We start from the raw sequence: 55,764 nt of genomic DNA, 5'->3' as shown, positions 1-55,764 counted from the left end.
TTTGGAATGGCCGGCCATGATCTCGCCTCTTGCTCACGCGTATGAAAATTCGCGTCTCTATAAGCCATGGCCGCCCCCCTTGCCAAGGGCAGGCATTGATCCCGCGCGACCTTGGGCCTAAGCCTCTGCCATGGCACGTTTCCTCCTCCTCCAGCTGCGCCCCGAGACCGAGGCCAGCGACGACGAATACCACGCCTTCCTGTCCAAGGGCGGGCTGGACGACGCACAGGTCCACCGTATCCGGCTGGACCAGCAGGACCTGCCCGACGGCCTCGACCCGCGCGACTACGCCGGGGTGATCGTCGGCGGCGGCCCGGGCTGCGTGTCGGACGATCCCGCCACCAAGGACCCCGTCGAGGCCCGGATCGAGGCCGCCTGCCTGTCCCTGATGCCCGCCATCACGGACAACGACATCCCCTTCCTCGGCTGCTGCTATGGCATCGGCATCCTTGCCCACCACCTCGGTGCCGAGGTGTCAAAGGCCCGCTTTGGCGAACCGGTCGGTGCGGTAACCTGTCGTTTAACCGATGCCGGCAGACTGGACCCGTTGACCCGCGACCTGCCGGACAGCTTCGACGCCTTCGTCGGCCACAAGGAAGCGGTGCAACACCTGCCCCATGGCGCGACCCACCTCGCCGCCGCCGACAGTTGCCCCTACCAGCTGATCCGCCACGGCGAGAACGTCTACGCCACGCAATTCCACCCGGAAGCCGACGCCGCCGGGTTCGAGACCCGCATCCGCATCTATCGCCACAAGGGCTATTTCCCTCCGTCCGAGGCCGACGCCCTGATTGCCATGTGCCGCGCCGCCGATGTCACCCATCCGGAACGGCTGCTTGCGGGCTTCGTTTCGCGTTACCGCTAAGTCCGCGCACAGAATTGACCTTTGAAATTTGAGTATTTGGACCAAGAAGAAGCAACCACCGCGCCCCTGCTTCTTCTTGGTCCAAATACCTCCGGGGGTCCGGGGGCTGGCCCCCGGTCCGCGCTCAAAGCGGAAAGGACCACGGGATCAGCAAGGATCCCAGCACCGCCACCAGCACGTTCATCGGCACGCCGACCCGCAGGAAGTCAGTGAAACTGTACCCCCCCGGACCATAGACCAGCGTGTTGGTCTGATACCCGATGGGTGTTGCGAACGAACACGAGGCCGCCAGCATCACCGCCACCACCAGCGGGCGCGGGTCGATGCCCAGCGTATGTGCCAGAGTGATCGCGATGGGCGTCACCACCACGGCGACGGCATTGTTCGACACGATCTCGGTCAGGGTCGAAGACAGCAGGAAGACCGCCATGACCACCGCCCAGCCGGGCAATTCGCCCAGTACCGGCGCGACGGCGTTCACCACAAGCGACACCGCGCCCGAGGTCTCCAGCGCCGCGCCAATTGCCAGCATGGCAAAGATCAGCGCCAGCAACTGCCCTTCGATAAAGGAAAACGCCTCGTCCGCGTCGATGCAGCGTGTCAGCAGCACCACCGCCACGGCGATCACCGCCAGTGTCAGGATATTCGCCACCCCCAGCGCCGAGAGCAGGACAATCGCCACCAGCGCCCCGATCGCAATCGGCGCCTGCGCCCGGCGATACGCCCGCGCCGAGGGCTGCGTCACGTCCACCAGTTCCATGTCGTCGGCAAGGCGCTTGATGTCCTCCGGGTTGCCTTCGAGCAGCAGCGTATCGCCCACCCGCACCACCAATTCATCCAGCTGCCGCCCGATGTTCTGGTTTCGCCGATGCACCGCAAGCGGGTACACGCCGTACCGCCGCCGAAGGCGCAACGCGCCCAGGCTGCGCCCCACCATCTTGCACCCGGGCGAGATCAGCACCTCGACCGTGGTGGTTTCCTTGGCGGACACCTGGTCCACCCGCTTCAGCGATTTGTCCCGTTGCAGCGACAGCAGTTCCGTCATCTGGGTGCGCAGGACCACCCGGTCACCGACCTGCAGCACCACGTCCTGCAGGTTGCGCCGCAGCGATTCATCACCGCGCACCACGTCGATCAGCCGCACGCCTTCGCGCTTGAACAGCTGCACCCCAAGCACTTCGCGCCCGATCAGGTTGCTTTCCGGCGGCAGGACGGCCTCGGTAAAGAATTTCATCCGCGAGCGGTCCGACAGCATCCCCGCCATCGACGTCCGTTCCGGCAGCAGGTAGCGCCCCACCAGCCCCATGAACCCCATGCCCGCCGCCGCCAGCACCATGGCCAGCGGCGTCACCTCGAAGATCCCAAAGGCATCCAGCCCCGCGTTGCGCGCCACGCCATCCACCAGCAGGTTGGTCGAGGTCCCGATCAGCGTCGTCGTCCCGCCAAGAATCGCGGCATAGCTCAGCGGAATCAGCAGCTTGGATGGAGTCGTCCCCAATTGCCCGGCGATCTGCACCATGATCGGCAGCATGACCACCACCACCGGCGTGTTGTTCAGAAAGGCCGAGGCCACCAGCACGGCGGCAAAGATCCCCAGCATGGCCAGCTTTGGCCGCACCCGGACCTGCGCCTGCGCAAAGCCGGTAAAGGCGTCCAGCGCCCCCGTCCGCACCAGCGCGCCCATGACGATGAACATCGCGGCGATGGTCCAGGGGGCCGGGTTCGCCAGCACGGCCACGCCCGTGTCGTAATCCAGGATACCCGTCAGCAGCAGGAACCCCACGCCGCCCAGCGCCACCACCTCTGTCGGGTAGGTCTCGCGCACGAAAAGCACCAGCATCGCGGCCAAGGTGCCCAGCGTCATCCAGGCCTCTGCCGTCTGGCTCAGCTCGATCCATCCCATACGGCGGTTCCTGCCCTGTTATAGCCGTTTATCAAACGTTTGCATTCTGGCCTGCGTCCCCTTCGGGCGCAAGCGCGGCCTTTGACGCAGAGGCATCGGACGCAGGCCGCGGCTGCACCAGTGCCACGCCGGACAGCATCACCGCCAGCGCAGCCCAGACCCAGCCGGAATAGCCCTCGCCCAGGAACAGCATCGCCCAGCTGATCCCGAACAGGGTCACCAGGTAAGCAACCTGCGCGGCAAAGACGCTGCCCGCAAATCCGATCAGCCATACGTAGCCGCCGTAGGCCAGCGTATGCAGCGCGGTGCTCGCCAATAACGCAAGGTCCGGCGCGCCAAGCGGCCAGTGCGGCACGATGAACTGCCCCGTCAGCAGCGCCAGCGGCAGGCTCGCCAGCGCCGCCACAAACGAGGCGCCAGTCAGCACCTGCACCGGGTCCATTCCCTCGGTGCCGTTCAGCGCCACGTAATTGCCTTCGATGGCGTAACAGACCGGCCCCAGAAGCACGATCAGCACCCAGATCGGATCGACGCCCGGCGGCAGGCCGTTCTCCGGCACCACCAGCAGCGCCACACCTGCCAGCCCCATCAGCAGGCCCAACAGGCGCAGGGGCCGCAGCCGCTCCATGCCCAGTGCCATGGCCAGCGGAAAGGCCACCAGAGGTACGGCAGCGATCAGGATCGACATCACGCCGGACGGCAGATGCACCATGCCCTGATAGGCCGTGATCCCCGGAAACACGGAACCCACTAGACCGACGACCAGATACAACCCCAACGCCCGCCCATGCAGCGGCAACCCGCGCCCGCGCAGCACCGTCAACCCGGCCATCGCGGCCCCGGACAGGGCCACCTGCCAGAAGATCAGGCCGAAATGCCGGTATCCATCAGAAACCGCGACCTTGGACAGCGGCTGCGTTCCGCCCCATGCCGCCCCGATCAGGATCAGCGCAAGGAACGGCCACACCCGGGTCACGTCAGGCGTCCGGCCCGCATTGCAGCAACCGCCCGCCCTGTCGCACCATGGCCATGGACTTGGCCTTGCCGGTCAGGTCGTCGGTCTCGATGAAGACGCCGGAGAGGGTCGCATCGCCATTCGCGGGCTCGAACCGGCCCTTGGCCATGCCGTTGACAAAGCGGCGCAGCGGTTCCGCAGGCTCCATCCCGATGACAGAGTTGTAATCGCCGCACATCCCCGCATCCGACAAAAAGGCCGTGCCCTTGGGCAGGATCTGAGCGTCTCCCGTCGGGACATGCGTATGCGTCCCCACGACCAGCGAGGCCCGCCCATCGCAGAAATGCCCCATGCCCATCTTCTCGGAGGTCGCCTCGCAATGCATGTCCACCACGATGGCCTGCGCCTGCCCGCCCAGCGGATGACGCTTCAACACCTCGTCCACGGCGGTAAAGGCACTGTCGTAATTGCGGCTCATGAAGACCTGCCCCAAGGCCTGCACCACCAGCACCTTGCGCCCGCGCGCGTCCTTGTACAGCGCGGCCCCCCGCCCCGGCGCTTGCCGGGCCAAGTTCAGCGGTCGGATGATGCGGGTGTCGCTTTCGATATGCGCCAACATCTCCTTCTGGTCAAAGGCGTGGTCGCCGAGGGTCACCACATCCGCCCCCGCCTCGAAAATCGCATTGGCATGCGCCGCCGACAGCCCGTGGCCATTGGTGGCATTCTCGCCGTTCACGATCACGAAATCCAGCCGCCAGTCCTTGCGCAAGGCCGGAAGACGGTCGGTGATCCCCTGCCGCCCCGAGCGGCCCATTACATCGCCAAGAAAGAGTATACGCATGGGCGCAAGCCCTAATTCGCAAGCAGGCGAAAGCAAAGCCCCAATCGACATGACAAGCCTGTGCAGTATGGCGCCTGCGGCCCCCTGGCAGGGGGCTCTGCCCCCAACGCTCCTGCGGAGCGTTCCCCCGAGGGTATTTGGAAAACCAAAGAAGCAGGGGCGCGCGCCCTTTCCCTTCATCTTGATCCAAATACCGCGGGGGAGTCCGCCGGAGGCGGACGGGGGCAGAGCCCCCCCTTTTACATCTGAGATTGCGCCGTCATCGGCACTCCATCGCGGCACCGATCATGGCCGGGGCATAGCCCGCCAGCAGCCGCGCCTGCAGCCGCCCGTCGAACCGCACCGCCATGATCTTTGACCAGTCGCCCGAGGCGAGGATCATCTCCGGACCCTGCCCGCAGTCGCGCACCCCGCCCTCGATGAACGGCCAACCGATGCGGTGATTGGTGAAGCCTTCGGCATTTGCGACCTCGGTCAGGCGGCCCTTGTCGTAGCGCCAGACGCGCAGCACCTGCGCCAGATGCGGGCGGTCGATGTAGGCGATCTCGACCCTGCCGTCGCCGTCCAGATCGCCCGCGCCGATCAGCGACAGCCAGCGGTTGCGCTGTCCTATGAACGGTGTGGATGCCAACCGCTCCCCGTGTCGGTCGTAGATGGACAGGCGCGCGCCCTGCGTGACGCTGCTCTCGGTCACCACCACCTCGGGATAGCCGCCGGGATCCACGTCCGCCACCAGTGGCGTCACGCCTTCGAACACCAGCCCCTCGGGCAGGAAAACGCCTGTCGGACAGGTCCCCGGACCGGAGCCGTCGTTTGCCGTGATGCGGATCGTCAGGCCCTTGCCGTCCTTCAGGTCTCCCAACACGCCATGGCCGTATTCATCGGTCGGATCGAAATAGGCCGCGTGCAGGCGCAGGCGGGTGCCGGTCGGAGACCAGGCTTCCAGCCGGCCAAACAGGCCCTTGGTGTTCAGGAAGGGTGCAGAGGCCGTCCGCTTGGCCATCCCGTTCACCGGGAAGTCCGTGGGACAGGCCAGCGCGCCACCGTCCCCCGCCGCCACAAGTGCAAAGCTCAAAACCGCGCCGCGCACGAGCGCGCGCAACGCAAAGCCACGCCGACGCGGCGCCCCCGTGGAGACAGCCGCAGTCGTAGGCGCCCCGGCGGGCTTGTCCCCCGAGGCGCAGCGCATCAGATCTGCTTTTCCGGCATCCGCACGACGAGGCCGTCCAGCGCGTCCGAGACCTTCAGCTGGCAGGTCAGGCGCGAGGTCTGCGGGTTCGGCTCAAAGGCGAAATCCAGCATATCCTCTTCCATGTCTTCCTTGGCGGGCAGCTTGTCCACCCAGGAGGGATCGACATAGACGTGGCAGGTGGAGCAGGCGCAGGCGCCGCCGCAATCGGCCTCGATGCCGGGGATGTTGTTGTCGCGTGCGCCTTCCATGACGGTCAACCCGTTGGGGACATCCACCACATGCTCGGTGCCGTTGTGCTCGATATAGGTGATCTTCGCCATTTCACCGCTCCTCTCGATTTCGTTTCGCGCAAATACCTAAGCGCTGCGATTGCCCAGCGCCAGAGCCATTTGCAGGCTTCCTCTCCCGTCAAAGGCATTGCGGACGGCACGGACCACCCCCGGGATGCGATTCTGTGCGGGCGGGCGCGTTATCGCCGCAGGCCTTTGGGTTTTCTGTGGCGCGGTGAAAGCCCACTCGCCGGAGCGCACTCCGCACCGGCCCTCCGCCCTTGCGTTGCGCCTCCCTAGCGTCCCATATGCCCGGCATGTCACGCCGTACACTTTTCCTCACCGCTCTGGGCCTGCTCCTCCTCGTTGTCACACTGGCGGGCTACACGAAGGTCATGGCCCGCATCGCCCCCGGCACGCCCCCGGCTATGGCCGAGGCCAGCGCCCGGGCCGATGCCATCACCGTCGACAAGGGCGCGCGCCGCCTGACGCTGTGGCGCGCGGGCTTGCCGATCCGCGCCTATGACATCTCTCTCGGAGCCGCGCCCGAAGGCCACAAGACCCGCGAGGGCGACGAGCGCACCCCGGTGGGCGACTACGTGATCGACTGGCGCAATGCCCGGTCCTTTGCGCATCTGTCGCTGCATGTCTCCTACCCTGCGCACGCCGACATCGCCGCCGCCGAGGCGCGGGGCGAGGACCCCGGCGGCATGATCATGATCCACGGGCTCCCCAATGGCTGGGGCGCGCTGGGACGGCTGCACCTGCTGTGGGACTGGACCGACGGCTGCATGGCCGTGACCAACGCCGAGATGGCCGAGATCTGGTCGCTGGTCCCCGACGGCACGCCGATCACGATCACGGACTGAGCCCTTTCCGCCCCGCCCCACATGTTCTACACTTGTTCTCATGTCGTGGCCCCGCCCCCCCTCGGCCCTCGTGGCCAGCCGCCTACACGAGCCGCCCATGGGCGCGCGCGTGACCGTGGCCGGTCTGGTGATCCTGCGGCAGCGGCCCGGGACGGCAAAGGGCGTGATCTTCGTCACGCTCGAAGACGAGACCGGCGTGGTCAACATCATCGTCTGGCGCGCGCTTTATGAACGCTTCAGGCGCGCGGTGATCGCCGGACGGATGCTGCGCGTCACCGGGCGATTGCAGCGCGACCATGGCGTCACCCACATCCTCGCCGAGCATATTGAGGACATTTCGCAACTGCTTGATCGGCTTCTGGACCCGGATCTTGCCCATGATCTTCCCAGACCGCCCGAAACCCGCTAGGCTTTGGCCAAACCAAAGGCACAAAGAGGCCCGAGCAGTGAAATCCTTCCCCGATACGCGCAGGTTTGTGCGTCTCGCAGGAACCGGCGCAGCCCGCCGGGTGGTTATGTGTGCGCTGCTGCTGTCCGCCTGCACACATGCGCCGGTGACGGACAGCGTCAGCCGGGACGAAGATTTCTCGGACATCCAGCCCGTCGCCCTGTCGCCTGTGCGCCTGACCACCCCGGTGGTCGCCCTGTCGGACGGGCGCTGCCAGGCGCGCGAGGAAACCCCCGCCGTCTACGAACACGTCATGGGCGAGGTGCAGGTCATCCAGGCGGAAATCGCCCCAGACGGCACCGTCATCACGCCCCCCGTCTATCGCCGCGCCCCCGTGCCAAAGGTCGTGCGGGAACGCTCGGAATACATTTTTGATGCCGTCTGCGGCCACCAGATGACGCCGGAGTTCATCTCGTCACTCCAGCGGGCGCTGGCGGCACGCGGTTATTTCGGCGGCAACGTCAGCGGCTGGATCGACCCGCCCACCTCCGCAGCGATCCGCAAATATCAAGCGGACCGTGGTCTGGACAGCTCGCAGCTGTCTCTGGAAACGGCGCGCTCGCTGGGCCTGATAACGGTCGATCATGCGACCCTCGCCCCCGCCGACGCGGGCTGACCCATCTTTCAGGCCGACCGGCTCACAGCCCGGTTCATCAGAGTGCGCAGGTAGTGCCGCGAGTCCGCCCAGGCGTTCTGCCGTCCGAACCCATGTGCCTTCTCGTTCAGAAAAGCATGCGTCAGCCCGAATTGCCGCAGGTATTCCTCCGACGGCTCCGCCCGGTATGGCGCCACGAGGTGCTTTGCCAAGCCCTTGGCAAAGAACAGATGACGCGCCCCACGAGCGCGGACGATACGGAGAAACTCGATAGCGAGGTCTTCGGGTACATCCATGGGCGCCTTGGCAACTTCCGCCAAGGCATAAGCAATGGCCGTGCCTGAAAACGTCCCATGCGCCCCTTCGTTCAGGAAGATCGGGTAAGAGGTCACATCGAAGTGCAGGTATCGAAGATCCGGCACGTCATCGCGAAAGGCGATGAAATCGCGCGTCCAGGTCTCCGGCTTGCGGTCAAGGGAACGGGCACTCGTCAGAGCCAACAGCTTCATCCCGCCCAGGACGTTGACGAAAAACGCCGTGCGCCCGGACGGCGACAGTGCGTCGATGCGGTCCAGTACGGGGAACCGACCCCGGTTCTCCGACAGGAACATGTCGGGATTGTAGTGCCGGAAGGAGGCGATGAAGTCCGCCGCCTCCGGCCCCGCCACCTCTGTCACGGCGGCAAGCGTCAGCGCCTCGCGCAGGGCGATGTCGGTTTGCAGGTCGCCCGGATAAGGTCCGACGCTGCCGTGTGCGACAAGACGGGCCAGCGCGGCGCCCCATTCGGGTGGGTGTCGCCGCAGGAACGGCGCCCATGACGGTTGCTTTCGGAACAAGTTCAGCATCTGTACCACGCGTCTCCCACACCTGCCCGGCTGCGCGCCGCCGGGTGCATTGGCATCACAGCCGCCCTTTGCCGTGCATGCAACCACGCCAAAGAAAAAGGGCGCCCCGAAAGGCGCCCCTTGTCAATGCGTTGCGGACGGGATCAGCCCTCGTCCAGTCCCAGCGCGACAAAGCGAGGGTCACCGGCGCGGCGCACCAGAAGCAGGATCGACTTGCGGCCCTCTTCCTTGGCCTCGTCGATACGATCCTGCAGTTCGGCCACGGTGCGCACGGTGCTCTGACCCGCTTCGGTTATGACGTCACCGGCGCGCAGGCCCTTCTCGAACGCCTGCGATGCCTCGTCCACCGCCGTCACGGCCAGACCGTCGGTGCCCGCCGGAACGGACAGCTCGTCGCGCATCTCGTCGGTCAGCGGTGCAAGCGTCAGACCCATGGTCTCGACTTCCTGCGGCTCTGCACCCGGACCTTCGGCAGAGGCCGGGATCGCGGTCTCGGCTTCCTCGCGGCGGCCAAGGGTGATCTTCAGCGTCTGCGTCTCGCCATCGCGGTTCACCACCACGCGGACGGTCTTGCCTACCGGGGTGTTGGCCACGGTGCGGACCAGCTGGCGGGTGTCCTGAACGTCGACGCCGTCGAAGGACAGGATCACGTCACCGGCCTTCATGCCGCCGTCCATCGCCGGACCTTCGGGCACGTCGGAAACAAGCGCGCCCTTGGCTTCGGCCAGCGCCAGAGCCTCGGCCACGTCATCGGTCACGTCCTGAATGCGGACGCCCAGCCAGCCGCGGCGGGTCTCGCCAAACTCCTTGAGCTGGTCGACAACGCGGGTCACCACGTTCGACGCCATCGAGAAACCGATGCCGATCGAGCCGCCGTTCGGGGACAGGATCGCGGTGTTCACGCCGATCACGTCGCCATCCATGTTAAACAGCGGACCGCCGGAGTTGCCCCGGTTGATCGCCGCGTCGGTCTGGATGTAGTCGTCATAGGTGCCCGACAGCGCGCGGTTGCGGGCCGACACGATCCCGGCAGACACCGAGAAGCCCTGCCCCAGCGGGTTGCCCATCGCCATGACCCAGTCGCCCACGCGGGCCTCGTCCGAATTGCCGAAGGACACGAACTTCAGCGGGTTATCCGCCTCGACCTTCAGCACCGCGATGTCGGTGTTCGGATCGGTGCCCACCAGCGTCGCCGGCAGATCGAACCCCTCGAAGAACTCGATCATGATCTCGTCAGCGCCTTCGATCACGTGGTTGTTCGTGACGATGTAGCCGTCTTCCGAGATCACGAAACCCGACCCCAGCGCCGAGGACCGGCGCGGTGCGCTGTCACCGTTGCCATTGCGGTTGCGGTCCTGGAACTCGCGGAAGAAATCCTCGAAGGGCGACCCCTCGGGCACGATCCCCTGCGGTCCCGTGCGGCCCGCCACGGTGGTCGAGGTCGTGATGTTCACCACTGCCGGGCTGACACGTTCGGCCAGATCGGCAAAACTTTCGGGCGCGCCACGGGCGTGCGCCATCAACGATTGCGACAGGATAAGAACCATCGAGAGCGTCGCGAGCCAGAACAGCCTCAGCGGCGTCGCGTCCTCCCGGGTCCGTGCGATGACTTGAGCTTTCAAGGAAGCCTCCTTCTATCTGGTCACGACAGCCGCCTCCACCCTCAGGCCACGACCGCCCTGCCGTCCTCTCCAGTGTGTCGTACATAGGCTTGATGGCGCAACACCAAAGACGTGTACAGGCGGTCTCACGCCCAAGTGAAAGGCGGTGACGGAACATAAACGTGAAGATCGGGCCTGTGAGGATGTTGCCAAAGGAGGCCTGCCGCGCTCAGCGCCGGGCCATCCACAGGATCACCACGCCGGTGACCAGCGTCAGAAGGCCGAGGTTGCGGCGCATCTCCAGCGGCATCTCTTTCAACGCCTCCAGCAGGCGTTCGACAAGCGAAGGGGCCAGTGCGTACACCAGCCCCTCGATCACGAGGACCATGCCGATCCCCGCCAATATGTCGCGCAGATCCATGCGCGGATCAGTTGCCCGCTGCGGGCGCGGTCTCTTCGACCGGGTCCGCCACCGGCTCCGCCACGGGTGCCGTGTCAGAGGCCGGGGCCTCGGGCACGGTCGCCGCGTCAGACGGGGCCGGGGCCGCGTCGGTGGGTGCTGCCTCGGGCGCCTCGGCTGCCGGAGCAGAAGCCGCAGGCACCCCCTGCCCTTGCGCGTTGAAGTACTCGAAGAACTCCGAATCCGGCGTCATGACCATGGACGAGTTGCCGCCCTTCAGTGCCGTCTCGTAGGCCTGCATCGACCGGTAGAAGGCAAAGAACTCCGGGTCCGCGCCATAGCTCTCGGCAAAGATCCGGTTGCGCTCGGCGTCGGCCTCACCGCGGATCACGTTCGCCTCGCGCTCGGCCTCGGACAGGGTTTCGACCACGGTACGATCCGCGAGCGCGCGCACGCGTTGCGCCGCTTCGTTACCACGGGCGATCTCGTCCGCCGCTTCGCGTTCGCGTTCCGCGCGCATCCGGGCAAAGGTCGCCTCGAGGTTCTGCGCCGGAAGGTTTGTCTGCTTCAGACGCACGTCCACCACGTCCAGCCCCAGCGAACGCGCCTCGGAACGGGCCTGATCCCGGATACGGATCATCAGCGCGCCACGGTCTTCGGACAGGATGGTGTCCGATGTCACCTGATCGGCACCCAGCACCTCGCGGACCTGCGCGTTCAGGATGCCCTGAAGCCTCTCCTCGGCGACGCGGATACCGCCCACGCCCACGGCCTGACGGAACTGCACCACATCCGCGATGCGGTAGCGGGCGAATGCGTCAACCACCAGACGGCGGTCGTCCGACGGGGTGACTTCGATGGTCTCGGTGTCCAGCGACAGGATGCGGTCGTCATAGCGCACGACCTCGTCCAGCAGCGGCATCTTGAAGCCGAGGCCCGGCTCTTCCTTCACGGTCTGGATCTGGCCAAAGCGCAGCACCAGCGCCTTTTCGCGCTCGTCCACCACAAAGACCGAGGACAGCACCACCACCAGCAGAACCACTGCGGCCGGCAACAGATATGTCGTCTTGTTCATCTCTCGGCCCTCCCTCAGTTCGATCCGCCGGTCGAGGACCGGCCAAGTTCGTTCAACGGCAGATACGGTACCACGCCGCCTCCGCCCTCGCCGGTCAGGGCGTCGTCGAGGATCATCTTGTCCACGTCACCCAGCACCTTTTCCATGGTTTCCAGGTACAGGCGGCGGCGCGTGACCTCGGGGGCCTGCGCGTATTCCTGCTGGACGGAGGTGAAGCGCGCGGCCTCACCCAGCGCCTGGTTCACCACCTGTGCGCGGTAGCCCTCGGACTGCTCGCGCGTCTGCGCGGCCTGACCACGGGCCTCGGCCACGACGCGGTTGGCATAGGCGTCGGCCTGCCGTTCCAGACGGTCACGCTCCTGCTCGGCGGCCTGCACCTCGCGGAAGGCGTCGATCACCTCGCGCGGCGGTTCCGCGCCACGCAGGTTGACCCGCACGATGCGGATGCCGCTGTCGTATTCGTCCAGCGTCATCTGGATGTTCTCGCGCGCGGTGTCGGCGATCAGGCCACGGTCGCGGTTGAGGATCGGTGCCAGATTGGTGGCCGAGATGATCTCGCGCATGACCGATTCAGACACGGCCTGCACGGTTTCCTGCGGCTCTGCGATGTTGAACAGCATCTTGGACGGGTCCGAAACGTTCCACACAACCTGAAAGTCGATGTCCACGATGTTCGCATCGGTGGTCAGCATCAGCCCGTCATTGCCCGCACGGCCACCGCCCACGGTCTCCGTCCGTTCCGAGGTCACGTTGACCTTTTCATAGGTCACCAGCGGCCAGGGCGCAAAGTTCAGGCCCGGCTCCCCGGTCGAGGAATACTCGCCCAGGAACAGTTCGACCGACTGCTCTTCGGGTTTCACGGTGTAGAAGGAGGACACCGCCCAGATGCCCACCAGCACCAGCGCGCCCAGACCGAGCGTGCCCTTGGTCAGGCCGGGGCCACCATTGCCGCCCCCCATGCCGCCGCCGCCCTGGCGATTGCCACCGCCACCGCGACCGCCCATGAGGACGCGCAGCTGCTCCTGGCCCTTCTTCATCAGCTCGTCGATCTCGGGGATCTGGTTGTCTTCCGGACGACGCCCGCCGCCACCACCACCCGAAGGCGGGCGCTGGCCATTGCCGCCCTGGTTGCCACCGCCCCCCCAGGGGCCGCCGCTGTTTCCTGCCATGAAGCTCTACCCTTCCTGAAACTCTCTGTAGTCTTGCATTACATGCATACCTGTGTACGCCTGTCGGGAATTCAACCGCTCCCGACTGCGGCATTCAATGCCTATTCGCCCTTATCGGCTGCGCGTCGGGTTGCGCATGGTCACGATCTCCTCGGACATGGTCGGATGCACCGCCACGGTCCGGTCGAAATCCTCCTTGGTCGCGCCCATCTTTACGGCGATGCCCGCAAGTTGGATCATCTCGCCCGCGCCCGGGGCCACGATATGACATCCCAGCACCTTGCGCGAGGCCTTGGAGACGATCAGTTTCATCAGCACCCGGTCAGGTTGCTCGGCAAAGGCCGACTGCATGGGCCGGAACGAGGTGCAGTAGACCTCGATCTCTTCCTGCTCGGCGGCCTGCTCCTCGGTCAGACCCACCGTGCCCATCTCCGGCTGGGTAAAGACCGCGCTGGGGATCAGGTCGTGATCCACCGGCGTCGGATTGCCGTGGAACACGGTGTTCACAAAGGCCATGCCCTCGCGGATTGCCACCGGCGTCAGGTTCACCCGGTCCGTGACATCGCCGATGGCGTAGATCGAGGGCACCTTGGTCTGCGAGTACTCGTCCACCTGCACCGCACCGTTGCGGCCCAGCTCGACCCCCAGCTCTTCCAGCCCCAGACCTTCGGTGTTGGGCGTGCGTCCCGTGGCAAAGAACACGGCGTCAAAGTCGCGAATCGTGCCGTTGGTGGCCTTCACCCGGACCGGGCCTTTGCCGATCTCTTCGTAGCCCGGTTGGCCGTGCTGGACCTCCTCCACCGGAGCCTGCCCCATGGCATCCGCCTCGGCGGTGCCGACGCAATGCATCTCGACGATGGTGGTGCCGGTGTGAAGGTCGATGCCACGCTCCTTCATGGCGTCGGCGATCAGCCCGCGCGCCTCGTCGTCAAAGCCCCGCAGGATCTGCGCACCGCGATAGAACTGCGTCACCTCGCAGCCCAGCCCGTGCAGGATGCCCGCGAACTCGCAGGCAATATAGCCACCGCCGACGATCAGGATGCGCTTTGGCAGCTTTTCGAGGTGAAAGATGTCGTCCGAGACCATCCCCAGATGCGCGTTCGGCATATCGGGCCAATGCGGACGGCCGCCGGTGGCGATCAGGATGTGCTTGGCGGTCTTTTCCTCGCCGGTGGAGAGTGTCACCGTATGCGCATCCTTCACCGTGGCGCGGGCGTCGAAGGTCTCGACCCCAGAGCCCGCCAGCAGATTGCGGTAGACACCTTCAAGCCGGTCGAGTTCGGCATGCAGCCTGGCGCGAAAGGTGTCCCAGTCAAAGCTGCCGTCCTGGATGTCCCAGCCATAGGCGCGTGCCGAGGCGGGCATGTCGCGGTATTCGCTGGCAAAGACCATCAGTTTCTTCGGCACGCAGCCGCGGATGACGCAGGTGCCGCCATAGCGGTCTTCCTCGGCCAGGGCGACCTTGGCCCCCGCTTCGCCCGCCGCAACCCGTGCCGCGCGCACGCCTCCCGAACCGCCCCCGATGACGAAGAGATCGTAGTCGAATTCCATGTGTCCGTGTCCTCGCAGCGTATTCCGTCGCAGTATTGCCACGGGGTATTTCACGATGTCCCCGGGAAGGCCAGAGCCAGCGCCGCACAGAACGGGTGCGCTGCCCCGAACGTGATGTGGGCACGAGGCCGACCTCAGCAGGCCGTCCCCAGCCCCAGCCGCCCCAGCGTACAGCGGCAGTCGTCCACCAGCGCCTTGGCCTCGGGGCGGTCGCGATAGTACGCCAACGCGATCACCGCCCCGTACAGCGCCCAGCCCCGCGCGCGCCGCCAAGCGTCGTCATCCACCTTCAGCGCATCGCGAAACGCCTGGGTCTGCCACTCCGGCACCCAGCGCCAGGCCACGGCGATATCTGCCGCCGGATCGCCAACCGCCGCCAGCCCCCAGTCGATCACCGCCACCAGCCGCCCGTCGCGTGCCAGCAGGTTCGACAGCTTCAGGTCGCCATGGATCCAGCGCGGCTTGCGCGCGGGGGCGGCCTCCATCGCGTCCAGCCAGACCTCGCGCGCCGCCGAAACGTCGATCTCGTCCGAGACCTCGTGCAGCGCGCCAAGGGTCAGGCTGCTCATCTCTGCCAGCGCCACGCCACGCCGCTTGTTGTCTGGACCCGCCACCGGCGCGCCCTTGACCGGCAGTTTCCACAGCGCCTTGAGGAACCGCACAAGACGGGTCACCTCGGCAGGCCAGTCGTGGATGGCGGCGTCCTGCGCCTCGACGCCCTCGACCCAGTCGACCACTGTGAACGGCCAGTTGAACTGTTTCGAGCGCCGCCCCGCCAGCCGCACGCGCGGCACCGCCAAGGGCAGGTTCTGCAACTCGGGCAGCCAGCGCGCTTCCTTTTCCAGCAGTGCCGCGGCCTCGGGCCGGCGCGGCAGGCGCACCGCCAGTTCCGGCCCAAGGCGGAACATCGCGTTGTCGGTGCCACCATTCAGCGCGCGGATCGGCAGGTCGGACCATTGCCCGGCCTGCGCCGCGATCAGCGCCGCCACCAGTCGTTCATCGGAAAGGATCACCACGTCGTGCATGGCCCCAATCAGCCACAAGCCCGCCGGACTGCCAAGCGCCAAAACGCGAGACGGCGCCGCCCCCATGGCGCCGCCTGCCCCGTCTACGCTGGCCGCATCTTGGGCTGCGGCCCCGGACGCCCCACCCGGGCGCGCCGCGCGGTCCCCACCGCACGTGATGAATGATGTGCTTGGAAATCACAGCGGCAAAAGGCCGGTTTCACGGCGTTTTGCCGGCGGATTGTCCGCGCCGTGTCAACGAAACCACCTTGATGCCGGGACTGCCGCTTTAGTCGGTCCCCGGTTCGTGCATCTGCCGGACCACGGTCTCGCGCCAGGGTCCCGGCCATATCTGCACCCGGTATTTGTCGTCCCCCTCCAGCCCGTCAGCGGACAAGCTGTCCAGACCGGCCATGGACACCCGCAGACGATAGGTTCCGGGGGCCAGAACCACCCGTTCGGCCCCCTCCTCCAGGTCGGTGCAGCCAAGGATCAGTAAAACACCCGAAACCGTGCGCAAAGCGCCGTCCACCATATGATCCCAGCCGAACAGCTCCAGCGGCGGAGCCTCCGGCAGGACCTCTACCCGAACAGGAACGTCCATGTTTCTTGCCGTAAAGACCACAAGGTGATCACCGCCACAGATCACCTTGCGCAGCATGTCATCGGTGGTCCAGTCCTCGGGCCGCGTGCCCTGCATCTGCGCGTCGTAGATGTAGAACTGGTGGTAGTCCGCAAAGATGCTCAGGTCGCGGACCGTCATCAGATATCCCGGAACAGGTTGTCATCCTCGACGAAATCCAGCTGGCTCTCGCTGACGGTGCCCTCGTTGATGTCACGCACTTCGACGCGACCGTCCGAGCGGCCCACCACGACCTTGTCACAGATGTCGATGAACAGGCCGTTTTCCACTACGCCGGGGATCTGGTTCAGCACCATGGACAGCTGGCGCGGGTTGCCGATGCGGCTCAGGTGCAGGTCGAGGATGTAGTTCGCCTCGTCGGTGATATACGCACGGTCGCCGTTCATGCGCAGCGTCGCGTTGCGGCCCATCACGTCCATCGAGATCAGCACCTCTTCGACCAGCGCCTGCGTGGTCTGCCAGCCAAAGGGGATTACCTCGACCGGCAGCGGAAAGGCCCCGAGGTGGCCCACCTCCTTTGCCGCGTCCGCGATCACGATCATCTGGTCACTGGCCGTGGCGACGATCTTTTCCTGCAACAACGCCCCGCCGCCGCCCTTGATGAGGTTCAGTTCCTCGTCGAACTCGTCCGCGCCGTCGATGGTCAGGTCCAGCCACTTCGCCTCGTCCAGAGAGATCACGTCGATCCCCACTTCGCGCGCCAGTTCCGCCGTGCGGGTCGAGGTCGGGACGCCCTTGATGCGCAGGCCCTCCTCGCGGACCATCTCGCCCAGGCAGCGCACCAGCCAGGCCGCCGTCGATCCGGTCCCAAGGCCCACGCGCATCCCGGATTCCACGAATTCGGCGGCCCGTTTCGCGGCGACGAACTTGGCCTTGTCGATGGGCGACAACTCTCCGGACATGCGTATTCCCCTGTACTTCGGTGGCCGACCTTATAGCAGCCGCATGGTTTATGGCGAGTGTCAAACGCGCGGAGATTTTCCGGCCAACCGACGCAAAACGCCCGAAACCGTTTCCCGAATGCCCCCGCCCCGCATCCGCCGCCGCTTTTTCGCCACGAGTCTGCGGTACCGTTGTCCCGACCGAGCCCCAAGGGAGAACCCCATGCCCGACCGCCTCATCACCGCCCGGATGACCGGTGCCCTGCCACCCGCCCGGCCCGATCTGTTCTCGCGTCTGAAACGGATCAGCACGCCGGTGGTGCCAACCTTTGCCGAGGACCGGCAGGACCACCGCACCGGTGGCCCCGATGTGTCGCTGATCGAAGGCCTCGCACGCCCGTTCACCGCGCCCAAACAGCGCTGAACGCAGACTTCACATTGGCAAGGGCACCCCGGCGGCGTGCAAAGCGCCGCTTGGCTGCCCCGTGACCGAGCCGCCTTCCGGTTCGTCCGACACCGCCACGGTCGCCCCCGTCATCCGCTGCACCAGCGGTTCGGACAGGCCAACCGCAACGGCGCCATCCGGCCCCATGACGCCCAGCGACAGCGGCGCCGCACCGACGGGCATCAGCCAGACCTGCCAGACACGTCCCTCCGGCGCGGGCGTCGTCATCTCCACCACCATCGACCGCGCGTCGGGGTCGATGGTGACGCGGCCACCGGCCCCCCCCGACAAACCCGGCAGATCCGCCCGGATCACCTCGGGTGCCACATCGACCAGAAGGCCGAGGGTCATCGCCCCCCAGGCAAAACCTGCCGCCGCCAGCGCGCCCAGCAGATAGGGCAGCACCTGACGCCACACCGGGCGCGCCTCGCCACCGTAGATCCGGGCCTCGATCCGGCGCAGCAGGTTCGGCGGAGGCGTCACCGCCGCGTACCCCTCCGTCAGTGTGGCGAAACTCTCGACCCAGGCATCCACGTCCCGCGCCAGCGCCTCGTCCGCCTCCATCCGCGCCTCGAACACCGCGCGCTCGGGCACAGGCATCACACCCAGCGCATATTCCGCCGCATCCGTCTCGATCCCGCCAGGCAGACCATTGTCCCGCACTTCAGTCATCCGCCAAGGCACCCCCGCAGGCTCGCCAGCCCGCGCCGCAGGTGCCGCCGCACGGTGTCAAAACCGGACCCTGCTTCCTCGGCCAATGCCGCATAATCCAGCCCGCCAAGGTAAACGCGCCGGATCATGACAGCCTGTTCCTGCGGCAGGAGCGCCATGCAGTCGGCCACCGCACGCGCCTCCTCGCTCTGGCCAACGGGCGCCCGCGCCGGAGAAGCCCCCCGCGCCACCGCCACGTCCCGCGTCAGTCGCGCGAGCCAGACGGCCGTCGGATAACCGCCGTCGCGAAACGCGCCTGCCGTCTGCCAGATCTGGCGAAACACCTCTTCGAGCGCCTCCTCGGCCTTGGTCTGATCCTGCAACAGGCCCATGCAGATGCCGAACAGCTGCGGCGAGACCTGCGCATACAGCGCCCGGAACGCCTTTCGATCACCCATGGCGACCCGCGCCACGCGCGCTTCGATATCGTCCTGTGTCGTCATTGCGTCGGAACCGCCCATCCCCCTTGCCCCTTCCCGCGATATGTTGCACCAACGCGAGCAGACATTCGAATGAAGGACACGGGCACCATGGCGGACGGCATGATCGATATCAACGCGAAACCGACGGAAGAAATCTCGGTCCGTGAAGTGTTTGGCATCGACACCGACATGACGGTGCACGGCTTCCCGGATCGCACCGACCGCGTGCCGGACATCGATTCCACCTACAAGTTCGACCCCGACACCACGCTGGCCATCCTCGCGGGCTTCCGCAACAACCGCCGCGTGATGATCCAGGGCTACCACGGCACTGGCAAGTCGACCCACATCGAACAGGTGGCAAGCCGCCTGAATTGGCCCGCCGTGCGTGTGAACCTCGACAGCCACATCTCGCGCATCGACCTGATCGGCAAGGACGCGATCAAGCTGGTGGACGGCAAGCAGGTCACCCAGTTCCAGGAAGGCATCCTGCCCTGGGCGCTGCGCAACCCGACCGCCATCGTGTTCGACGAATACGACGCGGGTCGTGCCGACGTGATGTTCGTGATCCAGCGCGTGCTGGAAACCGACGGCAAGCTGACGCTGCTCGACCAGAACGAGGTCATCACCCCGCACAAGTACTTCCGCATCTTCGCGACCGCGAACACCGTGGGCCTTGGCGACACCACCGGCCTGTACCACGGCACCCAGCAGATCAACCAGGGCCAGATGGACCGCTGGTCGCTGGTGGCGACGCTGAACTACCTCTCGATCGACGCCGAGACGCAGATCGTCCTGTCCAAGGCGCCGCATTACAACAATGAAAAAGGCCGCAAGACCGTGCGCCAGATGGTGACCGTTGCGGACTTCACCCGTCGCGCCTTCATGAACGGCGAGCTGTCGACCGTCATGTCGCCGCGGACCGTGATCGCGTGGGCCACAAACGCCGAGATCTTCCGCAACGTGGGCTACGCCTTCCGCGTGTCCTTCCTGAACAAGTGCGACGAGCTGGAGCGTCAGACCGTGGCCGAGTTCTACCAGCGGTGCTTTGACGAGGAACTGCCGGAAAGCGCCGCCTCGATCAGCATCGCCTGATCCGGGTCACAGACATGCAAAACGGCCCCGACTGGCGAAGTCGGGGCCGTTTTTCTTTGTCCTAAAGGCCCTGTCAGACCGCCGGCACCAGGTGAATGGACAGCAGGCGCGTTTCGCGCTCCAGCTTTGCAAGGCGCGCGTCGACATCCTCCATCCGGCCGTCGGCCTGCGCCAGCTCGGCGCGGATCGTGTCCAGCTGCTCTGTGATCGCTTTCACCTTGTCGGCCGCTTGCCCATGCACACGACGCCGGATCGGTGCGGCCCGCACCACCTTCAAAGTTGTCATCTCACCATTCCCCAACTTCACGCCGACAGGCTAGCCGGGAAGTCTTAACGCAGCACTTTGACTAAAACTTTATTCGAAGGTGAAGCATTGAGACGGAGAGCGGGCGGGGCAAGGCGGCGATCATGAAGCGGTGGCTTCGCGCTGGCAAATCGCTTCTCACCTGTGGCACCACGCTGTCCGGAACTGGGGCGCACCACGTTGGCAATCCGCGCGTCCTGCCGACCCGCGAACCCCTAAAGGAGTGCCCGATGACCATCCTGCGCATCGCCCGCCCCACCGACCGCATGGCAGAGGTAACTGCCTTTTACCGCGACGGGCTGGGGTTCAGGGTGTTGGCTGAATTCGCGGATCACGACGGGTTCGACGGCGTGATCCTCGGTCATCCAAAGGCCCCCTGGCATCTGGAGTTTACTCAAGAGCACGGTCGTCCCGCCGGCGGCGCCCCTTCGCCCGAACACCTGCTGGTGTTCTACCTGCCGGACATGGACGACTGGCAAGAGGCCCTTGCGCGGTTGACCACGCTCGGACACGCGCCAGTGCCCGCCCACAACCCCTATTGGGATCGAAAGGGATCGACCTTCATCGACCCCGATGGCTACCGGATCGTGCTGCAGAACACCGATTGGGTGCTGTAAACGCCCTGATCCGGGAGCTTTACGCACGATACGGCTCTGTGACTTGCGAACAACGTGAGTCAAAAGTTTTCAAACAGATTAATTGTTACGCAGTATTTTCGCGATAACATTCATTTCATGAGCGGTTTGAAAATATTTTTCCTCACGCTCGCGCTCGTGCCTGCGCCGTTGCTTGCCATGCAAGATACACCGCCAGACGGATCCCAGGACCTCGTCCCCCTTTTCGCCTCCTGCGTCGGTCGATACTCGGCCCAGATGGAAGATGCGTGGAACGCCTACGATCCGGCCAATCCCTCCGAAGGGCATCGCGCCACGTTTGAAACCCTGTTGGACACAGTCCGTCCCGGATCGCCCCTGAGTGGCCCGCAGATCCTGCAATTGCGGTTGGAGGCGAAATTCGCGCAGGCCCATCTGCTGTCCATTGCCCGGTTCCACACCGATCCCCGCCAACAGCGCCGCGCCCGCGCGCAGGCCGCGCTTGCCCTGCGTCCCTGTCAGGCCCTGCTGCTGTAACCACCGCACGCTAGTGAAACCGAATCCTAACCCGGCGCGCCTAAGCTGCCCGGTCATGAAACTCCCGCGTCCCCTTCTCCGGATTGCGCTGGTGGTTCCTTGGGTGCTAGTCCCCCTTTGCAGCTTCGCGGCAGAGGGGCCTCAGCCCACCGAACAGGCGCAGGCCCTTGCCACCTGCCATGGCCGCTACACGGCCACGGTCGAACACAGCCGTCTTGTCGCCGTGGAAAACGATGCCGCCGCCATGCGTCGCGACCTGATCGAAGCGCTGATGAACACCTTCCTCGCGGAGCGTGCCGGCGACCGGACCTTCTCCATCGCGCTCATGCGCAACCGGGTCGAGGCGCGCTCCGAGATGCGCAACCTCTTCTCCGCTGCGACCTTCGGTCAGGACATGCGCCGCCAGCGGCTGGCCGATGGCCAGATCCGCCGACACCTGTCCGCCTGCGACGCTCTGATCCTCGGTCAGGACGTCCGCGCATTCTGAGCGGAGCCGCCATTGGGACCGCCAGTGGGACCGCCGCTCAAAGAGGCGGACAAGCCTCACCAAAGGCCGCCAGTATCCGCTCCACCTGCTCTTGATACGCGGGGTCCGAATATTGCGCGATCCGACCTTCCATGGCCGCCTGCAACGCCTCCCTTGCCGCAACATCACCAGCTTCGGCAGAGACCTTCAGCCCTGCAATCCGCACCGATTGCCCGACCTGATCCGCGACAAACGCCGCCAGACCTTCCATCCCCTGCCCCATGGCATCGACAAACGGCCCGGCCCCATCGCTCAACTGGTGCGCGACACAGTCGAAGTGCACCGTCTGGCTCTGCTCGAACGCCATGACAAGGCCCAGCGCCGTCTTCGCCGCGCCAGCGTCGATGCGCGTGTAGCTTCGCGCATAAGGCTGCTCCTCCCGCGTCACGGGGTCCCGCACCGTCCCCTCCAGCACCAACACGTCCCCGGCCAGCCCAAAGGCCAGCGGCATGTCGAAATGGTTGATCCGGGCCTTGACGTGCAGGTCGGCGCCCCGGCTGAACTCCAACGTCGCCCCGCCGTATTCGACCCCTGTGCCCTCCTCCGGTGCCACGTAACGGCGCCCCTGCTTTTCCAGCACGGTGCGCGCGACAATTCCGGTATATTCCCCGTCGACGGACCAGTTCGGCACACGACCGAAACTGGCGGCCTTCATCCAGTATTGCGTGACCTCGACGGTGTTCGGCCCGTCCCCCGGCGCAAAGACCAGCAGCTCCTGCCCCGGAACCTCGATAAAGGACACCTGCGCCAGCACGGCGTCGCCCAACCACGCGCCGTGCAGATCCCGGATGTCCGCCACCGGCCTGGCCTCGGCCAGCGCCACCTTGTTGATCTCGAACATTTCCAGCGCCTCGGTCGAGCATCCAAGCGGCCCGCCTTGGTCTTCGGACACGCCGGACGCCGGCGGCGCAACCCGGTAAGCCCGCTGGTACGTGGCACAATCGGCCATGGCCTGCGTGCCGCCCCAAACGCCAAGACATATCGCTACAGCAAAAACATGTCGCATGAACAACTCCGTTTTCAAATGCGGGCAGCCTAGCAAAAGAGAGCCGCTCCGCCAATCCGGCCCCTTGCGGGCCTCGCGCAAAGGACGGATAACAGCGCCATGAGCAAGCCCAGCGACAACCCCGCCGATCCGTTCAAGAAGGCCCTCGCCGAAGCGACGAAGGTCATGGCAAACGACCCTGACATCACCGTCAGCTATTCGGTCGATCCCTCGGGCATGTCCGGCGACGCCATGCGCCTGCCGCAGATCTCTCGCCGGATGACCCGCGACGAGGTGCTGCTGGCGCGCGGCACCGCCGACGCGCTGGCCCTGCACCGCCGCTATCACGACAACGCGACGCACTCGCGCTACCTGCCGCAGGGCGAGATGGCCCGCGACCTCTATGAGGCGATGGAAACCGCCCGTTGCGAGGCGATGGGCGCGCGCGACATGCCCGGCACCGCGGGCAACATCGACGCCAAGATCGGTCACGACGCCGCGCGCCGCGGCTACGGCCAGATCCGCGACAAGTCCGAGGCCCCGCTCTCTGTCGCCGCAGGCTACCTGATCCGCCACCTCGCCACGGGCCGTGCCCTGCCGCCCGAGGCCGCCAATGTCATGGACCTCTGGCGCGGCTACATGGAGGAACAGGCCGGCGGCACGCTGGACAACGTGAACGACGTGCTGGCCGACCAGTCTGCCTTTGCCAAATTCGCGCGCCAGATGATCACCGATCTGGGCTACGGCGACCAGCTGGGCGACGACCCCGACAACATGGATGACGAGGCCGAGGACGACGGCGAGCAGGACGGGCAGGACGAAGAGGAACAGCCCGATTCCACCGGCAACGACGACGACCAGTCCGAAGAGGCCGATGCCTCGCCCGAACAATCTCAGGATGAAACCCAGGACCCGAGCCAGGCGCAGGTCACCATGGACGACATGGCCGACCAGGAGCTGGGCGACGAAGCGGAACTGCCCGACGGCGACGCGCCCATGGAGCCGCCCGCACCGCAGCCCATCTCGGACGCGGACCCCGATTACAAGGCCTACTCGACCGACAACGACGAGGAAATCGCCGCCGAGGACCTCGCCGAACCGATCGAGCTGGAGCGCCTGCGCGCCTACCTCGACCAGCAGCTTGAACCGCTAAAGGGCGCCGTGTCGAGACTGGCAAACAAACTCCAGCGCCGCTTGCAGGCGCAGCAGAACCGCTCGTGGGAATTCGATCAGGAAGAGGGCGTTCTGGACGCCGGACGCCTTGCGCGCGTCGTCGCCAACCCGACGACGCCGCTGTCCTTCAAGGTCGAGAAGGACATGGAATTCCGCGACACCGTGGTGACGCTGCTGCTGGACAACTCCGGCTCGATGCGGGGCCGCCCGATCAGTATCGCAGCGATCTGCGCCGACGTTCTGGCCCGCACGCTGGAACGCTGCTCGGTCAAGGTCGAGATCCTCGGCTTCACCACCCGCGCATGGAAGGGCGGGCTGGCGCGCGAGCAATGGCTGAACGCGGGCCGCGAACAACAGCCGGGCCGCCTGAACGACCTGCGCCACATCATCTACAAGCAGGCCGACGCCCCGTGGCGGCGCACCCGCGACAACCTCGGCCTGATGATGAAAGAGGGCCTGCTGAAGGAAAACATCGACGGCGAGGCGCTGGAATGGGCGCACCGCCGCATGATCGTCCGCCCCGAGGCACGCAAGATCCTGATGGTGATTTCCGACGGCGCCCCGGTGGACGATTCCACCCTGTCGGTGAACCCGGCCAACTACCTTGAAAAGCACCTGCGCGACGTCATCGCCATGGTGGAAAAGCGCCGTCAGGTCGAGCTGCTGGCCATCGGCATCGGCCACGACGTGACCCGCTACTACGACCGCGCGGTGACCATCACCGACGTGGAACAGCTGGCCGGCGCCATGACGGAACAGCTGGCCTCGTTGTTCGACAGTGATCCGCGCGCCCGCGCCCGCGTCATGGGCATCCGGCGGGCGTCCTGACCTAGTCGGCGCGCGGCCCGAGCGGCCGCGTGTCCCGCCCGTGCAGTCCGTCCGACTCCACCGCATACTGGCTGTGCGTCACCCGCCATGCCCCGCCGATATGGCGGTATTCCGACATCACCGGATGCGGTGCGCGCTTCAACACGTTGCCCGCGCAGACCAGCCGCGTTTCGTGGGTGGCGACGATCACCTCGGGCGTCGTCATCTTCGCCGACACAACGTGCCGCGCCAGATCGACCAGCCCGATCGACGCATGGAACTTCCGCACCGACTCGAACACGTCCCGAAGGTCCTGAAGGTTGGCAAGGCGCCGTTTGCCCTGAAAGGTCTCGATCACCTGCGGAACGTGGAAACATGGCGCAAACAGGTCGAAGTCGCCGGTTTTCATACCTTGCCAGGTCACGTGAAGCATCTCCTCCACGATGGCCTCTGCAGTCTTGTTCGAAATCATTCAGCGGTCTTCCATGCCTGCGCCGAAGGCCTGTCCCACCAGCGGCGAACCGTGCCTACTGCCCCGCCCGCGCCCTGTCAGCGGCAATTTTCGCCAGACATTCCCCTATCGCGATATTTCGCTCATGCCGCAGCCAGCCCACCGACCCCGCCGCCCGCCCCCGGCGGCGCTTGCCTTCGCCGCCCACCCCGCTAACCTCGCGCCAAAGGAGTCCCCCATGTTCCAGACCTTCACCGAAAGCGCCTCTCCCGCGCAGGGGCCCGCACGCCTCGCCGCCCTGCAATCCCTGCTGGCTGAACGTGGCCTCGACGGGTTTCTCGTGCCGCGCGCCGATGCGCATCAGGGGGAATACGTGGCCCCCCATGACGACCGGCTGGCCTGGCTGACGGGCTTCACCGGCTCGGCGGGCTGGGCCATCGCGCTGCGCGACCGGGCCGCGATCTTCACCGACAGCCGCTACACCGTTCAGGTCAAGGCGCAGACCGACGCAGTTTTCGAAAAGGTCGACTGGCCTGGCACGACATTGGCGGACTGGCTGCAAACCGCCCTGCCCGTGGGAAAGCTGGCCTACGACCCCTGGCTCCTGACCGTCTCGCAGCGCCGCGAGTTGCAGGACAAGCTGCCCACGCTCGAACTGGTCGCCACCGACAACCTGATCGACGCGCTCTGGGACGACCAGCCTGCGCCGCCGATGGAACCGGCCTTCCCGCAGCCCGTCGAACTGGCGGGCGAGGCCCACGGAGCCAAGATCACCCGCCTGTCCGAGGGCCTCGGCCTGACCACCGCCGCAGTCATCACCCTGCCCGACAGCATCGCATGGCTGCTGAACATCCGCGGCAGCGACATCCCGAAGAACCCCGTTCCCCATGCCTTTGCCATCCTGCACGCCGAGGCCCGCGTCGACCTCTTCATCGCCGAGGCCAAGACCGACCAGATCCGCGACCACCTCGGCCCGCAGGTCCGCCTCATGCCGGTCGAAACCCTGCTGCCGACGCTGGCCGCGCTTTCCGGCCCCGTGCAGATCGACCCGGCCAGCTGCCCGGTGATCCTGGCCGAGGCCCTGTCCACACCGGTCGAGGGCGACGACCCCTGCGTCCTGCCCAAGGCGCGCAAGACCCATGCCGAACTCGACGGCAGCCGCGCCGCCCACCTGCGCGACGCCTGTGCCATGGTGCGCTTCCTCGCATGGCTCGACGCGCAGGCCCCCGGCACGCTGACCGAAATCGACGTCGTCAAACGGCTCGAAGAAGAACGCCGCGCCACCAACGCCCTGCGCGACATCTCCTTCGACACCATCTCGGGCACCGGTCCCAACGGCGCCATCGTGCATTACCGCGTCACGGAATCCACCAACCGCACCGTCGCAGAGGGCGACCTGCTGCTGGTGGACAGCGGCGGGCAGTATGTCGACGGCACCACCGACATCACCCGCACCATGGCCGTCGGCCAGCCGACCGAGGAACACCGCGCCGCCTTCACCCGCGTGCTGAAAGGCATGATCGCCCTCTCGCGCCTGCGCTTCCCAAAGGGGCTGGCGGGCCGCGACATCGACGCCCTCGCCCGCATGGCCCTGTGGGAGGTCGGCCTCGACTACGGCCACGGCACCGGCCACGGCGTCGGCTCCTACCTCTGCGTGCACGAAGGCCCCGCCCGCATCGCCCGCTCCGGCACGGTCCCCTTCGAGCCGGGCATGATCCTGTCGAACGAACCGGGCTTCTACCGCGAAGGCGCCTTTGGCATCCGCATCGAGAACCTCATCGTCGTGCAGGAGGCCGCGCCCCTGCCCGGCCAGACCGTGCCGCAGATGTACCGCTTCGAGACGCTCACACTGGTCCCCATCGACCGCCGCCTGATCGACCCGGCCCTGCTCACCCAGACTGAACGCGACTGGCTCAACGGCTACCACAAACGGGTCCACGATACGCTGCGTTCCCATGTCGATGATGCCGCAGGCGCGTGGTTAGCCCTTGCATGTGCCCCCGTCTGACATGTCAATGTCACAAATCCCGGCCACAGAGTCGGGAATAGGGAAGGCCCCGGACCGCAACCGCGGCCCGGGGAACAGGAATTTGAGGAGACACCGACAATGCCCACGACCAAGCACATCACCGTCACGCCCGCCGTCGGCACTTGGGTCGTCCGCGCCGGTGGCGCCGTCCTCGGCGAATCCTCCCGCGCGCTGGAACTGACCGAAGGCGACCTGCCCCCCGTCATCTACTTCCCGCGCGAGGACATCGGCATGGCCTTCCTCGACGCGACCGACCACAGCACCACCTGCCCGCACAAGGGCACGGCCAGCTACTTCTCGATCATGTCGAAGTCCAAGACCTACACCAACGCCGTCTGGTCCTATGAGACCCCCAACGCCGAGGTCTCCGAGATCGCGGGCTACCTCGCCTTCATGGTGCAGGACGGCGTGGCGGTCGAACAGGTCTGATCCTGCCCGCTCTGCATATGGATAGCGTGGCACGCGAGGGGCCAGCCCCCCTCGCACTCGCCCCCACTCCCCGGAGTATTTGACCCAAGAAGAAACAAGCGCGCGCCTGTGCTTCTTCTTGGCTCAAATACTCTGGGGGTCCGGGGGCAAAGCCCCCCGTCGTGCGCAGCACGGCAAACAGCAAAAGGCGCGTGCGCAGCACGACAAACAGCGCGTGTGCAGCACGCGCCGGTCGCCTGAGCACAGCGAAGGCGAAACCGCTCAACGCCGGAACCGCACCTCGGTCACCCGCGCCTTGAAGAAGGGCACATAATCCGCCGTGCCATAATGGTTGCCGCCCTCGACGTCCGCGGGCACACGCACACCGTCAAACTCCTCCCAGCCGCCCAGATCGCCGCCGAACGGCTGCCACTGCCAGACCCGCGCCGTGTTCTCCTGGCTCCAGCGCGGGAACAGCACCCGGACCGGGCGGCCTTCCCCATCCACGGTGATCTCCACCGACTGCTCCATCCCCTGCGAACGCACCGTCACCCGCGCGACATCCGTCCCCGAAGCCTCCCAGGCAAGCGTCTCCCACCCGGCTTCGGCCGCGGGCAGGTAGGCGGCAGGCGTCCAGAACACGCCCTCCCCGACCCGCCGCCCAAAGGATGACCTCAGATGGTCCGCGCCTCCGGCCCGCGCCACGGGCAACAGACCGAACAGGCGAAAGCGGCTCCAGCTGTCCCCGAACACCATGGCATCGCTGCCCGAGGCCTTCACCTTCCCGGTCAGCTCCACCTGCCAGACGAAGCCATGCGGCGGCGCCAGCACCTGCACCGCCTCCATCGGTTGTTCGACCCCGTTCAGCGTCAGGGTCCCGCGCATCCGCAACTCGGCCAGTGTCCATAGCGGCGTGCCCTCCGCCAGCGCAAAGCGGTAATACCGCTGCGCCGGTTCCGGCAGCCCCTCCAGCATGGACAGATCGAAAACCTCGGGCCGGACCGCCTGCTGCGCCTTCAAATACTGCATCGACCGTGCGTCAATGCGCGTGTCCCACCAGCGCAGCGCGCCAAGGCCAAGCCCCGCCAGGGCCACCACCAGCACGACAAGTCCCAGCCCGATCAAGATCACCCGCATGTCCCCCGACCTCTTGCAACCATCGGCTGCAACGTACCACGGGACCGCGCCAACGCCCCCGGACAGGGCGTCGCAGACCTCAGCCGGGGATGTAGCCTGTCAGCCCCTCCGGCACCGGCAGACGGGCCGACACGGTCTTTTGCACCATCAGCGCAAGCCCCGCATCGACGCTGTACAGGCTCCCGCCCTCGCCTTCGAACAGGCCCCAGTCATCGGGGATCTCGCCCTCCGGCACGTAGCCCAGCACAAGGTCCAGCTCCAGCACCGGGGTGGCCACCGCCGCCTCCTGCACGGGGCCGACGTAACCCGTGTCCCGCATCACCGGCACCGGCACCTCGAGGAACCGCGCCTCGGTCCCGCCTGCCAGCACGCGCTGCGCATAGGGCGTCTCCGGCACCTCGGCCTTGATCCCGTCCGGTACATCCAGCACGCCGCGAAACAGCACCAGCCGGGGACCATGGAAATAGCGGTAACTGTAGCCCGGTGTCAGGGCAAAGGCATTGCCCTCGATATTCCAGAACTGGTCCAGCAGGTAGATCGGCCCCGCGCCCGTGTTCTGCACCCGGTAGTCCACCCGCAGCTGACCGCCCGTCACCGCGACCCCGTTCACTTCGATCTTCACGACCCACTCCCCGCCATCAGTAATAATCCCGCTCGGTCTCGCCCATCTCGTCGCGGATGTTGTTCTCCGTCAACGGTTCGTTCTCGTATTCCCCCAGGCCGACCGTCTGCTGTTCATAGCCCGGCGCCGCGTGCATCTTGCCGTCCTTGCCCTTGTAGGGCAGCGACCTCTTGCCAGCGGCGTTCTTGCGCCCGTCCGTGGTGCCGTTGCCGTCGTGGTAACTGTGGATCAGCTCGTGCCCAAGGCCCACCGCCGGATCGCGCTCGCTCCACGGCTTGTTGCCCGCCTTCGTGCGGTCGGGGTCGAAATTCACGGTACTGCCCGTGCCCGGCCCCGGCTTGTCGTTGTCGTAGTCATACAAGCCGTCGCTGAATTTATTGGCGTTCTCGGTGTTGCCCTTGCCGGGCTCCGTCATCTTGATCGTGACCCCCTTGCCGTGCTGCTCGTTTCCCAGCAGCAACGCCAGCCCGGTGTCCGTCTCGGCCAGTGTTTCGAGCGAGTCGTAGACCTTCTGCTTGTAGGTGTCGTCGCCCTCCACCTTGATGGTCGAGGTGCCGTCCTTGATGCGCTTCATCAGCTCTTCGCGCATCTTCGCCTTCTTGACTTCGCAGGTTTTGATCAAAAGATCCCGCACCCCTCAATCCTCCCGGAAAAGCGGCGCAAGACCGCCCAGCGCGTCAAGGATCGCATCCGCGCGCCCCGCCGCCGGCGTCTCTGCCATCGGCGCAAAGACCGCCCGCCATTGCGGATCGGCAAAGCATCCGACGCCCAGCAGCAACTGCGCAAGGCACACCGCGCCAAGCCCCCCCGCCGGGATGCCGTAGTGCTCCGCCATCGGTCGCGCGGCCAGCAACAGCCCGTTCAGCCGCAACTTCGGTTGCCGCTCCCAATAGGCAGGCCAGAGTGCCGCCACCCTCTCCCAGAAGGCCTCTGCATCGCGGTCCGGGTCCGGCACCCGGCTGCCACGCTGCGCCAGTTGCGCGACGACCCGCCCGCGCTGCCCCAGCACCGCGCCATAGCGTTCCAGCCCGCGCCGCAGCGTCACCACCTTGCGCGGCAGCGACAGCGTCCGCAGCGCCAGCGTATCGCCCACCCAAGGCACCCGCCGGTCCCGCTCCACCTCCAGCCCCAGCGCCAGCACCAGATCGAGGTAGACGTCCAGCGCCTCCTGCTCCAGCAGCTCAAAGGCAGTCGCCCGCGTCATCACATATGTGACCAGTTCCTGCACCGCCTCCGGCCCCATCCGCGCCGCCGCGCCGGGGTGTTCGGTGTTGATCCGGCGCACCAGCCGGGGATGAGAGTCCTGCACCGCCTGCACGGCAAAGCCATGCATCTGGCTGTCACCAAAGGTAAGCATCGAAAATATCCTGACGTGTAATGGCGCAAGGCTAGAAAGACTCACGGCCACCTGACAAGGAAAATTCCCGGTCAGTGAGGAATTCCCGACCTCCGCCGCCAGGCCCGCCTTGCAGGATTCCGCTGATCCGACAGCCCTGAAGGCTCCGTTAGGAAACCTTCTGGCACAGGCGTGTTATTGCATAACCGGGGGCATCGCCCCACCTGTTGCGCAACCGCCATTCCTCCGATCTGCCCGGACTCTGCCCGGAAAGGACTTCGCATGACACGCCTGCTGCCCCTGCTCGCCAGCCTTCTCATCGCCACCTCTGCCATGGCCGAACCGGGCATCATCAACGCGCCCCGCGGCAGCACCGTACAGATGCGCAGTGGCCCCGCCGATGCCTTCGACACCCTGCGCCTGCTGCGTCCCGGCGCGACCGTCGAGGTGCTCGAAGAAGACCCCGCCGGCATGTGGAGCCGGGTACGCGACGCCTCCGGCACCACCGGCTGGGTGCCGCAGACCGCACTGTCCCAGCCGACAGAGGACATCCAGCCCCTGCAACGGGATGCAGACCGCCCCGACTACATCCGCCGCGACGTGTCCGGCAGCGATGGCTACGCCACGGCCCCCGACCACAGCCGCGAGCAGGTCTACGTGAACTCGCCCTCCGCCGGACGGCTGAACCTGCGCCAGGGCCCCGGCACCGACACCGCGATCCTCGGCACGCTGGACCACGGCGCGGCGGTGACGATCCTTGGTGGCGGCGATCCGTGGCGGCGCGTGCGCAGCGCCGACGGACAGGTCGGCTATGTCCACAACGCCTACCTTTCCTCCGACACCCCGACCATCGCGCCCGCCCCCGTCCAGCCCGAGCCGGGCCGCGTGCTGCAATCCATGTATGTCAACGCCCCCCGCTACGGCGCGCTCAACCTGCGCCAAGGCCCCGGCACCCAGTATGACATCGCCGAGACCATGCCGCAGGGCGCCCGCGTCGAAGTGCTCGACGGCGGCACCGACACATGGCGCTTCGTGCGCTCCGCCAATGGCCAGCTGGGGTTTGCCCACGTCAACTACCTCTCGCCGACCCGCCCCTCGGCGGCCCGCGTGCAGCGTCAGGAGTACCGCGAATACGACGAGAACGGCCGCCGCGTGATCCGCGTCAGCCCGCAGGAACTGACCGGCCTGCTGGCGGTCTGCGCCTTCTCCGGCAACCTTGACCGCTGCATGGTGCGTCAGCTGGAACGCCGGGAACGCCGCTGATCCTGCGCGCCCCGGCACCTTGCAGGGTCCGGGGGGCGTCAGGAATGTTCCTCAGCCGCCGTGGCGGCAAGGGCGCGGTTGTAGGCCTTCAGCGCATCGACGTGGAACAGCGCGCCCTGCAGGACCGGCGTCGATCCCTGCATCTCGACCACCGGAAGGAACGGCGTCCCCGACACATCCAGTCGCGGCAGCGCCGTCTTCAGGGTCGCGTCCAGCTGCACGTACAGCCCCTTCTCGATCATCTCGAGGCAGACCGTCTCGTCCGCCGCATTCTCGTCCGTGGGTTTGCGCATCACCGATTTGACCCGGAACATGCCCAGCAGATAGGCCTGCGGCCCCGCCGCCAGCGCCACCTTGCGCCGCTCCAGCTGCGTCAGGAAGAACGACCGATCCACCACCCGCGACGCCAGCGCCGTGGACATGGACACCGACACCATCACCGCAAGGCCGGTCTGCCAGTCCCCCGTCAGCTCGAACACGATCAGCGTCGTGGAAATCGGCGCGCCCAGCACCGCCGCCGCCACCGCGCCCATCCCCGCCAAGGCGTACAGCGTAAAGGCCGAGGACATCTCGGGCGCGAGCCCGGTCGCAATATGCCCGAACGTCAGCCCGGTCAGCGCCCCCACCATCAGCGAGGGTGAAAATATCCCGCCCCCCATGCGCCCCGCCATGGTGAAGGACACGGCCACCACCTTGATGACGGCAAAGACGAAGGCCTCGCCCAGCACCAACTGCCCCGACAGCGCGCGGCTCGTCGTCTCGTAGCCGACGCCGATGATATGCGGAAACCAGATCGCCAAGGCTCCCAGCAGCAGCCCCGCCACCGCAGGCCGCGCCCAACGCGGCAGGCCAAGCCGTTTCTGCAACTCGGTCTCGACGTCATCGGCGAAAAAGATCGCCCGCATCATCACCACGGCCACCACGCCGCAGACCAGCCCCAACAGGAAGAACGCCGGAAGTTCGAGGTAGAATTCCACCGTCGTCGTCCCCGGCAGCACGAACTCCGTCACGTCGCCGTAGACCAGCCGGTTGATGACCGTCCCCGCCGCACTCGCCACGACGATGGGCGCAAAGGCATGCAGCGCAAAGTGGCGCAGCACCACCTCCAGCGCGAACAAGGCCCCCGCAATCGGCGCGTTGAAGCTGGCCGACACCGCCGCCGCCACCGCGCAGCCCAGCAGGTCGCGCCCGGTGATTCCGTCCACCTTCAGGCGGTTCGCCACCCAGGTCGAGGCCAGCGCCGCCATGTGTACCACCGGCCCCTCGCGCCCGGTGGACCCGCCCGTCGACAGGGTGATCCAGGAACACAGGACACTGGCCATGCCCGCCCGCCGCTCGACCCGCCCGTCGTTCAGCGCCGCGCCCTCGATGACGTCCGCCACCGACCGCACCCGCCCGTCCGGCGTAAAGCGTTGCAGGATCAGACCCACCGCGATGCCGCCCGCCACCGGGATCAGCAGCACCCACAGCCAGTGCAACTGCCCCGCCCAGCTCGCCAGCATGTTCACATCCCGCGTGCCATAGAGGAACGCCTGCAACTGCTCGACCGCGAAACGAAAGCCGATCGCGCCGAACCCGCTGACCACGCCGATCAGCAGCGCGACGAACCAAAAGCTAATCTGCCCCGGCCCGCTATGGCGCAGCATGTCCCACCCCCGGCCCAGATCGCCGCGCATGGTCTGCAAGTGTTGCCCGATCACCCCTGACACTGCGATATCCTCCGATCCCGCGACTTCCCCCTCGTTAACGCCTTGGCTAAGGTGCCCCGACACAGTTCCGGAGACCGACTTATGCCCCTCGCCCAGGCGCTCGACGACTTGCAGGCTTTCCTAGGCGAACGGCTCAGCCGGTCCAAGTCCGATCTGGACCTGCACGCCCGCTCCGAAAGCTACTTTCCCCCCACCCCGCCCGACGCCGTCGCCTATCCCGAAACCACCGAGGAGGTCGCGCAGATCGTCCGCACCTGCGCGCGTTATGGCATTCCCGTCATCGGCTGGGGCACCGGCACCTCGCTCGAGGCGCAGGCCCAGCCCCTGCACGGCGGCGTGACCGTGGATTTCAGCCGCATGAACCGCGTGCTCGACATCCGCCCCGCCGACATGGACGTGACCGTACAACCCGGCGTCACCCGCGAGGCCCTGAACGAGGAACTGCGCGCCACCGGCCTCTTCTTCCCGGTCGATCCCGGTGCCAATGCCTCGCTGGGCGGCATGGCGATGACCCGCGCTTCAGGCACGACAACGGTCAGATACGGCACGATGCGCGACAATGTCCTGGGGTTCGAGGCCGTCCTCGCCGATGGCCGAGTGATTCGCACCGGCACGCGGGCGCGCAAATCCTCTGCCGGCTACGACCTCACGGCCCTGCTCGTCGGCTCCGAAGGCACCCTCGCGCTGGTGACCGAAATCACCCTGCGCCTGCACGGCATCCCCGAATCCATCTCGGCGGGCATCTGCGCCTTCCCCGACATGACCGCCGCCACCAATGCCGTGATGGAGACGATCCAGATGGGCATCCCAATGGCGCGGATCGAATTCGCCTGCGCCCAGACCGCGCAGGCCTTCAACGCCTACGCGGGCACCGCGATGGCCGACCAACCGCACCTCATGGTGGAGTTCCACGGCTCGCCCGAAAGCGCCGCACAGGACGCCGCCCGCTTTGCCGAGATCGTCGCGGATCACGGCGGCTCGCGCTTCCAGTGGTCCTCCAAATCCGAGGAACGCACCGCCCTCTGGGCCATGCGCCACAACGGCTACTACGCCATCCTCGCCTCGCGCCCCGGCGCCCGCGCCGTCGTCACCGATATCTGCGTACCGATCAGCCAACTGCCCCGCGCAATCGAGGAAACCCAAACCGACATCGCCGCCTCCGGCCTCCCCGGCCCGATCCTCGGCCATGTGGGCGACGGCAATTTCCACGCCATCCTGTTGATCGACCCGGACAAACCCACGCATCTGGACATCGCCAAGGACCTCGCCCACCGCATGGCCGAACGCGCGCTGCGTCTCGGCGGCACCTGCACCGGCGAACACGGCGTGGGTCTGGGTAAGAAAGCCTACATGCAGGCCGAACACGGCGAGGGCTGGGACGTCATGGGCCAGCTGAAACGCGCCATGGACCCGCAGAACATCCTCAATCCCGGCAAGCTGGTGCGCGGAAACTAAGCCCGTCGTCGGGCGCGGCTGGTGGGCGGGCCGCTGAGCCTGCAAGGTTCAGTCGGGGCGTCCGACAGACCGCCCGAACGGAACCCCGTCACCCGAACAGCGCCAAGACCCGCGCCTGCGCTTTTGCCGCCCGCGCCGCGCGATCCGCAACACCGGGCGGCGGCATCGCGCCGGTGACACAACGCACCTGAAGGTCGCCGACCAGCAGGTCCAGCCACAGTTCAGCCACTTCTCCGGGCGCACCACGGATCACGCCCGCCTCCGACAACCCGTTGAAAAACCGCACGATCCGGGGAAAGACCTTGCCCCGGCCACCCTCGGCCAGCACCGCGCCCAACTGGTCAGAGGCATCCGCCGCCGCCGCCCGGTTCAGCGCAATGGCACTGGGGGACAGCAGCAATTCCAGCAGCACCTCGCCCAGCTCCGTCAGCGCCTGCGCCGACCGCTCCCCGCTGACCTGTTCCAGCCGCTCCGACACCGCCGCAACATTGCGCGTGATGAGCATCCGGAACAGCCCGGCCTTGTCGCCATACCAGCGATACAGCGTCTCGTTCGACGCCTTCGCCTTGCGCGCCACCGCCAGCATCGACATGCCGCCATAGCCCTTCTCGCGCAGCAGCGCATAAGCGGCCTCCGCGATCTGGGTCTCCCGTGCGTCTTTTTCCTGCGGAGTCATCATCCCTCCAAAACCTGTTGACTCGAACCGTACACCCGATTACGGATACGTCCAGACGTACACCAAATTACGGAACGCAACTAATTGAGGTCCCACATGAACGATCCCCTTCCCACTCGCGCCTCCCTCGCCGTCCTGATGGTCATTCACCTGTTGATGCTCTTCGCGCTCTACACCCTGACCGCGCCGCATCCCCCCGTGGCCATTCCGCTTTTCGCCCTCGCCCCCTTCCTGTCGGCCTTCACGGCCATCGCTGCGGCGACATGGATCATGGCAGAGCGCCCCATCGCGGTGCCGCTCAGCATCCTCACCGCGCTGCTCGCAGCGGTGTCCTTAGGACCGCATAAATACTTTGATCCCGCCTTTTCAGGCATCTGGCCCGCTGTCCTCACCGGGCAGGTCGCTATCGTCGCCTTGATGACCCAAGCCGTACGCGCGCTTTCGGCCCGCCGCACCCCCAAGGCCCTGCCCGCATGACCCGCGCCAGCGCCCTTCTGGCCCTGCTGTTCAGCGGGGCCATCTTCGGTTTCTTTTACGCTTGGGTCTGCTCGACCATGTGGGGCCTCGACGCGACGGACCCGCGCACGGCCATCGCGGCGATGCAGGCCATGAACGCCTCCGTGCGCAACGCGGTGTTCTTCCCGGCCTTCTTCCTGACGCCCGTGGTGCTGGCCGTGACCGCGCTCCTCGCATGGTGCGACAGTGCCCGCCCCGCCGCCACGGCCTTTGGCCTCGCAGCGCTGGTCTACTTTGCCGGAGGGTTGATCCTCACGGCCACGGTCAATGTCCCGATGAACGAGGCCCTGGCACTGCAAACCATCCCGGACGACCCCGAACAGGCCCGCGCGATCTGGACCGCCTACAGCGACAAATGGCAGGTTTACAACGTGATACGGACCATCGCCTCGGGCGTGGCCCTGCTTCTGACGGGCCTCGGCCTGCTCAGCCTACCGCGCGCTTAGCGGTCCAGCAAGGACCGCGCCGCCGCCCGTGCGGCGTCGGTCACCGTATCGCCCGACAGCATCCGCGCCAGTTCGGCCTCGCGCTCCTCGGCGCTCAGCGGCACTACCTCGGACAGGGTCATGCCATCCTGCACCCGCTTCGCCACGCGCCAATGATGGCCACCCAGCGCCGCCACCTGCGGCGAATGCGTCACCACCAGAACCTGCCCACCATCGGCCAGCGCCTTCAGCCGCCGCCCCACGGCATCGGCCGTCGCCCCGCCGACACCCCGGTCGATCTCGTCGAAGATCATCGTCACGCCCTGACCCGCTTCCACATGAAGCGCGACCTTCAAGGCCAACAGGAACCGCGACAATTCCCCACCGGATGCAATTTTATTTAAAGCACCCGCAGGCGACCCCAGATTGGTCGCCACGCGGAAGGTCACCGCGTCGCGGCCCTCCGGTCCCTCGGCGGCCTCAGCCACCTCGGTTTCGAACACCGCGCGGCCCATCTTCAGCGGCTCCAACTCGCCCGCGACAGCGGCGTCCAGCCGCTTTGCCGCCTCGCGCCGCAGCACGGTCAGCTCCGTCGCCGCCGCGTCATACACAGCCTCAGCCTCTCGCACCGCGCGTTCCAGATCACCGATCCGCGCCTCGCCCGCATCCAGCGCCGCCAACCGCTCCGCCAGCGTCTCGGCCAGTTCGGCCAGATCGTCCGGGCCGACCTGATGCTTGCGCGCCAAGCCACGGATCGCGAACAACCTTTCCTCGGTCTGCTCCAGCTCCAGCGGGTTGAAATCCAGCGCCTCGAGGCAATCGGCCACACCCCGCGCCGCCTCGTCCAACTCGGCCATCGCGCGGACCAGCGCCTCGATCGGCGCATCCAGCCGACCCTCGGCCTTCGCCGCCGCGCCTTCCAGCCAGCGCAGCGCGCCGGACATGGCCCCCTCCGCTCCCTCGTAACCCAAAGCCGCCGAGGCCTGCGCGATGTCATCGCGGATCTTCTCAGCCGCCTGCATCTGCCGCCGCCGGGTGTCCAGCGCGCTGTCCTCGCCCGCTTCCGGCGCCAAGTCCTGCAACTCGGCCACGGCGTGCCGCAGGAAATCCTCCTCGGCGCGCACCTTTTCCAGCGCGGTCCGCGCGTCTTTCAAGGACTTGCGCGCCGTCCCTACACCGCGCCACGCAACGCGGACGGTCTCCAGCGCAGGCCCGGCCACCGCGTAATCGTCCAGGATGGCGCGATGCCCCTTGGGGTCCAGCAAGCCCTTGTCGTCGTGCTGCCCGTGCAGTTCGACCAGCGTATCCGACAACTGCCGCAGCACCTCGCCCGAGACGCGCCGATCGTTCACCCAGCCGGTCTTGCGCCCGTCCACGGTGTTCACCCGCCGCAGGATCAACTCGCCCTCGACCGGCAGACCCGCCTCGCGCAGCACACCCCAGGCCGCATGATCCGGCGCCAGGTCGAACACGGCGACCACCTCGCCCTGCTCTGCACCTGCGCGCACCAGTTCCGCGCGCCCGCGCCAGCCCAGCACGAAACCCAGCGAATCCAACAGGATGGACTTACCCGCCCCGGTCTCGCCCGTCAGCACGTTCAGACCGGGCCGGAAGTCCAACTCCAGCCGGTCGATAATCAGCATGTCCCGGATTTCAAGCGCGCGCAGCATGGATTGTCCCCGTAGGGTGCGGATCACCGCACCTTACAGCCACTGACCTTTCAGCATCTGGCGGTAGATCTTGCCCAGCCAGTTGTTGTCGAACGCCTTCGGCTCCAGCCCCTGCCTGGTCAGCAGCGCATAGCTGTCCTCGTACCATTCCGTGGACTGGTAGTTGTAGCCAAGGATCGCGGCGGCGGTCTGCGCCTCCTGCGTCAGGCCCAGCGACAGGTAGGATTCCACCAGACGGTGCAGCGCTTCGGGCGTGTGCGTCGTGGTCTGGAAATCCTCCACCACCACGCGGAACCGCGAAATCGCCGCGCCAAAGTGATCGCGCTTCAGGTAATAGCGCCCGATCTCCATCTCCTTGCCGGCCAGATGGTCGAAGGCCAGGTCGAACTTCAGGATCGACGACCGCGCATATTCGCTGTCGGGATAGCGCTCGATAACCGTGCGCAAAGCCTGCAACGCCTGGAAGGTCAGCCCCTGATCGCGGCCCACCAGTTCGATCTGGTCGTAGTAGGACAGCGCCAGCAGGTACTGCGCGTAGGCCGCATCATCATCCGCCGGGTAGAAATCGATATACCGCTGCGCCGAGGACCGCGCGTTCTCGTAATCCTTGTCCTTGTGATAGGCGTAGGCCTGCATGATAAGCGCCCGCTTCGCCCATTCCGAATAGGGATACAGACGCTCGACCTCGCCGAAGTAGAAGGCGCCGTCCTCGAAATCCTTGCGCGAAACCTCGTATTCCCCGCGCTCGTAAATCTGCTTGGCGGTGTAGGTTTCCAGCGGCTGGCCGTCGGGTCCGACGTCCTTGCGCTGCATCTGGCCGCACCCCGACAGCAGGAGTGCCGCGACACCCATCCCGAACACCAAAGCCCGCGAACTGCCCCCAGTCATCACCACCGTCCTCTGTTCTTCTTGGACGCCGTGCCGTACACGAAACGCCCCCATTGAGCCGGGTCTAGCACAGAAAATTCGCAGGCAAAACGCCCTAATGGCATCGGCTGGATCAAAGGATCGCAAGATGTTGCCGGTCGGTTGACACAGGTATGCGGCCAGACCGCCATGCCGCCCCGGTTCAGGCCACGGCAGGGATTTCGTCCCGCTCGACACCGGCACCGGGCAGCGTCGCCGCCAAAGCCGCGTCGCAGGTCACCATGCGATAGGCTTCGGGGCGGGCAAAAAGCGCACGAAGCAGGGCATTTGTCAGCGCATGACCCGCTTTATGGCCCTCATAAAGGCCGATAATTGGCGCTCCGGCCAGCGCCAGATCCCCCAGCGCGTCCAGCATCTTGTGACGCACGGCCTCGTCCTCGTGACGGAAACCGCCCGGGCTCAGCACCTGGTCGCCGTCCACGACGACGGCGTTTTCCAGCGTCCCGCCCAGGGCCTTGCCCGCGGCGCGCATCGCCTCAACGTCCGACGCGCGGCAGAAGGTCCGGCTGTCCGACAGTTCGCGTACGAACGTACCATTCGCGAGGTTCAGGCGCTTTTCCTGACGCCCGATGGCCGCATCGGCAAAATCGATGTGAAAGGCCATTTCCAGCCCCTGCCCTGCCGTGCCGGGCGACAGGCGCGCCCAACCGGCCGGGGTTTCGACCTCGACGGTCTCCAGCACTTCGATGGCACGGACCGATGCGCCCTGCTGGCGCAACCCGGCGTTCAGGATGCCGCGCACGAAGGGCACCGACGACCCGTCGAGGATCGGTGCCTCGGGTCCGTCGATCTCGATCAGCGCATTATGCACGCCACACCCGGCCAGCGCCGCCATGACATGCTCGATGGTCGAAACGGAGACACCCGCCTTGTTCACGATCTCGGTGCACAGCGGAGAGGTCTCCACCACGTCCCAGCGCGCCGGGATCAGGCGGTCACCCACTTCGACGTCGGTGCGCTTGAACCAGATCCCGTGATTGATCGACGCCGGACGGATGGTCAGACGCGCAGGGGCACCGGAATGCAGACCGGTGCCTTCAAAACGGATCGTGTTGCGGATCGTGGTTTGCACGAAAATACCCTGATGTTGCACGCACCCCCATACACCCGGCGCGGCTTCATGAGTGGGATAGAGGACGGGGCGGGCAATCCTCAAATCAAAGTTTGTAACCGAGTGAAACATCCCGGAAACGCCATGGGCAAAGCCCCGCGCAGCCCCCCAAACGCATTATGCAACCCGTTGATACACATCGCACAAATACATCCATCCACAGACCCGCCACCCAGTGCGAAGTGTTCGCCCTTCCCCCACGGAATGCCGTTTATTGCATCATTCTATGCCGAAAACCGGGGCATTCGGCCCGTCACTCACGGCATGTTACAGGGGGCAAAGCGGATTATTTCGGTGTGATCTCCAGCACCAGCGCCAGCAATTTCGCCGCGCCGCCGTTGAAATGATCCATGTCCACCGCGCCCGTGATGCCCTCGACCGACCCGTTCTGGCTGTACTGCCAGAAGGTCCAGGTGTCCCAGCCCGTCACCGCCTTGGGCTGACTCACGCCATATTCCGCCACCCACAGCGGATAGGCCCCAAAGCTGTCGTCGAAATGCGCGTTCCAGAAGCCGGGGCTGGTGTAGATGATCGGCTTGCGCCCGTAATGCGCCTCCAGCGTTTCGAGGAACTCGTGCAGGTCCGGGATCAGGTCATCGTCCGGCACCATGTTGCCGCTCATGGTCTCCACATCGACCATCGGCGGCAGGTCGCCCTTCCCCAGCTTCACCTTGGCGATGAAATTCTCTGCCTGCGGGCCGGGTTCGTCGCCGGTGACGTAGAAATCATAGGCCCCCCGCAGGATCCCGGCGGCCTTCATGTCCTCCCAATTGTGGGCGAACTCCGAATCCTCGTTGGTGTTGCCCTGTACGGCCTTCGCATAGGCATAGTTAATCCCGGCAGCCTTCACCGCGACCCAATCCACATGCCCCTGGTAATGCGAGACATCTATCCCCCGCACCTGCTTGCCGATCAGCGGGCGGACCGCCGCGCCAATGGCAGCGGCCCGATCGGTGTCCGGGCCGGGAGGCGCAGGGGTCAGGGTCGTTTCGGGCGCCGTACAGGCAGCCGCCAGGCACAGCATAAAGGCCTTCGCCAACCTTCCAATACGTCGCGATACAAGCATCAGGCGATTCCTAGGAAATGAAATCACCTTACCGGGAAACCTGCCCAATCTCACAACGAAAAACGCCCCCTGTCATCGACAGAGGGCGCCTTCCACGAGGGTCTCGGTCTCCGAGACGGTCTTTAGTTTGCCTGGCGGCGCAGGAATGCCGGGATCTCGATGCGATCCTCTTCCGGCTCGGCCTCGGGGGCCGGAGCGGGTGCCGGGCGGTGGCCTTGAACCGGCGGCTGCTGGCGGCGCTGCGGTTGCTGCGGCTGCTGCTGCTCGCCACCGTGGCCGGTCATGCGACCGATCAGCGAGTTCACCGAGAACCGCGGCTTGTCTGCGGCTTCGACCTCGGACACGGCCTGCTGGGCGGCTGCACCGTAGCCGATGCCTTCACGCGAACGGGCGGCGGCGGCTTTCAGGCGGTCCAGCGTCGCCGGGCTCGGCTCACCGGGAGTGGGCTTGCGCGGTGCGACGAAATCGTTCGGGTCAGCTTCGATGCTGTCCGGCTGCGGACGGAAGTCCGACATCTGCGGCTGATAGGCCGGCGGCGGCAGGCCGTCGTCCATGGCCACGGGCGCGGCGGTGGGCGCCTCGTCCTCGAAGATGTCTTCCATCTGCTCTTCAGCGGCTGCGCGCTCGCTGTCGAAATCGTTGAACAGCGGTTCCTGAACCGGAGCGTGGGACACGGTCTGCGCGACCACCGGCTGCGGTGCGGGCTGCTGCGGCGCGGGCGCCGGAGCGGCGGCCTGCTGGCGCAGCGGCTGCGACAGCGAACGGCGCGGGACCGGCATGTCGGCCACGTTCTCGGTCGCATCGATGCCGGTCGCCACGACCGACACGCGCATCAGGCCACCCATGCTTTCGTCCATGGTCGAGCCGACGATGATGTTCGCGTCCTGGTCCACTTCCTCGCGGATGCGGTTGGCCGCTTCGTCCAGTTCGAACAGGGTCAGGTCGGTGCCGCCGGTGATGTTGATCAGCACACCCTTCGCGCCCTTGAGCGAGATCTCGTCCAGCAGCGGGTTCGCGATGGCCTTCTCGGCCGCCTGGATGGCGCGATCTTCGCCCTCGGCCTCGCCGGTGCCCATCATCGCCTTGCCCATCTCGTCCATCACGGCGCGCACGTCGGCAAAGTCGAGGTTGATGAGGCCCGGACGGACCATCAGGTCGGTCACGCCCTTCACACCCTGGTACAGCACGTCATCCGCCAGCGAGAACGCCTCGGTAAAGGTCGTCTTCTCGTTCGCCAGACGGAACAGGTTCTGGTTCGGAATGATGATCAGCGTGTCGACCATCTTCTGCAGCGTCTCGACGCCTTCCTCTGCCTGGCGCATCCGCTTGGCGCCTTCGAACTGGAAAGGTTTCGTGACAACACCGACAGTTAGAACGCCAAGTTCACGCGCTGCCTGAGCAATGATCGGCGCCGCGCCGGTGCCCGTGCCACCGCCCATCCCGGCGGTGATAAAGCACATGTGCGCGCCTGCAAGGTGGTCGACGATCGCCTCGATCGACTCTTCGGCGGCGGCAGCACCGACCGATGCGCGGGCACCTGCGCCCAGACCTTCGGTCACCTTCACACCCAACTGGATGCGGCTTTGCGCCATGCTCTGCTGAAGCGCCTGGGCGTCGGTGTTCGCGACGACGAAATCGACCCCCTCCAGGTTCTTCTCGATCATGTTGTTGACGGCGTTGCCGCCTGCCCCGCCCACGCCAAAGACCGTGATGCGCGGTTTCAAGTCTTCCTGTCCGGGCATGGAGAGGTTCAGTGCCATGGTTTGTCCGCCTGTGTTCTTATCGACTGTCGTATTGCGACTTGGTTTTCTCACCGATCCAGGCACGTCCTCTGCCTGTTAAGGGAGAGTTTACCGAGAAGTCGCTGCGGCGTCACGTAAAAAACAGGGTTAAAACACCAAATATGGCATGTTTTTGGCAGGTTTCCGCGAGTTTTCGCAGCAATGCCAAGATCATGTAGGCGACAGTTCACACGACACCAGCCACAGTGGCCGCCTGACCCTGCGTCACATCTTTCATCTTTCGCGTGTCCGTGAGGCCTGCTCGCCCCTTATTCGAGCGTTCTCCCGCCCTTATCCACAGAATCTTTAACAGGTCTTAACCGGGCCGTCACCCCATATAGTGGCCACCGGGCGCAAAACCGCCAGATGGCCGGGGATTGTCTACGACGCTGGAAAAACCATGACAGGGACGCGCCCCGTCACCAATTGTCCCGGAACCACTGCACGGCGCGCTTGAACGAGCGGGCCGGATAGCGGTCCACCGGGATCTCGAAGTCCCACCATTCGTCCTGCGGATGCGCCGCGAACAGGCACAGGCCCACGGCCCCGGCAAAGCCCGGCCCCGTCGCCGCCTGCGGCAGCCCGTGCACGCGCAGCGGACGGCCCAGTCGCACCTGCTGGCCAAGGATCTTCGACGCCAGACCATCCAGCCCGGGGATCTGCGATGCGCCCCCCGTCAGCACGATCTGCTGCGACGGCAGGTGGTCAAAGCCCGCCGCATCCAGCCGCGCCCGCACCTCTTCGAGGATTTCCTCGACGCGGGGCCGCATGATCCCGATCAGCTCGGTCCGCGAGACCGTCCGCCGGTCGTGCTCCCAATCGCCGGTCTCGCCGCCGCATTCGATCAACTCGCGGTCGTCCATGCCAGTCGCGACAACGCCACCGTAGAAGGTCTTGATCCGCTCCGCCGTCGCCATGGGCACCTGAAGCCCCATGGAAATGTCCGAGGTCACGTGATCCCCGCCCATGCGCACGGAATCCGAATAGATCATGTGCTTCTTGATGAAGATCGAGATGCCCGTCGCGCCACCGCCCATGTCGATGCAGGCCGAGCCAAGCTCCTGCTCGTCCTCCACCAGCGCCGCGATGCCCGACACATAGGCCGAGGACGCAAGCCCCGCCAGTTCCAGATCACAGCGCTTCACGCAATGCGCCAGGTTCGCCACCGCCTGCGCCTGCACCGTCAGCATGTGCATATCGCAGGACAGCTCCGCCCCGATCTGCCCGCGCGGGTCGATCAGGCCGGACCGATGGTCCAGCGCAAAGTTCACCGGCTGCGCGTGCAGCACCTCGCGGTCGTGGCCAAAGTCCGGCACGTCGCAGGCCGACAGCACGCGGGCCACGTCCTGCTCGTCTACCGTGACGCCCATGACGTCCACCTGCCCCGCCAGCCCGTAGCTGCGCGGATCGGCACCGGAAAACGCGGCGATCACGTGATCGACGCGGATGCCCGCCATCTTCTGCGCCGCCTGCACCGCCGTGCGGATCGCGCGCTCGGTCTCGCCCATGGCGTGGATTTCACCGAACCGCACCCCGCGCGAGCGTGTCGTCGCCGCGCCGATCACCCGGAACCCGGACTGGCCCGCCAGCGATCCGATCCCCTCGTCGCGCGTGTCCGATCCATCGAACCGCAGCACGAGGCAGGCGATCTTGGACGTGCCCACGTCGAGGATTGCGATCACGCCGCGCTGCATCGCAGCCCGGCGCATGTTGCGCATCGCGCGCTGGGATTCATAAAGCTCGATCATTGCCCGTACCCCTTGAAACCCTGAATCATCTGTTGCCCGCCTCGATCATTTTGATCTGCCACATCTGTTGCGTGGCCTGTTCGCTCATCCGGATCGTCGGCCGCCTCGGCAGCCGCAGATCCACAACCGTCAAATCCCGCGCCAGCAGGTCCATCTGAGGCGCCATGGACAACGCAATCACCCGCTCCAGCGCCTGCACCGCGCCGGTTTCCGGCAGCATGATGCGCTGATCCCGATCCAGCACCACGTCCCAGCGCCGCGCCCCGATGCGTTCGAACCCGCGCAGCCGCGCCTTGATCGGCCCGCTGACGGACCAAAGCCGCAGCGCCTCGGCCACGGCATCCTCGGCGCCCTCGCCCGCAATTACCGGCAGGTCGGGCCGGTCCAGCCGCGAAGTTGCCGGGCCGACCCGCACGCCGCTGTCATCCAGCATGTACAGACCCTCGGCCGACCGCCACAGCAGCGCCGGCAGGCGTTCGATGATGTCGACCTGCAAAACGCCGCCCTGACGGATGCGCAGTTCCACCGCACGGACCGGGTCCAGCGCGCCGATCTTCGCCTGCATCTCCGGCAGGTTCAGGTCAAAGGAACTGACCGGGAAATCCACCGGCACCGCCGCACGGATGACCTCGGCGGTCATGTCGGTGGCGCCGTCGATGGCCATGATCTTGACCTCGAACTCCGGGCGGCTTTCCACCGCGTCCCGCACATCGGCGACCATCCCGTTGAACGCCGTCCGGTTCGCCTCGACCGAGAACCAGCCGCCCACGCCGCCCGCGATCAGCACGACCGGCAGGACCACGCGCAGGGAAAAGCGAAAGAGCGGCGTCAGCATCAGCCGCTCGATCCGGTATTTCATGCGGCTCATGCGCGGGTCGAGCCGCGCCATCCCCGTGTCCACTCCGGGGTCCGGCTGCAGGCGCTGCTTGCGCTCGACGCCCCTCACCGCCCGCATGAAGCATCCTCCACCATCCAGGCGCAGAACTGGCCAAAGGTCATGCCCTTCAGCCCCGCGTGTTCCGGCGAAAGCGAGGTCGGCGTCATGCCCGGCTGGGTGTTGGTCTCCAACAGGATCAGCCCGCCGAGGCCCTTGGAGTCGTCCCAGCGGAAATCCGTCCGGCTCACGCCCTTGCAGCCCAGGCAGCGATGCGCGCGCACCGCGTAGTCCATGCAGGCGTCATATACGTCCTGCGGGATCTCCGCCGGGCAAACATGCCGCGACCCACCGGCCTTGTACTTGGCGTCATAGTCGTACCAGCCGTCCGTCAGGATCTCTGTCACGCCCAGCGCCGCGTCGCCCATCACCGTGCAGGTCAGTTCCCGCCCCGGGATGAAGGCCTCGACCATCACCACCTCGGGCATCTCCTCGGACATCACCGGCGGCCCGTTGGCCACCTCATGCACAAGGTACACCCCGACCGAGGACCCCTCGTTATACGGCTTCACCACGTAGGGCGGCGCCATGACATGCCCCGCCGCAACCACGCTCTTCTTTTCCAGGAAACTCTCCGCGACCGGCAGACCCGCCGCCCGATAGGCCTCCTTGGTCTTCTCCTTGTCGATCGCCATGGAGGACGCCAGCACCCCGGAATGCGTATAGGGCAGCCGCAGCCACTCCAGCATCCCCTGAATACAGCCGTCTTCGCCCCAACGGCCATGCAATGCGTTGAACACCACGTCCGGGCCGATCTCCGCCAGCCGCTGCGCCACGTCGGCGCCCGCGTCCAGTTCGATCACCTCGTATCCCTCGCCCCGAAGCGCAGCAGCACATTCCCGACCGGAAACAAGGCTGACCTCGCGCTCTGCCGAGGGCCCGCCCTTCAGTACCACCACCTTCGGGAGTGTCCCGCTCGACATCCCTTACCGCCTCTTGTCCGGGGTTGATCCCCATGTGTGTGAACGACCTTGCCTGTGGCCGTGCCCCTCCGGTCTGATGCCGGTTCTGCCGGGGCCAATGCGTCACCCCGGGGCAAATCACCCTCGAGGTCCGTGCCTTACTCTAGCCGTAATCCACAGGCAGGGAAAACCCTTTTTCGTTAATCGAAGGCCCCCTGAACGATCACATTATTCACGAAACGCCTTGAATCGTGCACCACGCGCACGGCCGACGCAGGCCGACCCGGCACAATCAGACGAAAATCGCGCCGAAAGTTCCCTTCCGGCGCGCCCCAAAGATCACGGAACCGTGAACACCTCACGGCTCGCCGATGCGCACCACTTCCCAGACCAGTTCGATCCCCTGCGTCTCGCGCACCCGCGCCCGCACTTCCTCGCCAAGCCCTTCGAGGTCCGCCGCCGTCGCGCCGCCCGCATTGATGAGAAAGTTCGAATGCATCTCGCTCATCACCGCGCCGCCGCGCCGCGCCCCGCGCATGCCCGCATCGTCGATCACCTTCCAGGCCTTCAACTCGTGCGTATCGTCCGCCGCCCCCGTGGACGACCGCCCCAGGGGGTTGCGAAAGGTGCTGCCCGCCGTGCGTTCCCGCACCGGCTGGGTCGCGTCGCGCTTGGCCACCTGCTCCTCCATCCGCGCCAGCAGCGCATCGGGCGCGCCCTCCGGCGCCTCGAACAGCGCCTCCACCAGCACCGCCCCCTCGGGCAGCACCGACGACCGATAGCCAAACGCCAGGTCATCGCGCCCCAGGGTCACCACCTCGCCCGAGCGCAGGACCACCACGGCCTCCACCAGCACATCCGCCACGTAAGAGCCGTAACACCCGGCGTTCATCCGCACGGCCCCACCGATTGTGCCCGGTATCGTGCGCAGAAATCCCAGGTCCCGCCCCTGCTCCGCCGCCCGCTTCGCTACATGCGCATCCAAGGCCGCCGCGCCACAGCGCACCCGCGACCCTTCGACCTCGATCCCGTTGAAGCCGCGCCCCAGCCGGATCACCACCGCGCGCAACCCGCCGTCCCGCACGATCAGGTTCGACCCCACGCCCATCGGGAAGATCGGCACGCCTTCGGGCAGGTCGCGCATGAAATCGGTCAGATCCTGCAAATCGGCGGGTTGAAAGACCCAATCCGCCGGGCCACCCACCCGCAGCCACGTCAGTTCCGACATGGGTTTCGCGGCGGTCAGTTTCCCCCGCACCTCGGGCATCCCTGTCTCAGGCTGGCTCTGACTCATGACACGATCTCCTTCGCGCCCCTGCTACCGCGCCCACAGGCGCCACGCAATCCACGCCAGCGAAACCCCGCGTATCCCGTAGGGTGGGATTCCAACACACCTCCCACGCCGATTCCACCGCAACGTGCGTAGGTCGGGGTTCCACCCCGACTCCCCGGTCAGGCTCCGGGTTTCGGAAGGATGTGGTCCTTGGCCGCCTTGATGATCTCGCCCGCCTGCTTGCGTCCAAACGCCAATGCTCCGACGGCCACACCGACTTCCTGAGGCACGCCGATCTGCCCCAACAGAACAGTCGTCCCGAACACCATTCCCATGTTCACCGCCGCCCCGCCGCTTTCCCACACAGCGGCAACGATCTCGTCCGCCTTTTCTCGTGGCAGGGCCGCGAACTTGTCACGGTACAACTGCCCCAAACCGACGATCTTTTCGGCCTCCGCCACGGTCGGCAGCCCTTCCACCGGAATCAAAGGAGCCATTCGCTCCAGCGCCTCATACATCACGAGAAAGGTGTGCAACTGCTGGCGACACAGATCGGGATGCTCGGCATTCAGGAAATTGTTCCCCTGCCATCGTTCGATTTCCAGCACGATCAACTGCTGCAAGGCTTCCAATGTGGCCGGAATCTCCTTTCGGTTCTCGCCCACGGTGTGCCGCACCTGATCGACAACGCGCTTGCCCGCAGCAGCACCCGCCCTCTCTGCTCGGTCCGCCTCTGCTTCTGGCGCAGGCTGCTCCCCTTTGGCTCCACCATGCCGCTCGCAGATCGCATTGATCGCCGTCAGCGCCTTGGGCACATCCTCCCAATCGATCTCCTTACTTGTCGCGATCTCCACCATCAGGGGGGACGCCGGGTCCGGCGCGGTGCCGGTCAACACGCCCTCGTACCACCACAGCCAGAACGCCCAGTCCGCAGCCGCCTCTCCGGCGGTGACGATAGCCTTCACATTGCGCCAAGCCTCCGAGAGCGGGTTATCCCCATTCCATAGAGGCGCGGCAAAGACGTCCCCTCCGGCAATAAGGCAGAGTAGGTCATTCTTGAGGCTTTCCCATCCGGCGGCGACAGCGGAGGTGCCGCTAGGGGTGTCAGCGAAGATGGCTGCTGCTGCGTCGTCTGCGGCATGGGCAGCAGAAGCAGTTTCGGCAAGACCGATCCAACTGGCAGCTCTGACCGCTTTGACCGAGGATTTTGCGGCAAATAGGGTGGCGGAATTGATGACGACGGCTTTAGCAGCGCTCTCAGCGGCGATGGCGGCCGCGCCGATTTCCTCGGTTGGACGTTTGCTCGCGACCGAGGATATTGAAAGGCTCCTCAAAATCGGCAAGGCTGTCAAATTACGTTGCCGCGCCACGGGATCTTCGGCAGCGAACCGCCACCAAACCGGCAGCACCCGCGCCGCAGCCCGTGCCGCCACGCTCACCGCGATCCGCCGCGCCTCAGCCTGTTCCGCCTCGGTCCCCTGCGGCAGCGCGTTCAGCCAAGCCTCAAGCTTTTTCCGGTTGTTGATCTCGTCAATCTTGACCACCTGCACCCCTCACCTGTCGTGGGCTTACCCTGCGCCGGTGTGCGCCCCTTGGCAATCGCCCGCGCACCGCCACAGGGGGGCGCGTTAACCTCTTTTTGTTGAAAACCCGCAGGCCGTTCAAATCCGGCCGGTTTCACCCCTGTTTCCGGCCGGTTCATCGGTAACGTCGCCGCGCCAAAGCTTAACAGCGCAACACCCCGATGCGAGTCCGCCCCCGGGGCCCCACCACATCTGGTGCGCCGCTGACCTGCGCACGCCGTGTTAACCCCACCGCGCGCAGCGTTAAGGCCGGAAATCGCCCCCTCGGGACGCTCCGTTAACCTCGCCGCGCGGTCAAACCTTACCCGTTCGCGGTGCCCGCAAACAGCCGTTTTGCCCAGCGTGCCAGGTAGATCATCGGCCAGCGCAGCAGGCTCATCCCCGCCACCAGAACCGCCAGCCCGACCCAGGGGCCGTTCTGGTAAGTGACAAAGCCGACAAGAGGAATTCCCAATGCAATCAACACGTAAGCCCGTGTCCAGTGATGGTCCTTCGAGGGGATCATCGCGGCGAGGTTCGCCGCCACGGCCCATACGCAGGCAAGGATCAAAGAGAGCGTCATGGCTCCAACCTCCAACTGCCCCCGCAGGCCTGTATAGTGTGCCATCATATCGCCTATCACACAACCCCCGCGATCAACGCCCCCCCCGACAACAAAAGCCCCGCCACCGGCACCCATCCCGGCACCTCGAAAGCCGCCCTAACCCCTTGTTTTTTCTCAAGAATAAGTGCACCATTCACCAACACAAAAACTGCCAGCAACACCGTGGTCGTCGCCTCCGCCAAGACCGCCACCGGCAAGGTCAGCGCCCCCAAAACAACTGCGCCCCCAACAAGGACACTCGCCAGAACGGGCGTGCCAAACCTCTGATGTGCATGGTGAAACATGCCCAGAAACCCGCCCTGTTCTCCCAAACCATAAAGCACCCGCGCCGCCATCACGATCTGCGCCAGAACCCCGTTCAGCGCCGCAAACACGGCGATCCCGGACAGGAACCGCGCCGAGCCGCCGGTGCCATGCTCCCAGACCAGCGCCAGCGGTTGCTCCGAGACGCCCAGAAGTTCCACGGGAACGGCCCTTACAGCAGCCCAGGCCACCAACCCGTAAAGCATTGACGTAATGACCAAAGACAGCAGGATCGCACGCGGCATGGTGCGTTCGGGATCGCGAACTTCCTCTGCCATGTTCACGATGTCTTCAAAGCCGATGAAGGCAAAGAACGCCAGCGCCGCGCCAGCGCCGACACCCGCCCAAGGCACGCCCCCAGAGGACACCGCCACAGGCTCGGCCCCCAGTCCGGCCCAGACAACCAGCCCCAACCCGGTCAATTCGACCAAGGTAAACAAGGCCGCCAATCCCAGGCTTTCCAAAACGCCAACCACGCTCACCAAAACCAGAAGGCCGCCCAGGCCCAGCAGGGCCCAAACGAAGGGGGCATCAATAATCCCAAGTAGATACCCCGCCCCCCCACGCAGGACCGCCGCCGCCGACACCGTTCCGGCAATCACAACCGCCAGACCGACCAGCACGCCCAGCCAGTCCTGCCGATAGCCTTTCGAAACGTACAACGCCTCACCCGCCGCGCGCGGATAGCGGGTCGAGAATTCCGCGTAGGAAAGCGCCGTCGGCGCGGCGATCACTCCGGCCAGGGCAAATGCCAGAGGTGCCCAGACACCCGCTTGGCCGACGACAGCGCCCGTCAGGACATAAATCCCTGCTCCGACCATGACGCCGACACCATAGGCCGTCAGCAAGCCCAACCCGATCCGACGCTTCAGTTGCTCAGCCATGTTGCCTCCACTTCCCCGCCCACCCTAGCCAAGCGCAACCGATCAGCCATGATCTGCGTCAGTCGAGGCACGTGGCCTTTCCCCTTCATCTTGATGAAAATACCGCGGAGGGGGTCTCGGGGGAGGCAGAGCCTCCCCCGGGTCGTCGCGCATCGCGCGGCGAAACGCCTGCCCCACAAGGAAAAAGGGCCCCGGAGGGCCCTTCGCGGTCTCAATTCGCAGACATTACTTTGCCAGCCGGGCCGGCAAGCCATTGGCCCAGGCAGAAATCGTCCCCGCGCCAAGGCAAACCACCATGTCACCGGGCTGGGCCTGCTCACGCACCAACCGCTCAAGGTCGTCCTCGCTGACGATGGCCCGCGCATGGCGGTGACCGTGACGCACTAGCCCCGCCACCAGATCGTCGCGCGAGGCTCCGGGAATGGGCTGTTCACCCGCGGCGTAGACCTCGGCGATGGCGACCACATCCGCCTCGTTGAAGCAGGTGCAGAATTCCTCGAAGTGATGCGACAGGCGCGTATAGCGATGCGGCTGGTGTACAGCGATCACGCGACCTTCGCAGGCCTGACGCGCGGCTTTCAACACGGCGGCGATTTCGACCGGGTGATGGCCGTAGTCGTCGATGATCGTCACGCCGTTCACTTCACCAACCTTGGTGAAGCGGCGGTTCACACCACCAAACGCCGCCAGCGCCGCACGGATCTCGTCACCCGACATGCCAAGGTGCCGCGCCACGGCAATCGCCGACAGGGCATTGGACACGTTGTGGTCGCCCGGCATCGGCAGGGTCATGCCCTCGATGACGTCGCCCGAAACCTGGAAATGCACGTCGAAATGCGCCACGCCTTTTTCGTAACGCAGACCCACGGCGCGTACGTCCGCCTGCGCGTTGAACCCGTAGGTCACCACGCGGCGGTCGGTCACGCGACCGACCAGAGCCTGTACCTCGGGGTGGTCGGTGCAGCAAACCGCCAACCCGTAGAACGGGATGTTCGACACGAAGTCATAGAACCCCTGGCGCAGATTCTCGATTGATCCCCAGTGCTCCATGTGCTCGGGGTCGATGTTGGTCACAATGGCAATCGTCGCAGGCAGACGGTTGAAGGTGCCGTCGGATTCATCCGCCTCGACCACCATCCATTCACCCTGCCCCATGCGCGCGTTCGAGCCATAGGCATGGATGATCCCGCCATTCACCACGGTCGGATCGAACTTGCCCGCATCCAGCAGCGTCGCGACCATGGTGGTCGTCGTCGTCTTGCCGTGGGTTCCGGCAATGGCGACGTTGGACTTCAGGCGCATCAGCTCGGCCAGCATCTCGGCACGGCGCACGACCGGCATGCCGCGACGGCGTGCCTCGTCCAGCTCGGGGTTGCCGGGCTTGATGGCCGAGGAGATCACGACGACCTCCGCGCCTTCGAGGTTCTCGGCCCGCTGGCCTTCGAACACGGTCGCGCCCATCGACACCAGCCGGTCGGTGATCTTCGACGCCTTCAGGTCAGAGCCCTGCACCGTGTAGCCGTGGTTCAGCAGCACTTCGGCGATGCCCGACATGCCGATGCCGCCGATGCCGACGAAGTGGATCGCGCCCACGTCACCCGGCAGCTTCGTCGCGCCCATCATGCGTGCGCCCCTCTCAATCTCCAGATCCTTCATGTCCCGCCTCGCTTTCTTGTTTTGTAAAACCTGCCAACTCTTCAACCAGATAGGCCAGATGCTCTGCGGCATCGGGCTTGGCGACCGACAGGGCCGCCATGTGCATCCTGATGGCGCCCTGTTCGTTCGACAGGATCGCCTCGATCGCGTCGCGCAGCGTGTCGACCGTCAGCTGGCTTTCGGGGATGCGGATCGCCGCCCCCGCATCCACCAGCGCCTGCGCGTTCACCGTCTGATGATCCCCCGCCGCGACCTTGTAGGGCACGAGGATCGACGGCCGTCCGATCACCGAGATATCCGCCACCGAGGACGCACCCGAGCGCGAGATGACCAGCTGCGCTTCGGACATGCGCGCCGGTACGTCATGAAAGAACGGCTGCACATCCGCCTGCACGCCGTTTTCCGCATAATAGGTATCGACCCGCTCGCCGTCCTCGTCCCGCGCCTGATGGCTGACCCGCAGGTTCTGCACCATGTCCAAAGGCAGAGCCGCGATGGCAGGCGGCACGATGTCCGACAGGATGCGCGCGCCCTGCGACCCGCCGATCACCAGCATTGACATCGGGTAAGGCCCCGGCGCGATATAGCCTGCGCCTGCGCGTTCCTTCACGGCGGCGCGCACCGGGTTGCCGGTGTGAATACCCTCGACGCCCTCCGGCAAAGTGGTCGGCCAGGTGCCGCAGGCGACCATGTCGACCTTGGGGGCAAAGATCTCGTTGACGCGGCCCAGCACGCCGTTCTGTTCGTGGATCATGCGCGGCAGTTTCAGCAGATAGGCCGCGCCCAACGCCGGGATCGACGGATAGCCACCAAAACCCACCACGGCGGCAGGACGATCACGCCGCATCCGCATCATCATCGACAGCACGCCACCGGCCACCTTGAACGGCACGCCGACCTTGGCCAGAGGCCCACCACGGGCAAAGGTGGCCGAGGCCACCTCTTCGATCTCGACCCCCTCGGGGAAAGCGCCGGTATAACGCGCGCCACGCGCGTCGGTGGACAGCTTCACGCGCCACCCGCGCGCCAGCATGATTTCGGCCAGGGCTTGCGCGGGGAACATGTGCCCGCCGGTGCCACCGGCGGCCATCACCAACAGAGGCTTGCGCTCCGTCATCCGTTCACTCCCTCGACCCGTATCCGCGCCCCTTATACCAGTCCCCCCGGCCCGTCCACCAAGGCAGGCCGGGAAAGCGCCACCTGTGGCGCTCAGCGCCGCCCGGCGCGCAAGATATCGCCGATTTCGCCCTGCGGTCGGGTCCGGGTCAGGGCCAGGAGCATGCCGACCGCAATACCGCCCGCGATCAGCGACGAGCCACCGTAGCTGACGAAGGGCAGCGTCATGCCCTTGGCCGGCAGCAGTCGGACGGCAACGCCCATGTTGATCATCGCCTGCACGCCAAAGATCGCGGCGAGGCCCGTTCCGGCGAAGCGGATGAACGGGTCCCGTTCGCGCATCAACCGGATGAAGCTGCGCACCACGATGGTGGCATAGAGCGACAGGATCACGAGGACCATGACAAGGCCGTATTCCTCGGCGGCGACCGCGATGATGAAGTCCGTGTGCGCGTCGGGCAGCGACCATTTCACAGTGCCCTCGCCCACGCCTACGCCAAAGAAACCGCCTTCGATGATGGCATTGGTGGCATAGCCCATCTGCGTGGTCGGATCGACTTCGGGGTTGAGGAAGCCGTCGATGCGGCGGGCAAAGTGCTCGGACGCGTTATAGGCCAGGGTGCCACCCGCCACGACCAGCCCGGCAAGGCCCATGAGCAGGACCATCGGTGCTCCGCCCACGAACCACATGACACCCCAGGCGAACAGCACCAGCGAGGCCTGACCAAAGTCGGGCTGCATCGCCAGCATCAGCACGATCGCCACCATGATGACGAAGGAATACATTCGCCCCGGCGGCCCGCCCAACTCCTGTCCTGCGGCCAGAAGCCATGCGGACACAACGACGAAAACGGGTTTCAGGAATTCCGAGGGCTGAACCGAGGCAAAACCCAGCGAGTACCAGCGCACCGCGCCCTTGCCAAAATCCGTGCCCAGCACAGGCAGGAAAGCCAGGGCCACAAAGGCTATACCAAATCCGACGACCGCCAGACGGCGCACCATCAGCGGCGACATCATCGAGGTCAGCATCATGACCACCATGGCCAGCCCGCCGAAAAACGCCTGCCGCTGCACGTAGTGGAAGGGGTTCAAGCCATTCCGTTCGGCCAGCGGAACCGAGGCCGCGAGCCCCAGCAGGATGCCCACCGCGAACAGCGTCAGGATACAGGACAAGCTCCACTTGTCCACCGTTCGCCACCATTTCGGAAGCACAGGTTCGCCGCCCGCCACCGGGACCGCGCCATAAACCATCTCTGTCATGAGAGCACCGCTCGACTGCCTCAGTTTCTGCCCGGTTTTCCGGGTCTGGGGTTGAGGATAGAGCAATTTGCTGCCACAGGCCAGTTAAAAGCGGTTTCGCCGCGCGGTCGCGCGGCGACCGGGGGGGGGGGGGGGGGGGGGGGGGGGGGGGGGGGGGGGGGGGGCGGGGGGGGGGGGGGGGGGGGGGGGGGGCGGGGGGGCGGCGCCGCCCGCGG

General features: G+C 66.1%; 57 protein-coding genes (1 of these 57 cut by a window edge). 16 read left to right on the top strand and 41 right to left on the bottom strand.

Features of this window, described 5'->3' with window-relative positions:
- Positions 1–18, bottom strand: the 5' portion of a protein-coding gene (locus tag ACP16H_RS12635; RefSeq protein ID WP_425072659.1) for a YebC/PmpR family DNA-binding transcriptional regulator. 729 nt of this gene lie to the left of the window's left edge; 18 of the gene's 747 nt are visible here — the first part of the coding sequence; its start codon is at positions 16–18; its stop codon lies beyond the left edge, outside the window.
- A gap of 112 nt (positions 19–130) precedes the next feature.
- Here ACP16H_RS12635 and ACP16H_RS12630 point away from each other — a divergent pair, with 112 nt between their 5' ends.
- Positions 131–865 (top strand): glutamine amidotransferase, encoded by a 735-nt coding sequence (locus ACP16H_RS12630; RefSeq protein ID WP_425072658.1) that lies wholly within the window; start codon positions 131–133, stop codon positions 863–865.
- 124 nt (positions 866–989) lie between these two features.
- On the opposite strand, the gene ACP16H_RS12625 is transcribed toward ACP16H_RS12630, so the two are convergent.
- From ACP16H_RS12625 to ACP16H_RS12605, 5 genes are all read right to left on the bottom strand, one after another.
- Complete coding sequence (locus ACP16H_RS12625) at positions 990–2,768, bottom strand: SLC13 family permease (protein WP_425072657.1); 1,779 nt, start codon at positions 2,766–2,768, stop codon at positions 990–992.
- A 31-nt stretch (positions 2,769–2,799) separates the two neighbouring features.
- Positions 2,800–3,744 carry a DMT family transporter gene (locus ACP16H_RS12620; RefSeq protein ID WP_425072656.1) on the bottom strand — a complete coding sequence of 315 codons (945 nt, stop codon included), beginning with the start codon at positions 3,742–3,744 and terminating at the stop codon, positions 2,800–2,802.
- Between the two features lies 1 nt (position 3,745).
- The gene (locus tag ACP16H_RS12615) at positions 3,746–4,564 is read right to left on the bottom strand and encodes a TIGR00282 family metallophosphoesterase (protein ID WP_425072655.1); all 819 of its coding nucleotides are present in this window, start codon (positions 4,562–4,564) and stop codon (positions 3,746–3,748) included.
- A gap of 259 nt (positions 4,565–4,823) precedes the next feature.
- Positions 4,824–5,753, bottom strand: coding sequence for an FG-GAP repeat domain-containing protein (locus tag ACP16H_RS12610; RefSeq protein WP_425072654.1), 930 nt, complete (start codon positions 5,751–5,753; stop codon positions 4,824–4,826).
- The gene (locus ACP16H_RS12605; protein ID WP_425072653.1) at positions 5,753–6,076 is read right to left on the bottom strand and encodes a 2Fe-2S iron-sulfur cluster-binding protein; all 324 of its coding nucleotides are present in this window, start codon (positions 6,074–6,076) and stop codon (positions 5,753–5,755) included. The genes ACP16H_RS12610 and ACP16H_RS12605 overlap by 1 nt, the downstream gene beginning before the upstream one ends.
- A gap of 266 nt (positions 6,077–6,342) precedes the next feature.
- On the opposite strand from ACP16H_RS12605, the gene ACP16H_RS12600 reads away from it, so the two are divergent.
- From ACP16H_RS12600 to ACP16H_RS12590, 3 genes are all read left to right on the top strand, one after another.
- On the top strand, positions 6,343–6,894 hold the full coding sequence (locus ACP16H_RS12600) for a L,D-transpeptidase family protein (RefSeq protein WP_425072652.1): 552 nt from the start codon (positions 6,343–6,345) through the stop codon (positions 6,892–6,894).
- A gap of 40 nt (positions 6,895–6,934) precedes the next feature.
- A complete protein-coding gene (locus tag ACP16H_RS12595) occupies positions 6,935–7,303 on the top strand; it encodes an OB-fold nucleic acid binding domain-containing protein (RefSeq protein ID WP_425072651.1) in 369 nt (122 codons plus the stop codon).
- A 106-nt stretch (positions 7,304–7,409) separates the two neighbouring features.
- Entirely contained in the window at positions 7,410–7,958 is a 549-nt protein-coding gene (locus ACP16H_RS12590; protein WP_425072650.1) for a peptidoglycan-binding domain-containing protein, read from the top strand.
- A gap of 8 nt (positions 7,959–7,966) precedes the next feature.
- On the opposite strand, the gene ACP16H_RS12585 is transcribed toward ACP16H_RS12590, so the two are convergent.
- The 9 genes from ACP16H_RS12585 to rpiA form a co-directional block, all read right to left on the bottom strand.
- Positions 7,967–8,782 (bottom strand): hypothetical protein, encoded by an 816-nt coding sequence (locus tag ACP16H_RS12585; protein ID WP_425072649.1) that lies wholly within the window; start codon positions 8,780–8,782, stop codon positions 7,967–7,969.
- 143 nt (positions 8,783–8,925) lie between these two features.
- Positions 8,926–10,329, bottom strand: coding sequence for a Do family serine endopeptidase (locus ACP16H_RS12580; protein WP_425072732.1), 1,404 nt, complete (start codon positions 10,327–10,329; stop codon positions 8,926–8,928).
- 283 nt (positions 10,330–10,612) lie between these two features.
- Entirely contained in the window at positions 10,613–10,804 is a 192-nt protein-coding gene (locus tag ACP16H_RS12575; protein WP_425072648.1) for a DUF2065 domain-containing protein, read from the bottom strand.
- A gap of 7 nt (positions 10,805–10,811) precedes the next feature.
- Positions 10,812–11,858, bottom strand: coding sequence for a protease modulator HflC (hflC, locus tag ACP16H_RS12570; protein ID WP_425072647.1), 1,047 nt, complete (start codon positions 11,856–11,858; stop codon positions 10,812–10,814).
- Positions 11,859–11,872: 14 nt separating this feature from the next.
- Positions 11,873–13,027, bottom strand: a complete 1,155-nt coding sequence (gene hflK / locus ACP16H_RS12565; protein WP_425072646.1) for an FtsH protease activity modulator HflK — start codon at positions 13,025–13,027, stop codon at positions 11,873–11,875.
- Positions 13,028–13,138: 111 nt separating this feature from the next.
- Positions 13,139–14,578 carry an FAD-dependent oxidoreductase gene (locus tag ACP16H_RS12560; RefSeq protein ID WP_425072645.1) on the bottom strand — a complete coding sequence of 480 codons (1,440 nt, stop codon included), beginning with the start codon at positions 14,576–14,578 and terminating at the stop codon, positions 13,139–13,141.
- Between the two features lie 134 nt (positions 14,579–14,712).
- Positions 14,713–15,603 (bottom strand): aminoglycoside phosphotransferase family protein, encoded by an 891-nt coding sequence (locus ACP16H_RS12555; protein ID WP_425072644.1) that lies wholly within the window; start codon positions 15,601–15,603, stop codon positions 14,713–14,715.
- Between the two features lie 268 nt (positions 15,604–15,871).
- Positions 15,872–16,345, bottom strand: coding sequence for a hypothetical protein (locus tag ACP16H_RS12550; protein ID WP_425072643.1), 474 nt, complete (start codon positions 16,343–16,345; stop codon positions 15,872–15,874).
- Entirely contained in the window at positions 16,345–17,127 is a 783-nt protein-coding gene (gene rpiA, locus ACP16H_RS12545; protein WP_425072642.1) for a ribose-5-phosphate isomerase RpiA, read from the bottom strand. The genes ACP16H_RS12550 and rpiA overlap by 1 nt, the downstream gene beginning before the upstream one ends.
- A gap of 202 nt (positions 17,128–17,329) precedes the next feature.
- Here rpiA and ACP16H_RS12540 point away from each other — a divergent pair, with 202 nt between their 5' ends.
- Positions 17,330–17,530 carry a hypothetical protein gene (locus ACP16H_RS12540; protein ID WP_425072641.1) on the top strand — a complete coding sequence of 67 codons (201 nt, stop codon included), beginning with the start codon at positions 17,330–17,332 and terminating at the stop codon, positions 17,528–17,530.
- Positions 17,531–17,539: 9 nt separating this feature from the next.
- Here ACP16H_RS12540 and ACP16H_RS12535 read toward each other — a convergent pair whose 3' ends face one another.
- Both ACP16H_RS12535 and ACP16H_RS12530 read right to left on the bottom strand, forming a co-directional pair.
- Complete coding sequence (locus ACP16H_RS12535) at positions 17,540–18,223, bottom strand: anti-sigma factor (RefSeq protein ID WP_425072640.1); 684 nt, start codon at positions 18,221–18,223, stop codon at positions 17,540–17,542.
- Positions 18,220–18,723: a sigma factor gene (locus ACP16H_RS12530; protein WP_425072639.1), complete on the bottom strand. Its 504-nt coding sequence runs from the start codon at positions 18,721–18,723 to the stop codon at positions 18,220–18,222. Before ACP16H_RS12530 ends, ACP16H_RS12535 begins: the two co-directional genes overlap by 4 nt.
- A gap of 69 nt (positions 18,724–18,792) precedes the next feature.
- Between ACP16H_RS12530 and cobS the strand changes: the two genes are divergently transcribed.
- Positions 18,793–19,779: a cobaltochelatase subunit CobS gene (gene cobS, locus ACP16H_RS12525; RefSeq protein WP_425072731.1), complete on the top strand. Its 987-nt coding sequence runs from the start codon at positions 18,793–18,795 to the stop codon at positions 19,777–19,779.
- A gap of 73 nt (positions 19,780–19,852) precedes the next feature.
- Here the strand turns inward: cobS and ACP16H_RS12520 are convergent, their stop codons facing one another.
- The gene (locus ACP16H_RS12520) at positions 19,853–20,065 is read right to left on the bottom strand and encodes a hypothetical protein (RefSeq protein ID WP_425072638.1); all 213 of its coding nucleotides are present in this window, start codon (positions 20,063–20,065) and stop codon (positions 19,853–19,855) included.
- Between the two features lie 248 nt (positions 20,066–20,313).
- On the opposite strand from ACP16H_RS12520, the gene ACP16H_RS12515 reads away from it, so the two are divergent.
- The 3 genes from ACP16H_RS12515 to ACP16H_RS12505 all read left to right on the top strand — a co-directional run bounded on the left by ACP16H_RS12515 (position 20,314) and on the right by ACP16H_RS12505 (position 21,700).
- Complete coding sequence (locus ACP16H_RS12515) at positions 20,314–20,700, top strand: VOC family protein (protein WP_425072637.1); 387 nt, start codon at positions 20,314–20,316, stop codon at positions 20,698–20,700.
- 54 nt (positions 20,701–20,754) lie between these two features.
- Entirely contained in the window at positions 20,755–21,213 is a 459-nt protein-coding gene (locus ACP16H_RS12510) for a hypothetical protein (RefSeq protein WP_425072636.1), read from the top strand.
- A gap of 103 nt (positions 21,214–21,316) precedes the next feature.
- Complete coding sequence (locus ACP16H_RS12505) at positions 21,317–21,700, top strand: hypothetical protein (protein WP_425072635.1); 384 nt, start codon at positions 21,317–21,319, stop codon at positions 21,698–21,700.
- Between the two features lie 37 nt (positions 21,701–21,737).
- On the opposite strand, the gene ACP16H_RS12500 is transcribed toward ACP16H_RS12505, so the two are convergent.
- On the bottom strand, positions 21,738–22,745 hold the full coding sequence (locus ACP16H_RS12500; protein ID WP_425072634.1) for a hypothetical protein: 1,008 nt from the start codon (positions 22,743–22,745) through the stop codon (positions 21,738–21,740).
- Positions 22,746–22,844: 99 nt separating this feature from the next.
- Between ACP16H_RS12500 and cobT the strand changes: the two genes are divergently transcribed.
- The gene (gene cobT, locus ACP16H_RS12495; RefSeq protein WP_425072633.1) at positions 22,845–24,725 is read left to right on the top strand and encodes a cobaltochelatase subunit CobT; all 1,881 of its coding nucleotides are present in this window, start codon (positions 22,845–22,847) and stop codon (positions 24,723–24,725) included.
- Between the two features lies 1 nt (position 24,726).
- Here cobT and ACP16H_RS12490 read toward each other — a convergent pair whose 3' ends face one another.
- Positions 24,727–25,176 (bottom strand): hypothetical protein, encoded by a 450-nt coding sequence (locus ACP16H_RS12490; RefSeq protein ID WP_425072632.1) that lies wholly within the window; start codon positions 25,174–25,176, stop codon positions 24,727–24,729.
- Positions 25,177–25,393: 217 nt separating this feature from the next.
- Here ACP16H_RS12490 and ACP16H_RS12485 point away from each other — a divergent pair, with 217 nt between their 5' ends.
- The gene (locus ACP16H_RS12485) at positions 25,394–27,163 is read left to right on the top strand and encodes an aminopeptidase P family protein (protein WP_425072631.1); all 1,770 of its coding nucleotides are present in this window, start codon (positions 25,394–25,396) and stop codon (positions 27,161–27,163) included.
- Between the two features lie 99 nt (positions 27,164–27,262).
- Complete coding sequence (locus ACP16H_RS12480; protein WP_425072630.1) at positions 27,263–27,613, top strand: DUF427 domain-containing protein; 351 nt, start codon at positions 27,263–27,265, stop codon at positions 27,611–27,613.
- Positions 27,614–27,874: 261 nt separating this feature from the next.
- On the opposite strand, the gene ACP16H_RS12475 is transcribed toward ACP16H_RS12480, so the two are convergent.
- From ACP16H_RS12475 to ACP16H_RS12460, 4 genes are all read right to left on the bottom strand, one after another.
- Positions 27,875–28,729 carry a DUF6544 family protein gene (locus tag ACP16H_RS12475; RefSeq protein WP_425072629.1) on the bottom strand — a complete coding sequence of 285 codons (855 nt, stop codon included), beginning with the start codon at positions 28,727–28,729 and terminating at the stop codon, positions 27,875–27,877.
- A 79-nt stretch (positions 28,730–28,808) separates the two neighbouring features.
- Positions 28,809–29,351, bottom strand: coding sequence for a hypothetical protein (locus tag ACP16H_RS12470; protein WP_425072628.1), 543 nt, complete (start codon positions 29,349–29,351; stop codon positions 28,809–28,811).
- 16 nt (positions 29,352–29,367) lie between these two features.
- Positions 29,368–29,940, bottom strand: coding sequence for a M91 family zinc metallopeptidase (locus tag ACP16H_RS12465; protein ID WP_425072627.1), 573 nt, complete (start codon positions 29,938–29,940; stop codon positions 29,368–29,370).
- Positions 29,941–29,988: 48 nt separating this feature from the next.
- Positions 29,989–30,708: a hypothetical protein gene (locus ACP16H_RS12460; protein WP_425072626.1), complete on the bottom strand. Its 720-nt coding sequence runs from the start codon at positions 30,706–30,708 to the stop codon at positions 29,989–29,991.
- Between the two features lie 261 nt (positions 30,709–30,969).
- Between ACP16H_RS12460 and ACP16H_RS12455 the strand changes: the two genes are divergently transcribed.
- Entirely contained in the window at positions 30,970–31,950 is a 981-nt protein-coding gene (locus ACP16H_RS12455) for an SH3 domain-containing protein (protein WP_425072625.1), read from the top strand.
- A 38-nt stretch (positions 31,951–31,988) separates the two neighbouring features.
- Here the strand turns inward: ACP16H_RS12455 and ACP16H_RS12450 are convergent, their stop codons facing one another.
- Positions 31,989–33,626, bottom strand: coding sequence for a chloride channel protein (locus ACP16H_RS12450; protein WP_425072730.1), 1,638 nt, complete (start codon positions 33,624–33,626; stop codon positions 31,989–31,991).
- 114 nt (positions 33,627–33,740) lie between these two features.
- Between ACP16H_RS12450 and ACP16H_RS12445 the strand changes: the two genes are divergently transcribed.
- Positions 33,741–35,114, top strand: a complete 1,374-nt coding sequence (locus ACP16H_RS12445) for an FAD-binding oxidoreductase (RefSeq protein ID WP_425072624.1) — start codon at positions 33,741–33,743, stop codon at positions 35,112–35,114.
- Positions 35,115–35,202: 88 nt separating this feature from the next.
- Here the strand turns inward: ACP16H_RS12445 and ACP16H_RS12440 are convergent, their stop codons facing one another.
- Positions 35,203–35,790, bottom strand: a complete 588-nt coding sequence (locus tag ACP16H_RS12440; RefSeq protein ID WP_425072623.1) for a TetR/AcrR family transcriptional regulator — start codon at positions 35,788–35,790, stop codon at positions 35,203–35,205.
- 96 nt (positions 35,791–35,886) lie between these two features.
- Between ACP16H_RS12440 and ACP16H_RS12435 the strand changes: the two genes are divergently transcribed.
- The gene (locus ACP16H_RS12435) at positions 35,887–36,267 is read left to right on the top strand and encodes a hypothetical protein (RefSeq protein WP_425072622.1); all 381 of its coding nucleotides are present in this window, start codon (positions 35,887–35,889) and stop codon (positions 36,265–36,267) included.
- Positions 36,264–36,752: a DUF1772 domain-containing protein gene (locus ACP16H_RS12430; RefSeq protein WP_425072621.1), complete on the top strand. Its 489-nt coding sequence runs from the start codon at positions 36,264–36,266 to the stop codon at positions 36,750–36,752. Before ACP16H_RS12435 ends, ACP16H_RS12430 begins: the two co-directional genes overlap by 4 nt.
- On the opposite strand, the gene recN is transcribed toward ACP16H_RS12430, so the two are convergent.
- From recN to ftsW, 15 genes are all read right to left on the bottom strand, one after another.
- Positions 36,749–38,401: a DNA repair protein RecN gene (gene recN, locus ACP16H_RS12425; RefSeq protein WP_425072620.1), complete on the bottom strand. Its 1,653-nt coding sequence runs from the start codon at positions 38,399–38,401 to the stop codon at positions 36,749–36,751. The two genes, ACP16H_RS12430 and recN, sit on opposite strands and share 4 nt — an antisense overlap.
- Before the next feature lie 33 nt (positions 38,402–38,434).
- Entirely contained in the window at positions 38,435–39,289 is an 855-nt protein-coding gene (locus tag ACP16H_RS12420; protein ID WP_425072619.1) for an outer membrane protein assembly factor BamD, read from the bottom strand.
- 181 nt (positions 39,290–39,470) lie between these two features.
- Positions 39,471–40,400 carry a UDP-3-O-acyl-N-acetylglucosamine deacetylase gene (gene lpxC, locus ACP16H_RS12415; protein WP_425072618.1) on the bottom strand — a complete coding sequence of 310 codons (930 nt, stop codon included), beginning with the start codon at positions 40,398–40,400 and terminating at the stop codon, positions 39,471–39,473.
- 325 nt (positions 40,401–40,725) lie between these two features.
- A complete protein-coding gene (locus tag ACP16H_RS12410; protein ID WP_425072617.1) occupies positions 40,726–41,463 on the bottom strand; it encodes a glycoside hydrolase family 25 protein in 738 nt (245 codons plus the stop codon).
- 164 nt (positions 41,464–41,627) lie between these two features.
- Positions 41,628–43,265, bottom strand: coding sequence for a cell division protein FtsZ (gene ftsZ / locus ACP16H_RS12405; RefSeq protein WP_425072616.1), 1,638 nt, complete (start codon positions 43,263–43,265; stop codon positions 41,628–41,630).
- A gap of 440 nt (positions 43,266–43,705) precedes the next feature.
- Positions 43,706–45,034, bottom strand: a complete 1,329-nt coding sequence (gene ftsA, locus ACP16H_RS12400; RefSeq protein WP_425072615.1) for a cell division protein FtsA — start codon at positions 45,032–45,034, stop codon at positions 43,706–43,708.
- A 25-nt stretch (positions 45,035–45,059) separates the two neighbouring features.
- Complete coding sequence (locus ACP16H_RS12395) at positions 45,060–45,989, bottom strand: cell division protein FtsQ/DivIB (protein WP_425072614.1); 930 nt, start codon at positions 45,987–45,989, stop codon at positions 45,060–45,062.
- Complete coding sequence (locus ACP16H_RS12390) at positions 45,977–46,891, bottom strand: D-alanine--D-alanine ligase (RefSeq protein WP_425072613.1); 915 nt, start codon at positions 46,889–46,891, stop codon at positions 45,977–45,979. The genes ACP16H_RS12395 and ACP16H_RS12390 overlap by 13 nt, the downstream gene beginning before the upstream one ends.
- A gap of 337 nt (positions 46,892–47,228) precedes the next feature.
- A complete protein-coding gene (murB, locus tag ACP16H_RS12385) occupies positions 47,229–48,164 on the bottom strand; it encodes a UDP-N-acetylmuramate dehydrogenase (RefSeq protein ID WP_425072612.1) in 936 nt (311 codons plus the stop codon).
- Between the two features lie 158 nt (positions 48,165–48,322).
- Positions 48,323–49,687: a hypothetical protein gene (locus ACP16H_RS12380; RefSeq protein WP_425072611.1), complete on the bottom strand. Its 1,365-nt coding sequence runs from the start codon at positions 49,685–49,687 to the stop codon at positions 48,323–48,325.
- Positions 49,688–50,027: 340 nt separating this feature from the next.
- Positions 50,028–50,288, bottom strand: coding sequence for a DUF2484 family protein (locus tag ACP16H_RS12375; protein ID WP_425072610.1), 261 nt, complete (start codon positions 50,286–50,288; stop codon positions 50,028–50,030).
- A gap of 56 nt (positions 50,289–50,344) precedes the next feature.
- Positions 50,345–51,517: an APC family permease gene (locus ACP16H_RS12370; protein WP_425072609.1), complete on the bottom strand. Its 1,173-nt coding sequence runs from the start codon at positions 51,515–51,517 to the stop codon at positions 50,345–50,347.
- A gap of 225 nt (positions 51,518–51,742) precedes the next feature.
- Entirely contained in the window at positions 51,743–53,140 is a 1,398-nt protein-coding gene (gene murC / locus ACP16H_RS12365) for a UDP-N-acetylmuramate--L-alanine ligase (RefSeq protein ID WP_425072729.1), read from the bottom strand.
- A 13-nt stretch (positions 53,141–53,153) separates the two neighbouring features.
- Entirely contained in the window at positions 53,154–54,290 is a 1,137-nt protein-coding gene (locus ACP16H_RS12360; protein WP_425072608.1) for a UDP-N-acetylglucosamine--N-acetylmuramyl-(pentapeptide) pyrophosphoryl-undecaprenol N-acetylglucosamine transferase, read from the bottom strand.
- Positions 54,291–54,382: 92 nt separating this feature from the next.
- Entirely contained in the window at positions 54,383–55,549 is a 1,167-nt protein-coding gene (ftsW, locus tag ACP16H_RS12355) for a putative lipid II flippase FtsW (RefSeq protein WP_425072607.1), read from the bottom strand.
- Between the last annotated feature and the right edge of the window lie 215 nt (positions 55,550–55,764).

Source organism: Sagittula sp. S175 (assembly GCF_049800975.1).
GTDB lineage: Bacteria > Pseudomonadota > Alphaproteobacteria > Rhodobacterales > Rhodobacteraceae > Sagittula.
Note: the sequence above shows the minus strand (reverse complement) of the source record. Positions and strands in the feature narration are given on the sequence as shown.

Bases quoted from the DNA above. Each gene is read 5' to 3' on its own strand.
- ACP16H_RS12630 (WP_425072658.1), top strand. From the start codon at position 131: ATGGCACGTTTCCTCCTCCTCCAGCTGCGCCCCGAGACCGAGGCCAGC.
- ACP16H_RS12625 (WP_425072657.1), bottom strand. From the start codon at position 2,768: ATGGGATGGATCGAGCTGAGCCAGACGGCAGAGGCCTGGATGACGCTG.
- ACP16H_RS12615 (WP_425072655.1), bottom strand. From the start codon at position 4,564: ATGCGTATACTCTTTCTTGGCGATGTAATGGGCCGCTCGGGGCGGCAG.
- ACP16H_RS12610 (WP_425072654.1), bottom strand. From the start codon at position 5,753: ATGCGCTGCGCCTCGGGGGACAAGCCCGCCGGGGCGCCTACGACTGCG.
- ACP16H_RS12605 (WP_425072653.1), bottom strand. From the start codon at position 6,076: ATGGCGAAGATCACCTATATCGAGCACAACGGCACCGAGCATGTGGTG.
- ACP16H_RS12600 (WP_425072652.1), top strand. From the start codon at position 6,343: ATGTCACGCCGTACACTTTTCCTCACCGCTCTGGGCCTGCTCCTCCTC.
- ACP16H_RS12595 (WP_425072651.1), top strand. From the start codon at position 6,935: ATGTCGTGGCCCCGCCCCCCCTCGGCCCTCGTGGCCAGCCGCCTACAC.
- ACP16H_RS12590 (WP_425072650.1), top strand. From the start codon at position 7,410: ATGTGTGCGCTGCTGCTGTCCGCCTGCACACATGCGCCGGTGACGGAC.
- ACP16H_RS12585 (WP_425072649.1), bottom strand. From the start codon at position 8,782: ATGCTGAACTTGTTCCGAAAGCAACCGTCATGGGCGCCGTTCCTGCGG.
- ACP16H_RS12580 (WP_425072732.1), bottom strand. From the start codon at position 10,329: ATGGTTCTTATCCTGTCGCAATCGTTGATGGCGCACGCCCGTGGCGCG.
- ACP16H_RS12575 (WP_425072648.1), bottom strand. From the start codon at position 10,804: ATGGATCTGCGCGACATATTGGCGGGGATCGGCATGGTCCTCGTGATC.
- hflC (WP_425072647.1), bottom strand. From the start codon at position 11,858: ATGAACAAGACGACATATCTGTTGCCGGCCGCAGTGGTTCTGCTGGTG.
- hflK (WP_425072646.1), bottom strand. From the start codon at position 13,027: ATGGCAGGAAACAGCGGCGGCCCCTGGGGGGGCGGTGGCAACCAGGGC.
- ACP16H_RS12560 (WP_425072645.1), bottom strand. From the start codon at position 14,578: ATGGAATTCGACTACGATCTCTTCGTCATCGGGGGCGGTTCGGGAGGC.
- ACP16H_RS12555 (WP_425072644.1), bottom strand. From the start codon at position 15,603: ATGCACGACGTGGTGATCCTTTCCGATGAACGACTGGTGGCGGCGCTG.
- ACP16H_RS12550 (WP_425072643.1), bottom strand. From the start codon at position 16,345: ATGACGGTCCGCGACCTGAGCATCTTTGCGGACTACCACCAGTTCTAC.
- rpiA (WP_425072642.1), bottom strand. From the start codon at position 17,127: ATGTCCGGAGAGTTGTCGCCCATCGACAAGGCCAAGTTCGTCGCCGCG.
- ACP16H_RS12540 (WP_425072641.1), top strand. From the start codon at position 17,330: ATGCCCGACCGCCTCATCACCGCCCGGATGACCGGTGCCCTGCCACCC.
- ACP16H_RS12535 (WP_425072640.1), bottom strand. From the start codon at position 18,223: ATGACTGAAGTGCGGGACAATGGTCTGCCTGGCGGGATCGAGACGGAT.
- ACP16H_RS12530 (WP_425072639.1), bottom strand. From the start codon at position 18,723: ATGGGCGGTTCCGACGCAATGACGACACAGGACGATATCGAAGCGCGC.
- cobS (WP_425072731.1), top strand. From the start codon at position 18,793: ATGGCGGACGGCATGATCGATATCAACGCGAAACCGACGGAAGAAATC.
- ACP16H_RS12520 (WP_425072638.1), bottom strand. From the start codon at position 20,065: ATGACAACTTTGAAGGTGGTGCGGGCCGCACCGATCCGGCGTCGTGTG.
- ACP16H_RS12515 (WP_425072637.1), top strand. From the start codon at position 20,314: ATGACCATCCTGCGCATCGCCCGCCCCACCGACCGCATGGCAGAGGTA.
- ACP16H_RS12500 (WP_425072634.1), bottom strand. From the start codon at position 22,745: ATGCGACATGTTTTTGCTGTAGCGATATGTCTTGGCGTTTGGGGCGGC.
- cobT (WP_425072633.1), top strand. From the start codon at position 22,845: ATGAGCAAGCCCAGCGACAACCCCGCCGATCCGTTCAAGAAGGCCCTC.
- ACP16H_RS12490 (WP_425072632.1), bottom strand. From the start codon at position 25,176: ATGATTTCGAACAAGACTGCAGAGGCCATCGTGGAGGAGATGCTTCAC.
- ACP16H_RS12485 (WP_425072631.1), top strand. From the start codon at position 25,394: ATGTTCCAGACCTTCACCGAAAGCGCCTCTCCCGCGCAGGGGCCCGCA.
- ACP16H_RS12480 (WP_425072630.1), top strand. From the start codon at position 27,263: ATGCCCACGACCAAGCACATCACCGTCACGCCCGCCGTCGGCACTTGG.
- ACP16H_RS12475 (WP_425072629.1), bottom strand. From the start codon at position 28,729: ATGCGGGTGATCTTGATCGGGCTGGGACTTGTCGTGCTGGTGGTGGCC.
- ACP16H_RS12465 (WP_425072627.1), bottom strand. From the start codon at position 29,940: ATGCGCGAAGAGCTGATGAAGCGCATCAAGGACGGCACCTCGACCATC.
- ACP16H_RS12460 (WP_425072626.1), bottom strand. From the start codon at position 30,708: ATGCTTACCTTTGGTGACAGCCAGATGCATGGCTTTGCCGTGCAGGCG.
- ACP16H_RS12455 (WP_425072625.1), top strand. From the start codon at position 30,970: ATGACACGCCTGCTGCCCCTGCTCGCCAGCCTTCTCATCGCCACCTCT.
- ACP16H_RS12450 (WP_425072730.1), bottom strand. From the start codon at position 33,626: ATGCGCGGCGATCTGGGCCGGGGGTGGGACATGCTGCGCCATAGCGGG.
- ACP16H_RS12445 (WP_425072624.1), top strand. From the start codon at position 33,741: ATGCCCCTCGCCCAGGCGCTCGACGACTTGCAGGCTTTCCTAGGCGAA.
- ACP16H_RS12440 (WP_425072623.1), bottom strand. From the start codon at position 35,790: ATGACTCCGCAGGAAAAAGACGCACGGGAGACCCAGATCGCGGAGGCC.
- ACP16H_RS12435 (WP_425072622.1), top strand. From the start codon at position 35,887: ATGAACGATCCCCTTCCCACTCGCGCCTCCCTCGCCGTCCTGATGGTC.
- ACP16H_RS12430 (WP_425072621.1), top strand. From the start codon at position 36,264: ATGACCCGCGCCAGCGCCCTTCTGGCCCTGCTGTTCAGCGGGGCCATC.
- recN (WP_425072620.1), bottom strand. From the start codon at position 38,401: ATGCTGCGCGCGCTTGAAATCCGGGACATGCTGATTATCGACCGGCTG.
- ACP16H_RS12420 (WP_425072619.1), bottom strand. From the start codon at position 39,289: ATGACTGGGGGCAGTTCGCGGGCTTTGGTGTTCGGGATGGGTGTCGCG.
- ACP16H_RS12410 (WP_425072617.1), bottom strand. From the start codon at position 41,463: ATGCTGTGCCTGGCGGCTGCCTGTACGGCGCCCGAAACGACCCTGACC.
- ftsZ (WP_425072616.1), bottom strand. From the start codon at position 43,265: ATGGCACTGAACCTCTCCATGCCCGGACAGGAAGACTTGAAACCGCGC.
- ftsA (WP_425072615.1), bottom strand. From the start codon at position 45,034: ATGATCGAGCTTTATGAATCCCAGCGCGCGATGCGCAACATGCGCCGG.
- ACP16H_RS12395 (WP_425072614.1), bottom strand. From the start codon at position 45,989: ATGCGGGCGGTGAGGGGCGTCGAGCGCAAGCAGCGCCTGCAGCCGGAC.
- ACP16H_RS12390 (WP_425072613.1), bottom strand. From the start codon at position 46,891: ATGTCGAGCGGGACACTCCCGAAGGTGGTGGTACTGAAGGGCGGGCCC.
- murB (WP_425072612.1), bottom strand. From the start codon at position 48,164: ATGAGTCAGAGCCAGCCTGAGACAGGGATGCCCGAGGTGCGGGGGAAA.
- ACP16H_RS12375 (WP_425072610.1), bottom strand. From the start codon at position 50,288: ATGACGCTCTCTTTGATCCTTGCCTGCGTATGGGCCGTGGCGGCGAAC.
- ACP16H_RS12370 (WP_425072609.1), bottom strand. From the start codon at position 51,517: ATGGCTGAGCAACTGAAGCGTCGGATCGGGTTGGGCTTGCTGACGGCC.
- murC (WP_425072729.1), bottom strand. From the start codon at position 53,140: ATGATGGGCGCGACGAAGCTGCCGGGTGACGTGGGCGCGATCCACTTC.
- ACP16H_RS12360 (WP_425072608.1), bottom strand. From the start codon at position 54,290: ATGACGGAGCGCAAGCCTCTGTTGGTGATGGCCGCCGGTGGCACCGGC.
- ftsW (WP_425072607.1), bottom strand. From the start codon at position 55,549: ATGACAGAGATGGTTTATGGCGCGGTCCCGGTGGCGGGCGGCGAACCT.